The organism is Chryseobacterium sp. JUb7, from assembly GCF_024806495.1.
GTDB lineage: Bacteria > Bacteroidota > Bacteroidia > Flavobacteriales > Weeksellaceae > Chryseobacterium.
Window position 1 is genome coordinate 57,672 of record NZ_JANUFF010000014.1, and the last position, 57,671, is coordinate 115,342.

60 protein-coding genes (2 of these 60 cut by a window edge) are annotated in these 57,671 nt (G+C 34.4%); 37 read left to right on the plus strand and 23 right to left on the minus strand.

What is annotated here, in order from left to right; translation table 11 throughout:
* Window positions 1-364: the 5' portion of a Pycsar system effector family protein gene (locus M2373_RS19680; RefSeq protein WP_259112965.1), read on the minus strand. It extends 809 nt beyond the left edge of the window; only the first 364 of its 1,173 coding nucleotides appear in the window; it begins with the start codon at window positions 362-364; its stop codon lies off the left edge, out of view.
* A gap of 26 nt (window positions 365-390) precedes the next feature.
* On the opposite strand from M2373_RS19680, the gene M2373_RS19685 reads away from it, so the two are divergent.
* Window positions 391-4,107, plus strand: a complete 3,717-nt coding sequence (locus tag M2373_RS19685) for a metallophosphoesterase (protein WP_259112966.1) — start codon at window positions 391-393, stop codon at window positions 4,105-4,107.
* 62 nt (window positions 4,108-4,169) lie between these two features.
* Here M2373_RS19685 and M2373_RS19690 read toward each other — a convergent pair whose 3' ends face one another.
* The 7 genes from M2373_RS19690 to ruvX all read right to left on the minus strand — a co-directional run bounded on the left by M2373_RS19690 (window position 4,170) and on the right by ruvX (window position 9,799).
* Window positions 4,170-5,009 carry a hypothetical protein gene (locus M2373_RS19690; RefSeq protein ID WP_259112967.1) on the minus strand — a complete coding sequence of 280 codons (840 nt, stop codon included), beginning with the start codon at window positions 5,007-5,009 and terminating at the stop codon, window positions 4,170-4,172.
* A gap of 34 nt (window positions 5,010-5,043) precedes the next feature.
* Window positions 5,044-5,913 carry a hypothetical protein gene (locus tag M2373_RS19695; protein WP_259112969.1) on the minus strand — a complete coding sequence of 290 codons (870 nt, stop codon included), beginning with the start codon at window positions 5,911-5,913 and terminating at the stop codon, window positions 5,044-5,046.
* A gap of 2 nt (window positions 5,914-5,915) precedes the next feature.
* Window positions 5,916-6,995 carry an FUSC family protein gene (locus M2373_RS19700; RefSeq protein ID WP_259112970.1) on the minus strand — a complete coding sequence of 360 codons (1,080 nt, stop codon included), beginning with the start codon at window positions 6,993-6,995 and terminating at the stop codon, window positions 5,916-5,918.
* Window positions 6,982-7,761: a nucleoside triphosphate pyrophosphohydrolase gene (gene mazG, locus M2373_RS19705; protein WP_259112971.1), complete on the minus strand. Its 780-nt coding sequence runs from the start codon at window positions 7,759-7,761 to the stop codon at window positions 6,982-6,984. The genes M2373_RS19700 and mazG overlap by 14 nt, the downstream gene beginning before the upstream one ends.
* Window positions 7,762-8,156: 395 nt before the next feature.
* On the minus strand, window positions 8,157-8,720 hold the full coding sequence (locus tag M2373_RS19710) for a DUF5606 domain-containing protein (RefSeq protein ID WP_259112972.1): 564 nt from the start codon (window positions 8,718-8,720) through the stop codon (window positions 8,157-8,159).
* Window positions 8,721-8,813: 93 nt separating this feature from the next.
* Window positions 8,814-9,386 carry a peptide deformylase gene (gene def, locus M2373_RS19715; protein ID WP_259112973.1) on the minus strand — a complete coding sequence of 191 codons (573 nt, stop codon included), beginning with the start codon at window positions 9,384-9,386 and terminating at the stop codon, window positions 8,814-8,816.
* On the minus strand, window positions 9,383-9,799 hold the full coding sequence (gene ruvX, locus M2373_RS19720) for a Holliday junction resolvase RuvX (protein WP_259112974.1): 417 nt from the start codon (window positions 9,797-9,799) through the stop codon (window positions 9,383-9,385). Before ruvX ends, def begins: the two co-directional genes overlap by 4 nt.
* A gap of 113 nt (window positions 9,800-9,912) precedes the next feature.
* Between ruvX and M2373_RS19725 the strand changes: the two genes are divergently transcribed.
* The 3 genes from M2373_RS19725 to M2373_RS19735 all read left to right on the plus strand — a co-directional run bounded on the left by M2373_RS19725 (window position 9,913) and on the right by M2373_RS19735 (window position 12,477).
* Window positions 9,913-10,389, plus strand: a complete 477-nt coding sequence (locus M2373_RS19725; RefSeq protein WP_259112975.1) for a histidine phosphatase family protein — start codon at window positions 9,913-9,915, stop codon at window positions 10,387-10,389.
* Between the two features lie 64 nt (window positions 10,390-10,453).
* Window positions 10,454-11,260, plus strand: a complete 807-nt coding sequence (locus M2373_RS19730) for an archaemetzincin (RefSeq protein ID WP_259112976.1) — start codon at window positions 10,454-10,456, stop codon at window positions 11,258-11,260.
* A 167-nt stretch (window positions 11,261-11,427) separates the two neighbouring features.
* Complete coding sequence (locus M2373_RS19735) at window positions 11,428-12,477, plus strand: T9SS type A sorting domain-containing protein (RefSeq protein ID WP_259112978.1); 1,050 nt, start codon at window positions 11,428-11,430, stop codon at window positions 12,475-12,477.
* Between the two features lie 48 nt (window positions 12,478-12,525).
* On the opposite strand, the gene M2373_RS19740 is transcribed toward M2373_RS19735, so the two are convergent.
* Window positions 12,526-14,070 carry a serine hydrolase gene (locus M2373_RS19740; RefSeq protein WP_259112979.1) on the minus strand — a complete coding sequence of 515 codons (1,545 nt, stop codon included), beginning with the start codon at window positions 14,068-14,070 and terminating at the stop codon, window positions 12,526-12,528.
* 74 nt (window positions 14,071-14,144) lie between these two features.
* Here M2373_RS19740 and M2373_RS19745 point away from each other — a divergent pair, with 74 nt between their 5' ends.
* The 5 genes from M2373_RS19745 to M2373_RS19765 are packed head-to-tail and all read left to right on the plus strand — an operon-like array spanning window position 14,145 to window position 16,827.
* Window positions 14,145-14,642: a metallophosphoesterase gene (locus M2373_RS19745; protein WP_259112980.1), complete on the plus strand. Its 498-nt coding sequence runs from the start codon at window positions 14,145-14,147 to the stop codon at window positions 14,640-14,642.
* Between the two features lie 6 nt (window positions 14,643-14,648).
* Entirely contained in the window at window positions 14,649-15,143 is a 495-nt protein-coding gene (locus M2373_RS19750) for a Smr/MutS family protein (protein WP_259112981.1), read from the plus strand.
* An 18-nt stretch (window positions 15,144-15,161) separates the two neighbouring features.
* Window positions 15,162-15,878, plus strand: a complete 717-nt coding sequence (locus M2373_RS19755; protein ID WP_259112982.1) for a DUF3822 family protein — start codon at window positions 15,162-15,164, stop codon at window positions 15,876-15,878.
* 37 nt (window positions 15,879-15,915) lie between these two features.
* Window positions 15,916-16,218, plus strand: coding sequence for a hypothetical protein (locus M2373_RS19760; RefSeq protein ID WP_259112983.1), 303 nt, complete (start codon window positions 15,916-15,918; stop codon window positions 16,216-16,218).
* A 30-nt stretch (window positions 16,219-16,248) separates the two neighbouring features.
* Window positions 16,249-16,827, plus strand: a complete 579-nt coding sequence (locus M2373_RS19765) for an RsmD family RNA methyltransferase (RefSeq protein ID WP_259112984.1) — start codon at window positions 16,249-16,251, stop codon at window positions 16,825-16,827.
* On the opposite strand, the gene M2373_RS19770 is transcribed toward M2373_RS19765, so the two are convergent.
* Window positions 16,824-17,171: a helix-turn-helix domain-containing protein gene (locus M2373_RS19770; protein WP_259112985.1), complete on the minus strand. Its 348-nt coding sequence runs from the start codon at window positions 17,169-17,171 to the stop codon at window positions 16,824-16,826. The genes M2373_RS19765 and M2373_RS19770 overlap by 4 nt on opposite strands.
* Before the next feature lie 84 nt (window positions 17,172-17,255).
* On the opposite strand from M2373_RS19770, the gene M2373_RS19775 reads away from it, so the two are divergent.
* Entirely contained in the window at window positions 17,256-17,855 is a 600-nt protein-coding gene (locus M2373_RS19775) for a nitroreductase family protein (protein WP_259112986.1), read from the plus strand.
* Window positions 17,856-17,917: 62 nt separating this feature from the next.
* On the opposite strand, the gene murI is transcribed toward M2373_RS19775, so the two are convergent.
* From murI to M2373_RS19800, 5 genes are all read right to left on the minus strand, one after another.
* Complete coding sequence (murI, locus tag M2373_RS19780; protein WP_259112987.1) at window positions 17,918-18,748, minus strand: glutamate racemase; 831 nt, start codon at window positions 18,746-18,748, stop codon at window positions 17,918-17,920.
* A 110-nt stretch (window positions 18,749-18,858) separates the two neighbouring features.
* On the minus strand, window positions 18,859-19,983 hold the full coding sequence (gene hemW, locus M2373_RS19785; RefSeq protein ID WP_259112988.1) for a radical SAM family heme chaperone HemW: 1,125 nt from the start codon (window positions 19,981-19,983) through the stop codon (window positions 18,859-18,861).
* 51 nt (window positions 19,984-20,034) lie between these two features.
* A complete protein-coding gene (locus tag M2373_RS19790; protein WP_259112989.1) occupies window positions 20,035-20,985 on the minus strand; it encodes a type IX secretion system membrane protein PorP/SprF in 951 nt (316 codons plus the stop codon).
* Window positions 20,986-21,036: 51 nt separating this feature from the next.
* Complete coding sequence (locus M2373_RS19795) at window positions 21,037-22,101, minus strand: RluA family pseudouridine synthase (RefSeq protein ID WP_259112990.1); 1,065 nt, start codon at window positions 22,099-22,101, stop codon at window positions 21,037-21,039.
* A 72-nt stretch (window positions 22,102-22,173) separates the two neighbouring features.
* Complete coding sequence (locus M2373_RS19800) at window positions 22,174-23,241, minus strand: PASTA domain-containing protein (RefSeq protein ID WP_259112991.1); 1,068 nt, start codon at window positions 23,239-23,241, stop codon at window positions 22,174-22,176.
* A 154-nt stretch (window positions 23,242-23,395) separates the two neighbouring features.
* Here M2373_RS19800 and M2373_RS19805 point away from each other — a divergent pair, with 154 nt between their 5' ends.
* From M2373_RS19805 to M2373_RS19815, 3 genes are all read left to right on the plus strand, one after another.
* Window positions 23,396-24,382, plus strand: coding sequence for a D-alanine--D-alanine ligase (locus M2373_RS19805; protein ID WP_259112992.1), 987 nt, complete (start codon window positions 23,396-23,398; stop codon window positions 24,380-24,382).
* Between the two features lie 94 nt (window positions 24,383-24,476).
* Window positions 24,477-24,950, plus strand: coding sequence for a pantetheine-phosphate adenylyltransferase (gene coaD / locus M2373_RS19810; RefSeq protein ID WP_259112993.1), 474 nt, complete (start codon window positions 24,477-24,479; stop codon window positions 24,948-24,950).
* Between the two features lie 416 nt (window positions 24,951-25,366).
* Window positions 25,367-25,999, plus strand: a complete 633-nt coding sequence (locus M2373_RS19815) for a trimeric intracellular cation channel family protein (protein ID WP_259112994.1) — start codon at window positions 25,367-25,369, stop codon at window positions 25,997-25,999.
* Between the two features lie 179 nt (window positions 26,000-26,178).
* Here M2373_RS19815 and M2373_RS19820 read toward each other — a convergent pair whose 3' ends face one another.
* Both M2373_RS19820 and M2373_RS19825 read right to left on the minus strand, forming a co-directional pair.
* Window positions 26,179-26,745 (minus strand): DUF2892 domain-containing protein, encoded by a 567-nt coding sequence (locus M2373_RS19820; protein ID WP_259112995.1) that lies wholly within the window; start codon window positions 26,743-26,745, stop codon window positions 26,179-26,181.
* 75 nt (window positions 26,746-26,820) lie between these two features.
* Window positions 26,821-27,315 (minus strand): dihydrofolate reductase, encoded by a 495-nt coding sequence (locus tag M2373_RS19825; RefSeq protein WP_259112996.1) that lies wholly within the window; start codon window positions 27,313-27,315, stop codon window positions 26,821-26,823.
* A 74-nt stretch (window positions 27,316-27,389) separates the two neighbouring features.
* On the opposite strand from M2373_RS19825, the gene M2373_RS19830 reads away from it, so the two are divergent.
* From M2373_RS19830 to M2373_RS19860, 7 genes are all read left to right on the plus strand, one after another.
* On the plus strand, window positions 27,390-27,998 hold the full coding sequence (locus M2373_RS19830; protein ID WP_259112997.1) for a LemA family protein: 609 nt from the start codon (window positions 27,390-27,392) through the stop codon (window positions 27,996-27,998).
* Window positions 27,998-28,426, plus strand: a complete 429-nt coding sequence (locus M2373_RS19835) for a TPM domain-containing protein (RefSeq protein WP_409013218.1) — start codon at window positions 27,998-28,000, stop codon at window positions 28,424-28,426. The genes M2373_RS19830 and M2373_RS19835 overlap by 1 nt, the downstream gene beginning before the upstream one ends.
* Entirely contained in the window at window positions 28,407-29,216 is an 810-nt protein-coding gene (locus tag M2373_RS19840; RefSeq protein WP_259112998.1) for a YgcG family protein, read from the plus strand. Before M2373_RS19835 ends, M2373_RS19840 begins: the two co-directional genes overlap by 20 nt.
* An 18-nt stretch (window positions 29,217-29,234) precedes the next feature.
* Window positions 29,235-29,795 (plus strand): hypothetical protein, encoded by a 561-nt coding sequence (locus tag M2373_RS19845; RefSeq protein ID WP_259112999.1) that lies wholly within the window; start codon window positions 29,235-29,237, stop codon window positions 29,793-29,795.
* Between the two features lie 92 nt (window positions 29,796-29,887).
* The gene (locus M2373_RS19850) at window positions 29,888-30,409 is read left to right on the plus strand and encodes an NAD(P)H-dependent oxidoreductase (protein ID WP_259113000.1); all 522 of its coding nucleotides are present in this window, start codon (window positions 29,888-29,890) and stop codon (window positions 30,407-30,409) included.
* A gap of 8 nt (window positions 30,410-30,417) precedes the next feature.
* Window positions 30,418-32,295 carry a monovalent cation:proton antiporter-2 (CPA2) family protein gene (locus M2373_RS19855; protein ID WP_259113001.1) on the plus strand — a complete coding sequence of 626 codons (1,878 nt, stop codon included), beginning with the start codon at window positions 30,418-30,420 and terminating at the stop codon, window positions 32,293-32,295.
* 156 nt (window positions 32,296-32,451) lie between these two features.
* A complete protein-coding gene (locus M2373_RS19860; RefSeq protein WP_259113002.1) occupies window positions 32,452-33,195 on the plus strand; it encodes a carbonic anhydrase in 744 nt (247 codons plus the stop codon).
* Between the two features lie 35 nt (window positions 33,196-33,230).
* Here M2373_RS19860 and M2373_RS19865 read toward each other — a convergent pair whose 3' ends face one another.
* Entirely contained in the window at window positions 33,231-34,043 is an 813-nt protein-coding gene (locus tag M2373_RS19865) for a head GIN domain-containing protein (RefSeq protein WP_259113003.1), read from the minus strand.
* Between the two features lie 58 nt (window positions 34,044-34,101).
* Here M2373_RS19865 and M2373_RS19870 point away from each other — a divergent pair, with 58 nt between their 5' ends.
* The 5 genes from M2373_RS19870 (at window position 34,102) to M2373_RS19890 (ending at window position 39,475) form a co-directional block, all read left to right on the plus strand.
* Window positions 34,102-36,240: a M3 family metallopeptidase gene (locus M2373_RS19870; protein ID WP_259113004.1), complete on the plus strand. Its 2,139-nt coding sequence runs from the start codon at window positions 34,102-34,104 to the stop codon at window positions 36,238-36,240.
* Window positions 36,241-36,525: 285 nt separating this feature from the next.
* Window positions 36,526-36,903, plus strand: coding sequence for a YchJ family protein (locus M2373_RS19875; RefSeq protein WP_259113005.1), 378 nt, complete (start codon window positions 36,526-36,528; stop codon window positions 36,901-36,903).
* 530 nt (window positions 36,904-37,433) lie between these two features.
* Window positions 37,434-38,147: an intradiol ring-cleavage dioxygenase gene (locus tag M2373_RS19880; protein WP_259113006.1), complete on the plus strand. Its 714-nt coding sequence runs from the start codon at window positions 37,434-37,436 to the stop codon at window positions 38,145-38,147.
* Between the two features lie 45 nt (window positions 38,148-38,192).
* Window positions 38,193-38,837: a hypothetical protein gene (locus tag M2373_RS19885; RefSeq protein WP_259113007.1), complete on the plus strand. Its 645-nt coding sequence runs from the start codon at window positions 38,193-38,195 to the stop codon at window positions 38,835-38,837.
* Window positions 38,838-38,971: 134 nt separating this feature from the next.
* Window positions 38,972-39,475: a hypothetical protein gene (locus M2373_RS19890; RefSeq protein ID WP_259113008.1), complete on the plus strand. Its 504-nt coding sequence runs from the start codon at window positions 38,972-38,974 to the stop codon at window positions 39,473-39,475.
* Window positions 39,476-39,584: 109 nt separating this feature from the next.
* On the opposite strand, the gene M2373_RS19895 is transcribed toward M2373_RS19890, so the two are convergent.
* Entirely contained in the window at window positions 39,585-40,085 is a 501-nt protein-coding gene (locus M2373_RS19895; protein ID WP_259113009.1) for a peptidylprolyl isomerase, read from the minus strand.
* Window positions 40,086-40,190: 105 nt separating this feature from the next.
* Window positions 40,191-40,442, minus strand: coding sequence for a VF530 family protein (locus tag M2373_RS19900; protein ID WP_259113010.1), 252 nt, complete (start codon window positions 40,440-40,442; stop codon window positions 40,191-40,193).
* 195 nt (window positions 40,443-40,637) lie between these two features.
* Here M2373_RS19900 and M2373_RS19905 point away from each other — a divergent pair, with 195 nt between their 5' ends.
* The 9 genes from M2373_RS19905 to M2373_RS19945 all read left to right on the plus strand — a co-directional run bounded on the left by M2373_RS19905 (window position 40,638) and on the right by M2373_RS19945 (window position 49,777).
* Window positions 40,638-40,787, plus strand: coding sequence for a hypothetical protein (locus M2373_RS19905; RefSeq protein ID WP_259113011.1), 150 nt, complete (start codon window positions 40,638-40,640; stop codon window positions 40,785-40,787).
* Window positions 40,787-41,992 (plus strand): exonuclease SbcCD subunit D, encoded by a 1,206-nt coding sequence (locus M2373_RS19910; RefSeq protein ID WP_259113027.1) that lies wholly within the window; start codon window positions 40,787-40,789, stop codon window positions 41,990-41,992. Before M2373_RS19905 ends, M2373_RS19910 begins: the two co-directional genes overlap by 1 nt.
* Before the next feature lie 3 nt (window positions 41,993-41,995).
* A complete protein-coding gene (locus M2373_RS19915; protein WP_259113012.1) occupies window positions 41,996-45,025 on the plus strand; it encodes an SMC family ATPase in 3,030 nt (1,009 codons plus the stop codon).
* Window positions 45,026-45,150: 125 nt separating this feature from the next.
* The gene (locus M2373_RS19920) at window positions 45,151-46,233 is read left to right on the plus strand and encodes a sensor histidine kinase (protein ID WP_259113013.1); all 1,083 of its coding nucleotides are present in this window, start codon (window positions 45,151-45,153) and stop codon (window positions 46,231-46,233) included.
* A 6-nt stretch (window positions 46,234-46,239) separates the two neighbouring features.
* Window positions 46,240-46,914: a LytTR family DNA-binding domain-containing protein gene (locus M2373_RS19925; protein WP_259113014.1), complete on the plus strand. Its 675-nt coding sequence runs from the start codon at window positions 46,240-46,242 to the stop codon at window positions 46,912-46,914.
* 468 nt (window positions 46,915-47,382) lie between these two features.
* Window positions 47,383-48,123, plus strand: coding sequence for an intradiol ring-cleavage dioxygenase (locus tag M2373_RS19930; RefSeq protein WP_259113015.1), 741 nt, complete (start codon window positions 47,383-47,385; stop codon window positions 48,121-48,123).
* A 141-nt stretch (window positions 48,124-48,264) separates the two neighbouring features.
* A complete protein-coding gene (locus tag M2373_RS19935) occupies window positions 48,265-48,909 on the plus strand; it encodes a hypothetical protein (RefSeq protein ID WP_259113016.1) in 645 nt (214 codons plus the stop codon).
* An 11-nt stretch (window positions 48,910-48,920) separates the two neighbouring features.
* Window positions 48,921-49,184 (plus strand): hypothetical protein, encoded by a 264-nt coding sequence (locus M2373_RS19940; protein WP_259113017.1) that lies wholly within the window; start codon window positions 48,921-48,923, stop codon window positions 49,182-49,184.
* Between the two features lie 92 nt (window positions 49,185-49,276).
* On the plus strand, window positions 49,277-49,777 hold the full coding sequence (locus tag M2373_RS19945) for a hypothetical protein (RefSeq protein WP_259113018.1): 501 nt from the start codon (window positions 49,277-49,279) through the stop codon (window positions 49,775-49,777).
* Between the two features lie 114 nt (window positions 49,778-49,891).
* Here M2373_RS19945 and M2373_RS19950 read toward each other — a convergent pair whose 3' ends face one another.
* Both M2373_RS19950 and M2373_RS19955 read right to left on the minus strand, forming a co-directional pair.
* Window positions 49,892-50,917 carry an LLM class flavin-dependent oxidoreductase gene (locus M2373_RS19950; protein WP_259113019.1) on the minus strand — a complete coding sequence of 342 codons (1,026 nt, stop codon included), beginning with the start codon at window positions 50,915-50,917 and terminating at the stop codon, window positions 49,892-49,894.
* 192 nt (window positions 50,918-51,109) lie between these two features.
* Window positions 51,110-53,251 (minus strand): S9 family peptidase, encoded by a 2,142-nt coding sequence (locus M2373_RS19955; RefSeq protein ID WP_259113020.1) that lies wholly within the window; start codon window positions 53,249-53,251, stop codon window positions 51,110-51,112.
* A 392-nt stretch (window positions 53,252-53,643) separates the two neighbouring features.
* On the opposite strand from M2373_RS19955, the gene M2373_RS19960 reads away from it, so the two are divergent.
* From M2373_RS19960 to M2373_RS19970, 3 genes are all read left to right on the plus strand, one after another.
* Window positions 53,644-54,156 carry a YceI family protein gene (locus M2373_RS19960; RefSeq protein ID WP_259113021.1) on the plus strand — a complete coding sequence of 171 codons (513 nt, stop codon included), beginning with the start codon at window positions 53,644-53,646 and terminating at the stop codon, window positions 54,154-54,156.
* A gap of 80 nt (window positions 54,157-54,236) precedes the next feature.
* Entirely contained in the window at window positions 54,237-55,064 is an 828-nt protein-coding gene (ygiD, locus tag M2373_RS19965; protein WP_259113022.1) for a 4,5-DOPA dioxygenase extradiol, read from the plus strand.
* Window positions 55,065-55,110: 46 nt separating this feature from the next.
* Window positions 55,111-56,280, plus strand: coding sequence for a carboxypeptidase-like regulatory domain-containing protein (locus tag M2373_RS19970; RefSeq protein WP_259113023.1), 1,170 nt, complete (start codon window positions 55,111-55,113; stop codon window positions 56,278-56,280).
* Between the two features lie 36 nt (window positions 56,281-56,316).
* Here M2373_RS19970 and M2373_RS19975 read toward each other — a convergent pair whose 3' ends face one another.
* Window positions 56,317-57,671 carry the 3' portion of a S8 family peptidase gene (locus M2373_RS19975; RefSeq protein ID WP_259113024.1) on the minus strand. The gene runs 154 nt beyond the window's last position, so only the last 1,355 of its 1,509 coding nucleotides appear in the window; the start codon falls outside the window, past its right edge; it ends in the stop codon at window positions 56,317-56,319.

Here is a 57,671-nt window from a genome sequence, read left to right on the forward strand (position 1 = left end):
AGTCTTTCACTATTTTCTCCAGTAAATTCTGAGGCTCATAGGTAATTTTTGTCGCTAAAATCAACTGAGCCACATCATCGACATAAGTTTGTGGATAATTTTCTTTGATAAGAAAATCTTTCATGATCTCTACACCTTTCTCTTCATGATTCTGTGCACATTCAATATAGCCAGTATCATGAAACCATAGCGCCAGTAATACCTTCTCCTGATCCTCTTTAGAAACAGGTGTATTTTTCATAATCTCCTCAGCCTTGTTGACTGTATAGGTAGTATGAATAAAATTATGATAAAAATATACCGAAGATAACTTATCTTTGAATAAGATTTCAACATAATCTTTAGCTTTGTGTAAAATGCTCATCACCGAAAATTTGTTAATGTAAATTTATGAATTTATCCTTTAAAACTCACCTAAAAAATACTTCTATTGTCCTTAGAGTAGCTTTATCTGCCGGAGTGCTTTATTCCTGCGCAACATATAACGTAAAAAAGGGTAAAAACTTATTCGAAGTAAAAAATTCTGACATAAAATCGGAAAATGACTTTAAAATTTTCTTAATCGGTGATGCAGGAAATGCAGACGAAGCACAAGCCCAGAAAACTTTAAATTTACTTAAAACAAAGCTTGATTCTGCCGATGCCAATTCAATGCTGATCTTTTTGGGAGATAATATCTACCCTTCGGGAATGCCTAAAGAAAATGCCAAAGATTATAGTCTGGCAAAACAGAAATTAGAAAATCAACTTTCCATCACTAAAAATTTTAAAGGAAAAACACTGGTAATTCCCGGAAATCACGATTGGTATCATGGCTTAGACGGACTAAAAGCTCAGGAAGATTTTGTCAAAAGCTATCTGAACGACAAAAAAGCATTTCTGCCAAAAAATTTATGTCCTATTGACGATATTAATCTTACCAAAGAAGTAAAACTGATTGTCATTGATACCGAATGGGCCCTTTTAAATTGGGATCAGCAGCCAGGAATTAATAAAAACTGCAACATTAAAACCCGAGAAGATTTTTTTGTTGAATTTAAAGACCTGATTACTAAAAATCAGGACAAAAGAATTATTGTTGCCCTCCACCATCCAATTATCAGCAGTGGAACTCATGCCGGCTTTACCTCGGCAAAGTCTCATCTTTATCCTTTAAAAAGTAAAGTTCCTGTTCCTGGTGTTGCAAGTTTAATCAATGTCTTGAGAAGTTCTTCCGGTGCCAATCCTGAAGATATCAACAATCAGCATTACGCAGATCTTTCCAGCCGTTTAAAAAGTATTGTTCAGGATAAGGAAAATATTATTTTCGTTTCCGGGCATGATCATAATTTACAGTATCATGAAGACCGGAATATCAGACAGATCATCAGCGGTGCTGGTTCAAAAACAGATCCGGCTACGATCGTTGAAAAAACAGATTTTTCATATGGTGGCAGTGGTTTTGCCATTTTAAACATCAGAAAAGACCAAAGTACAGATGTTGAATATTTTTCCACAAAAGATAATGATTTAAAACAGTTGTCCCATATTTCTGTCATTTCGAAACCTGATGTATTTATCAATAATTTTCCTAAAACGCTGCCACAAGAGGTATCATCAACTATTTATCCTAAACAATTAACTGAAAAAGGAAAATTTTACCGATGGCTTTGGGGTGACCATTACAGAAAATATTACGGGTTGCCGATTGAAGCACCAACTGCTAATCTTGCTGAAATTAACGGAGGATTTACTCCTTTCAGAGAAGGTGGGGGAAATCAGTCCAACAGTTTAAGACTGAAAGCGGCAGACGGACAGGAATTTGTTATGAGAGGCGTTAAAAAAAGTGCCGTTCGGTTTCTGAACAATATGGCTTTCAAGAAAAGTACTTTCGGAAATGAGCTGAATAATACTTTTCCTGAAAAGTTCTTGCTGGATTTTTATACCACCAATCATCCTTTTACTCCGTTTTCAGTCGGAAATTTAGCGGATAAACTTAATATTTATCATAGCAATCCAAAGTTATATTATGTTCCGAAGCAGTATACGCTGGGAGAGTATAATCATAACTACGGTGATGAAATGTATATGATCGAAGAGCGCTTTTCTTCTGATCCTATTACACTGGCATCATTGGATAATGCAAAAGATATTCTTTCAACAGATGACGTTCTGAAAAACTTCAGCAAAAATTATAAATACTCTGTAGACAAAGAGTCATACATCCGCGCAAGAATTTTTGATATGCTGATTGGTGACTGGGACAGGCATTCTGACCAGTGGAAATGGGCAGAATATCAGAATGGAGATAAAATAGTTTATAAACCTATCCCAAAAGACAGAGATCAGGCATTCAGTAAATATGACGGTGCTGCATTTAAAATTATTATGAATGTTCCGGCTATCCGGCATATGAAAACATTTAAAGATGATATCAAAAATGTAAAATGGGTAAATATGGAACCTTACCCACTGGATCTTGTCTTTTTAAAAGGATCAACTGAAGAAGATTGGATTGCACAGGCAAAATATATTCAGGATCATTTAACAGATCATGATATTGACGAAGCCTTCTCCAATATGCCGAAAGAAGTAAAAGATGAAACACTGGCAGACATTCAGCGAAAATTAAAATCTAGAAAAACAAAACTGCAGGATTACGCTGCAAGATATTATGATGTTTTACAGGAAAAAGTTCCGCTGGCAGGTACTGTAAATCCTGATAAATTTGTGATTACTAAAACCGGACATTCTGTAAATGTAAAACAATATAAACTCGACAAAAAACAGGAAAACCCTGAGTTGGTTTTCGAAAAAACATATGAAGATTCCCAAACGAAAGAACTATGGATTTATGGTTTGGAAGATGATGACATTTATGAGGTTTCGGGTGACGGAAGACCGAAAATGAACATCAGATTAATTGGCGGTTATAATCATGACACTTATAATGTTGCCAATGGAAGCAAAGTGAGAATTTACGATTTTAAATCTCAGAAAAATACATACAATACCCACGGAGCTACAAAAAATATTTCTGATGACTATGATATCAATACTTATAATTATAAACATCCTAAATACAGCTACTTTGCAGGATACCCAAATGCCGATTACAATCCTGATGACGGATTGATTATTGGAGTTCTGGCCAATTACACAGTGAATAACTTCATCCGTGCTCCCTACACTCAGAAACACAGTCTGAAGGCTAATTTTTATACTGCAACAGCTGGTTTCAATCTTGTGTATAAAGGCATATTTAAAAAAGCGATTTCAGGTTGGGATTTTAATATTGATGCATCGTATACAACACCACGTTTTGCGGAAAACTTCTTTGGACTGTCGAACGAAAGTGCATACGATAAAGAAGAAACAGAAAGAGAATTCAACAGAGCCAGAATTTCCAAGTTTTTCTTCGCTCCCTCTATTTCCAAAAAAAGCTGGATGAATCTGGAAAATAAATTCCAGCTGACTTTTGAAAATAATAAGGTACAGAGAAACGGCGACCGTTTTGTAGATCTTTCTTCCGATGTAAGGCCTGAAGTCTTCAATAATCAACAATTTGCTGGAGCAAATTATACATTCAGCTATAAAAACTTAGATAATACAGCCTTCCCAACTTTAGGAATGGAGTTTATCCTAAATGCAGACTGGAAAGCCAATCTTTCTGATTTTGATAAAAACTTTGTTACCTTAAGCGGAACTTTGGCAATAGATCACAGAATTGATAAAAAAGGTAATTTTGTTTTCGCTAATTCCAGTAATGCAGTTTGGATCAATAATAATAATTTTGAATTTTATCAGGCTGCTGCCATTGGTGGAAATAATGGAATGCGTGCTTTTAGAAATGACCGGTTTTCCGGAAGGTCTTATGTTACCAATAACTCAGAAATCCGTTGGGACTTTGGAAGGGTAAGAAATAATATTATTCCTGCGAATATGGGTATTTTAATAGGCTACGACATCGGCAGAGTCTGGAATGATGGTGAAGAATCAAGAAAATGGCACCAGTCAGTAGGAGCAGGATTTTGGCTGAGCGTTGTTGAAATGTTCTCTGCCCGATTAAATTATTTCTATGGTTCAGATGGCGGGAGAATCTCTGCTGGCGTAGGAATGACTTTTTAAAAACCAGAAATATAATTTTGACTTAAATATAAAATCCGCAGAAAGTTTCTGCGGATTTTTTTTTATTGTAGAGGATGATACAATACTACCTGTCCCTGAGAATCATAATTATAGTTCCATTGCGACATAAATGTTCCCTGAGGATATGGGTGTTGTGAATTTAAAAGTTGCGTTGTTCCTTCTATTTTTCTATAGTTATTGGCTGACAAGCTTTTCACATAAAACGTATTATCATGTATATTATTTTGATCGTAAACTAATGAAAGTTTCTTAAATGGATTTTTAGCATGATCAAAATTTGAATAATTAGTAACTGTAAGTTTACTATCAATCCCATATGATTTATCCAGCTTCTCACTTTTAATTAAATTTTTGTTTGAATCAAAAGTATAAGTTATGAAACTTTCTCTCATCTTATTATTCTCATCTTCATAAACGGCTATTTTATTAGCTTCATAGGTATAAGTTCTTGTTTTTACCAACATATCTGGTTCTACAAAATCACGGTAATATAATTCTGATTTTATAAGCCTATCATTTTCCATCGTGTAAATAATAACCATGCCTAAATCTACCCCTGAATCTGAAATAAATTCAAGCTTCACTTGATTATTATTATAAGTAAAAGTCATAAATGAATCTAAGTCAAATCTATCGGGTACACCCAATTGTTCTGACTTGAGATAACGACCATACATCCTCGTCAATTTACCATTATTATATACACACTTAAAATACCCTCCAATAGTAAAGCTAGTAGTAGGATAAACATATGGAGGCAGTATTTTCTCAGGCTGCAAGTCTTCCTGCTGTACATTATTTTGCTCTTCTAAAACATCATCATTAGTACTACATGAAATGATACTTAAAGCAAAAAAGAAGAAAAATATTTTTTTTATCATCAATCAAATTTTCTGCAAAAATAAGATTTATTGATTAAAAAGAAAACTTATACACATTTCCACCTATACTTTTATCCTTTTCATCAGCTATTAATAATATTTTATCATCAAGAAAAACTATCGCTTCTTTTTGAGAATTGTGATTTAATGATATTTTCTGAATTTTTGCTGCATTAAAATCGTTGGCTGAAAACCCGGAAAGGACATGAATATTTTTATGACTTAATAAGACGATTTTATCTTTTGTACTATTGATAGCGGCAGACGTTATGGCAGCATCGCTATATTTTCCGTTAAGCTTTAATTTACCTATAAGTTTTGCTTCGAAATCCCCTTCTTTATTCGGAACCTGGAAAACTAAGAAAGTTCCGTCGAAACCTTTACTTCTGTTTTTAGTAAAAAGATAAAAATTTCCGTTCATTTCTACAAAAGCCTCACAGTCATACAGCCAGTTTGATTTTTTTGGAGGAAATTCGGTCTGTCCTTCATAATGAAACCTGGTCGTCTGGATGACATTCGTATTTTTTTGAGAAGCATCTTTTAAATCTAATTTTAAAATAGCCAAATTCTGTCTGTTGTTATCATTATTTCCAAAATCTCCAAGGTAAATATTTCCCTGAGAATCAGCTATAATATCTTCCCAATCGTTGTTTTCAGCATTATCAACAACCACGTCTGCAATCTGCTTCCCCTGCGCATCAAGACCGTAAACAACGTTTTTATTCCCCTGATCTTCAATCGCCCAAATTGTTTTTTTATCTTTAGACAGGGCGATTCCGGAAACTTCCTTTAGTTTTTTAGGTAAGGAAAATTCTACTTTCAGCTCCTCATTTTTAGAAGAATCCTGAGCTTTCGGATTACAGCTCCACAACAAAAATGCCGATAAAATAACAACACGTAACATATTTATTTTTTTAATTTTTTAAACTGAAAATAAGAAAACCTTATATTTTTCTCTAAGTTATTAATAATCTGCTGATGATGAAGGAAAAAACCGGCGGTTAAGCCAATTAGACTTCCGATAATCGTATCTATAAGCCTGGCATGCATCAGATTTTCAACATTATGATGAATTTCACTTCCGGTTTCCGCCAGCAGAATTGTCAATGGAGTAATAAAAACCACCGCAAAACCATAATTTCTTACAATTAATAATTCAATGATAAATTGTAAAACTGTAATGATAACGATCATAACAATCTTTTCCGGGTCAAACAAAAGAATCAGCCATGCAAAACCTATCCCTATAAAAGTTCCTAAAATCCGGTGCATATTTCTCTGTCGGACGTGCTCAAAATTTCTTCCCTGAATAATCGCAACAGCGGCAATAGAAATCCAATAGGTATTTTTAAACTGTAAAAGATGCCCGATAATTAAAGTCAGTGCCATAAAAAATCCGATCACTGCGCTCTCTACAAATTTGGTATATCTTCTTTTATTGAAAACCCTTCTCGGTACAGTTACCACTTGGCTTTTTTCAATAAAAACAGAATATAAAAAAGCAAATGAACACGATAAAATCGCTCCCATTGCGACCAATCCTACTCTTGTCGGAATTAATTCCAGATCAAACTTATAGGTACTGGCCATTGCTGCGACCATGATAAAGAAAAAATTTCCGGGCGGTGGAATTTTAAAATACGATGAAATAAAATGGGCTAAAAAAGAGATAACTCCAACAGATATCGCTGCAAAATAAATATTGAATCCAAAAAATGAACTTATCGTAAAAGAAAATACAATCCCAAATGCGCAAATTGCCAGATGGATCATTCTCTGCGTAATCGGAGCAGACGTAAAATATAAAATCGTTAATGCTCCCAAACTTGAAAGCGCACCATAATTAGGCTTTCCAAGAAAATATCCTATGAATAGGCAACTTCCGATACATAATGCAGCCAGAAAAGGAAAATGCCACTTCCTTTCCGTTTGTTTAAACTCCAGTAAATACTGAAATCTGTGCTGTGTCGGATTATTTACTTTCATTCAGAACTTTCTTGGCTTCTTCCCACAGAACATCCATTTCTTCCAGTGACATATCTGCAAGCGCTAAATTTTTATGTAAGGCTAAATTTTCCATTTTCTGGAATCTGGAGATAAATTTTAAATTTGTTCGTTCCAACGCTGAATCGGGATTGATTCCTGAAATTCGGGCATAATTGATCAGCGAAAAAAATACGTCACCCAGTTCCTGTTCTTTTTTATCAAGATCCGTTTCCGCATGAAATTCCTTAATTTCTTCATCTACTTTCTTCCATGCGTCTTCAGCATCATGAAATTCAAAACCAATTCCTTTTACTTTATCCTGAATTCTGTAGGCTTTCACTAAACTCGGTAAGCTTTTCGGAACACCGCCCAAAATTGACTTATTCCCTTCTTTAAGTTTTAGCTTTTCCCAATTCTGTTTTACCTCTTCCTCATCTTTCACCTCAGTATCCCCGTAAATATGAGGATGGCGGAAAATTAATTTTTCATTGAGAGAATTAATGACATCTGCAATATCAAAACTTTCCTTCTCCGAGCCTATTTTCGCGTAAAAAACCAGATGAAGAAGAACATCTCCAAGCTCTTTTTTTATTTCCTGCAGATCATTCTGCAAAATAGCATCCGAAAGCTCATAGGTTTCCTCCAAAGTCAAATGACGAAGAGATTCTAATGTCTGCTTCTGATCCCACGGGCATTTTTCACGCAAATCATCCATGATATCTAATAATCTTCCGAAAGCTTCTAGTTTTTCCTGTTTGGTATTCATAAATTGAGAATTCAAGTGATACAAATTTAAGATAAATCTTTTTGACTGTTTTTTTATTAATAATTATTCTTGTTGTTCAAATCAAAGGCTCAAAATTTATTTTTAAATATTAAAGCCGCTTTTAAAACATAAACACTTCGACAGGCTCAGTGTGACATTTCTAATGCCAACTGTTAATTTCAACATTGCAATGCTGAACTAGACCTTAGTGAGCTAGCAGTATTGAAGATCCTGGTAATGGTAATTTGCTGTTTTAAATTTTATCTTCGCTAAAATCCTTATCACTTAAAAAAGTATCTTATAAAAAGATACTCCTTGAGTTGAAGCAACTCCCTGAAAACAAAAAAACCTCATCATTTCTGATAAGGTTTATATTTTCAATTCAAATGAATGAATTATCCTTTCTTAGTATGTGTACTTTTAGGAGCTGCTTTTGCTGCAGCAGTTGCTTTTACTTTTGGAGCAACTGCTTTTTCAGCTTTCGGAGCTGCACTTTTTTTTGTAGCTTCAGTTTCTAAGCTCACTTCTTCTGCCGGCTCGCCGTCTAAAGTTTCAGGTTCTGCTTTTACAAAGCTTTCCGGAGTAATATATCCTGCTTTCTGAAGAATATTGTACCATTGAGCCAATTTTTTGATATCAGAAGCGTATACTCTTTCTGTATCATAGTTAGGAAGTGAAGCAGTCATAAACTCTTTCAACTCAGCATCAGAAGATTTATGAGGAATTGCTTCTTTATAGTCGTAGTTTTTAGCAATATTTTCAAAAACTTCGAACAAAGGAACTTCTTTATCAAATGTAAACATTGCGATATTATCCAGTAAGCTTACCTGGCTTGAGTTTCCGATGCTTACTTTTTTCTTATTGGTTACATCTTCAATAATGAATCCGCTTCTTAATTGAGAAACTAATTTGTAAAGTCCTGGCTTTCCGGAAATTGAAATTATTTTTTCTAACAGCATAATTTTATTTTTTTAATTTCTGCAATCAGCCTTACACTTAGACAGGCTTCGTGTGATGCTTTTTGCTCTATATTATTTTTGTTTTTTTAATTATTATTTCGGAAATCTCATTTTGTAGTTGATGCTTACATCACCCTGAGAGATTTTCGTTAACTTACCTTTCACCAATTTCTTTTTTAGAGCACTTAAATGATCAGTAAACAGCGTTCCTTCAATATGGTCATATTCATGTTGAATTACGCGGGCTCTAATATCGGAAAAAGTTTCCGTATGCTTAACGAAATTTTCATCATAATATTCGATAAGAATTGTACTTTTTCTCTTTACATCCTCTCTTACATCCGGAATTGAGAGACATCCTTCATTAAATTTCCATTCTTCGCCGGATTCTTCAAGAATTTTAGCATTAATGAAAACCTTTTTGAAATCTTTCAGTTCATCTTTAATATCCTCGTAATCTTCATCTTCCGCAAGCGGAGACACATCGATTACAAATACACGAATATCCAAACCGATCTGCGGTGCAGCCAATCCTATGCCATTTGCACTATTCATCGTTTCGAACATATTTTCAATCAATTCTTGTAATTCGGGATAATCTTTGTCTATATCCTTTCCCACTTTTCTCAAAACAGGATCCCCAAAGGCTCTTATCGGTAAAATCATCTTGTTCTTTGTTCTAAAAAATTTTGCAATATGATAGTTGCGCTTACTTTATCTATTAATCCTTTTTCTTGTCTTTGTTTTTTACTTTTTCCACTTTGAGAAATAAAAAACGAAGCCATCTTGGATGTAAATCTTTCATCAAAACGATGAACCTGAATAGTCGGAAACTCTTTTTTAAAAATTTCTATAAACTTTAAAATATCTGTTTCAACTTCAGAAATATTTCCTCTCAAATCTACAGGAAGCCCGATAACTACATCATCTACTTTGTTTTCAGTGAAATATTTTTTCAAAAATTCAACTAATGATTGAGTCTGTACTGTATCGAGACCACTCGCAATGATCTGCATATCGTCCGTTGCAGCAATACCACAACGAGCCTTTCCATAGTCTATTGCAATGATCTGTCCCATAAGTTTGCAAATTTAAGAAAATTTAGTCATTTTATTCGTAACACAGTTTTTTTTATAAATCATGTTTTATTCCATTATTTTTTTTATAATTTTAATTTTCCAAAAACGATAATATGAAGAAACTCATCCTCGTAAGACATGCAAAAAGCGACTGGCCAGAAGAAACGGAGGACTTCGACAGACCATTGGCAGACAAGGGTTTAGAAGACGCTATGAACATGTCCCGATTTTTAAAAACCAATAATATTTCGATCGATTATCTGGTATCGAGTCCGGCAGTTCGTGCATTAAATACATGTAAAATTTTTAATCAGACCTATAATATTAGTATTACAACCAACGAGAAACTGTATAATCCTCTGGAAAGGAATTTTGAATCTGTCATTTACGATCTGGATGACAGCCATGATTCTGTAGCATTTTTCTCGCACAACAATGGTATTTCTAATTTCGCGAATTCTATTTCGGAAGATATTTTTCATTTCCCGACTTGTGGTGTTGCAGGTTTTGAGATCGATTGCAATTCGTGGTCTGAATTTGACGGTGCCAATAAGAAGCTTTTATTCTTTTATGAACCCGGAAAAATCTAGCTTTATTATAAAACTATTTTATTGTTTCCCATTTTTATTCTTCTTTTCATGTCAAAAAAAGAAAGTGACTTATTTTGATAAAATTTCATTTAATGATGTAAAACTTTCTAGGCCTCAGCCTGGAGAATGGAGGTACAACCGTGATGAAAAATTTCAGACTTTTGCAGACTTCCAGAAGACTCGAAAAATAATTCCCGTACAAGAAAAAAACACAATTTATCTGCAACCGATCGGAGAATTTAATGATTTACAGAAAAAAGAAATTATACTGACTAAAGAATATTTAAAAACTTATTTTCAACTCGAAACAAAAGTTCTTCCTATTCTGTCCAGCAATATTTTCCCTAAATCTGTCAAAAGAATTTTTAAAGACGGACAAGAACAAATTTTAGCAGGATATGTTCTCGACAGTGTTTTAATGAATCGGAAACCTAAAGACGCTTTGGTTTTAATGGGAATCACCGAAAGAGATCTTTTTCCAAAACCTGAATGGAACTATGTCTTCGGATTAGCATCTTATGAAAAGGGAGTTGGTGTGACTTCCATGTATCGGTTTGCCGACGGCAACCTGACAGAAGCCAATTTTACTCAAAGCCTGGGAAGGTTAATTAAAATAAGTTCTCATGAAATTGGTCATATGTTTGGAATCAGTCATTGTCTGAATGCCAACTGTGTCATGAACGGCACCAACAGTCTTACAGAAACAGATTCTCATTTTGCCCGTGCCTGCTCGCTTTGCCAGCAAAAACTAAATTCAAGCACCTGTTACAATAATAACAAGCGTCTGCTCGATCTAAAGAGTTTTTTTGAAAATCAGCATCTGAATTCTGAATTATCCAAAGTACAAAAGGATTTAAATACCCTTAATTAATCCTATTACAAATTTTATAGTTGGAATTATAAAATTATTTCAATACGCTTTTCGTCCATAGAATTTTTTCAAAAAAACACTGGGAAAGTATCATGTTTACTTCCTTGTATTTTACTATCAAATAAAATAATTTTGCATTATTAATATTTATTCTAAATAAAAATAATATGAAGAAGCAATTTTATTTTTTACTTTTATTACTTCTATTAGGCGGAAGTAAAATACATTCACAAGCAACCGCGACTGTACTTGCTACGAACTTAGGTACTCCAAATCCAATGGTCATTGAAGGCAGCAACCTATATATTGGCATATACTATCTGGATAAAGTAGTAAAGATAGATCTGAATAATCCCAGCTTGCCCCCTATTGATATTGTAACCGGTGTAAACAGACCTTATGGACTGGCTTTAAAAGATGATATCTTATACATCTCAGAATTCGGAGCAGACAGGCTTTCTAAATTTAATCTTAACAGTTCCGGCACTAATCCTGAAATTATGATCACAAATATCAGCAGCCCGGTCGGTCTTGAATTTTCAGGAAACGACTTATATATGGCACTTGAAGGAGACAATAAGATTGTAAAAATTGATATCACCCAACAAAATCCTCAATTGAAGGATATCACAACAGCAGAAGCGCCGTTCGATATCGAGATTGTAGGAAATGAATTATACTTTACGGAAAGATTCGAAGGCAGGGTTTCGAAAATTAATTTAAATAATTCCGGCCTGCCAACAATAGTTGCCCAAGGATTGAGCTATCCATCAGGTATCAGCCATTATGGTGATGAAGTGTTTATTTGTGAAGCCGGAGCAGCTAAAGTTTCCAAATTTAATATTAATCAGACTAATCCCACCTTATCAAGCGGTATTGTTTCCAATGAGTTCAATTACCCTTCCGGATTGACTACAAAAGAAAAAACGATATATATATCAGATTTCTTTTCCGGTTCAATATTAAAAACAGACTTCGCAGCATTATCAGTTTCTGAGCAAATATCTAAAGATAAAATATCTATTTATCCAAATCCTGCCAAAGACTATCTTAGTGTTGTGAATACAAAGGCACAAGATTATAAAATTTTTGATATGGTAGGAAATCTTATCACATCAGGAAAAATTGAACGAAATGTGATTAATATTAGCCAGCTGATAAAGGGAAATTATATCATTCAGATCGGTGATGTTATCAAAAAATTCATTAAAGATTAAGATTCTTTTGTATAAAAAAGCTCCAATTAAAATTGGAGCTTTTACTATTTATTTTCTTTTCAAATCCAGATCATCAAAATCAAAACTGAAATCCGTAACATCAGAAATCGGTTTTAACCTTGCAGACTGAGCCTTGCCGGTCTCATCATAATCAAAAATAATGTAGGCATCAGCATCATAGCTTCTGTCATCCCATTTGATGATGAAAGAATTATTTGAATACGGAAGCAGATCGCCTTTCAGCCTTGACGAATTTTTACATATGATTCGGTAAGCATTTCCCTGTTGAGAAATTTCAGCATCTCCAAACCAGATATCATGATAAATTCCTACAAACTGTTCGGCTTTAGGCTGAAGATTTTTATCTTTTCTAAAAGCATCAGATTTTGCAAAAGCCTCTTTCTTCTCCTTATCAAAACCCTCTTCCATTTTTTTCATTCTGTCTCCGTAAGTTTTCAGCCAGTTTCTGTCTGCAACTCCTAAATAAGAATCTTTTACCGTATTGGTAATTGTATTGAATGCTGCTCCCGACTGTTGATTTGTTAACACTACAATTCCCAGCTTCAGATCAGGAATTAATGTAAACTGAGTTACAGTACCAATTAATCCGCCGGTGTGCTGAACCTGCTTGTGGCCTTTCACATCACTTAAAAACCATCCCATCCCATAGCCGTAAAAGCTCGTATCATAAGGATTTTTCTCTCCAACTTTATCAGGAATCTGTAAACTCCAAAGCTGTTGCACATTTTTATCTGAAACCAGTTTCTTCCCGTCTTTTGTTGTGAAATTATTCAACAGACATTCTGCCCAGATCGTCATATCTTTGATGTTACTCATAATTCCTCCTGCGGCATTGGCTGTTTCATTCCAATCATGGGGTACTGCAACTGCTTTTCCGTCTACAGGAGCATGTGCATCTATTTTATTGGAAACAGCTTTCGCTCTATTGTAACTTCCGAAACTTGAACTCATTCCTACAGGTTTCATAATTCTCTGTTCGATAAATTCTGCCCAGCTTAAACCGGAAACTCTGTGAATTACTTCTCCGGCAACAATAAACATGATATTATTATAATCTAGAGTTGTTCTGAATGGGTTTTCGGGCTTCAAATACCTTACATTGTGAACAATATCATTCACAGAAAGGGTTCCTCCTTCCGGAAAGAACATTAAATCACCCTGCCCAAGACCTAACCCAGCTCTGTGAGTCACCAGATCTTTAATCGTTACGTTTTGGGAAACATAAGGATCATACATCTGAAATTCAGGAATATATTTTGAAACCTTATCATCCCAGTTCAGTTTTCCTTCATCTGCCAAAATAGCTAATGCTGTACATGTAAACCCTTTTGAGTTCGATGCAATTCCAACCAAGGTCTGATCATCCATTGGCTGTTTTGTCGATAATGAACGTACTCCAAAACCTTTAGAATAAATCAATTTACAATCTTTGATAACCCCTACAGACATTCCGGGAACATCAAAAGTTTTGAGGGTATTCTGGATCAATTCATCCAGCTTTTTCTCTTCAACCTGAGCATTAAACAGCCCGACAGCCACGAAAAGAAGGAAAAAAGAAAGTTTTTGCTTCATTTTTTTAAATTTTCTCAAAGTTAATCAATTCAGGATTATTGAGTAAATTTGCAGATTCAAAACAGTTTATATTAATGACAAAGATCCTTCTTCTCTCCGACTCTCATTCTTATATTGATGACCGAATTTTAGAATATGCCAATCAGGCTGATGAAATATGGCATGGTGGAGATTTTGGAAGCATAGATGTTATTGAACAGCTTGAAAAAATAAAGCCTCTGAAAGGAGTATACGGGAATATCGACAATGCAAAAATACGTTCGGAATTTCCTGAAGTAAATCGTTTTTTTTGTGAAAATGTAGAGGTTCTGATGATTCATATCGGTGGTTATCCCGGAAAATATACACCTATTGCTAAAAAGGAAATCGCCGATAAAGCTCCGAAATTATTTATTTCAGGGCACTCACATATTTTAAAAGCGATGTTTGATGAAAAGAATAATCTGTTACACTTAAATCCGGGAGCCTGTGGAAAACAAGGCTGGCATAAAATGAGAACAATGATGCGTTTTATGATTGACGGGAACGAAATAAAGGATTTGGAAATTATTGAACTCGGACCAAAAGTTTAGTATATCATGAAGATTGGTGATAAAGTTTCGGTAGTAGATGAAGATTTAAGCGGAGTTGTGACTTCGGTTCATGGAAACACGGTGGTTTTTAAAGATGAATATGGATTCACTTATCAGTATGCTAAAGAAAAATTAGTTCCTAAGGATGTGCAGTTTTATGAACATATTAAAGTGATAAAGAAAGCCGAACCTCAAAAGGTTATTTCTAAAAAACATCAGAAAAATCATTTGGTTCTGGACCTTCATTTTCATAATTTAGTCAAAAATCCAAGTGACTATGACAGCTTTGAACGACTCTTCATGCAAAAAGAAAAATTAATGGAAGTGATTTCATTTTGCAGGAAAAATAATTTGAAAAGACTGGAAATTGTTCACGGTATTGGTGACGGAGTTTTACAGAGAATGGTTTTGGATGTTTTGGAAAGCCAAACCCATCTCGATTTTTATAATAAGGAAATACTTCATCATCAATCGGGTGCAGTAATGGTAGAATTTCACTAAATTTGCAGGAATTGAAATATGAACGTACTTAATTTACTTTTTACCAAAGACGGGTTAATCTACCAAATTGTGAAGAATAAAAGCATTTTGGAAGAAAAATCTTATTTTGTTGACGAAGAATCTCCGGAAAATTTCATTTCTGAAAAACTGGACGAGGTTTTAATTAAACAAAGATTTGATGAAATTCAGGTTATTTCGGCATTGAATCATTTCACACTGATGCCAGAAGGTTTCTCAGAACACGAAGCAGGATATGATCTTATTGCTTACAATGCTCATGTAGAAAGAGAAAATGAGGAACTAATGCTTTCTGTAAATAAAAAATTCGGAATTCAGTTTTATTATACTTTTCCGAAAAATTTTTACAAAAAAATAAAGGAACTTGCCCTTCCTGTTCATTTTAATTTTTCAGGAGAAAAGTTTTTAAACTCAATTCATAATAAAAGTAATAAAGAGATTCATATTAATCTTTACCATCATCAATGCGAATTTTTTGCAATAGATAACAAAAAACTCATCTTATACAATAATCTGGACGTCAGTTCGGAAGTTGATTTTCTTTATTTTGTAATGTTTACCTTAAGTAAAATAGGATTTGGAATTAACGAAACCAATTTCTTTGCTTATGGTGAGACTACTGAAAATGAAACATTCATTTCGGAATTACAGAAATTTGTGAAGAACCTGAAAATTGTATTCGATAACCTTCCGAATAAGAATTTTATATTAGGATAGCCTAATTATATTTTAACTAAAAACTTTAACCATTATCATGAAAAAAATTATCCTTTATTCTGCCATAACGATAGGCAGTTTTGTTATCTATTCCTGTGGCTCATCCGCCAAGATAAGTGAGCAGAAAGACGGTCTTTCTTTTGAAACAGCCATCAAAGCAAAAAGTGTAGAGGATGAATACTTATTTATAAGACAAAACTGTAATGATTGTAAAGTAAAATCACAAGCATTATCTGAAAACAAAGGAAAACCTTTTGATGTAATAACGGTCGAAAAAAGTGACGGAACAACATTAAAATATTATTTTGATATAAAGTCTTTCTACGGAAAATTTTATTAAAAAATAAAATAACAACTTCAACTAAAAAACATGTACAGAATAATCTCAGGCAAGTGGAAAGCCAAGAAAATAGCAGCTCCGAAAAATTTTGATGTAAGACCTACCACGGACTTTGCAAAGGAAGCATTGTTCAGCATTTTGGAGAATACCTATGATATGCAGTCGATTTCTGTGCTTGATTTATTTGCAGGAATAGGTTCTATCAGTTTTGAGTTTGCATCAAGAGGCTGCCAGGACATCACTTCTGTGGAAATGAATCCGAAACACACTTCTTTTTTAAATTCTACGGCTTCAGAACTGGGATTCAGTTTACAGGTCAATGTACAGCGCGGAGACGTTTTTGACTGGCTTAAAAAATTCAGGAACAAAAAATCTTTTGAGATTGTATTTTCTGATGCCCCTTTTGAAATGGAAGAAAAAAAATATCACGAATTAATATCTTTAGTTTTAAACAATAAATATTTAAAATCTAACGGGATTCTGGTTGTGGAACATCAAAGCCGAATGAAGTTTGATCATCCGAATTTGACCGACACCAGAAAATACGGAAATGTAAGTTTCAGTTTTTTTGAAGCGAATAAAGAAGAAACAGATAATCAGGAAATTTAATTCCTGATTATTTTTTTTGAATTTTGAGCTGCTTCAATTCCCCACTTTGTAATTTCATTTAAAACAGGAAGCAGTGTTTTTCCAAAATCGGTTAATGTATATTCTACCATCAAAGGTGGTTTTTCTGTATATACTTTTCTATTAATAATGGCATCTTCCTCCAATTGTTTCAACTGCAGACTTAATGTTCTTTCTGTAATGGTTGGAATAATTTTCCTTAATTCATTATATCTTTTGGGACCGTCAATCAGATGGAACAGGATCACCGCTTTCCATTTTCCACCTATAAACTTCATCGTCACACTGGTACAGCATGGATAATTTTTGTTATCTATTGTATACATTTTATACTATCATTTTTTACCGTTATTGCAAATGTATTAAACTTAAATTAGTTTTGCAACTATAAAAAATATAGTACAAGTATTATGAGCTTTTTAGATAAAATGAAATCGAGATATACGGTTAAGAAGTATAATTCAAAAGGAACAATCAGTGAAGATAAAATCCAACAACTTAAAGATATATTACATTTAAGTCCATCTTCAATCAACAGCCAGCCCTGGAATTTCATCTTTGTGAGCAATCCGGAGATTCGAGAAAAACTGGGTGAAGCATCATACTGGAACAAAGAAAAAGTAGTAGAAAGCAATCTGCTTATTGTTTTTCAGGTATTAAAAGACCCTGAAGATTTCGAAAAGCAGATAGAAGGAAAATTACCTGAAGGCTCCGTTAATTATTACAAAAATTTTGTAAAATCGAAAGGTGAAGCGGCCATAAAATCATGGCTAAGACACCAGGTTTATTTATCTTTAGGTGTTTTACTTTCCGCCTGTGCTGATATGGGAATAGATTCTACGCCTATGGAAGGAATTGAGCCTGATCAATACGATAATATTTTAAATAATGCCCAATATGAGACCTTATTTGCGGTCGCAATTGGACAAAGAGATGAAAATGATACCAATCAGCCCGGCATCAACCCTAAAACAAGGCTAGACCATACAAAAGTGGTTTTAGAATTTTAAACACGTAGATTCACTATCCTGAATATTTAAAAAAGCTGTTTCAATCTGAAACAGCTTTGATTTTATAAAACTTTTAATTCTAAGTCGATTGTCTTTCCAAAGAACTTTTTTGAAATCTTTTCAAAATTCTTGGTAAGATCCGAAAGATAAAAATGATAATTCGGCTTTGGATTATGATCGTGCAGCAAATTATATTTATCTAAAATAATTTTCAAATGATTGGCAACAATATTAGGAGAGTCGATCACGCGGACGCGGTTTCCATAATACTGTTTTATTTCATCAATTAACAGAGGATAATGAGTACATCCCAAAATCAATGTTTCAATATTTTTTAATTTACTGTTACTTAAATAATTATAGATAATCGCATGGGTAATCGGATGATTTTTAAAACCTTCCTCAATAGCAGGGACTAGTAAAGGAGTTGCCAACTCATCAACTTTGATCCATTTATTATGCTTTCTGATACTTTTTTTATACAGTCCGGAATTCACCGTTGCCTTGGTTGCAATCACCCCCACATTATTATGAATCTCATAAGAGACTTTCTCAGCTACAGGATTGATCACATCAATTACCGGAACTTTACCGGCAACTGATTCCATTACTTCATTCAAAGCATTGGCTGTCGCCGTATTACAGGCTATCACTATAGCTTTGCAATTTTGCTGCAGTAAAAAATTAGTGATTTTGGTAGAATATTCTATAATAGCTTCTTTCGATTTTTCACCGTAAGGAAGATGTTTTGTGTCACCAAAATAGATCAGATCTTCATTGGGAAGAAGTCTTTTTATTTCCTTAGCTACAGTCAAACCTCCCACTCCACTATCAAAAATACCAATAGGTTGGTTTTTTGAAAGATGCGAATAATTTTGCTTTTTAGTTTTCAAAATTGAGTTGAAATTTTATACAAAAATAGTGAAATTGTTGGATGCTTGAAGATGGATGTCGGAAGTTTTTTACAAACCGTTCTTCCAGCTTCTAACTTCAGACTTCCAACCTAGACTATGAACAGATCCGAAGCAATTCCGTCAGCCATAAACCAGTGCTTTTCGGGTATTTTCAAATGATCATTTTCAATTATTAAAATACCGTCTTCTAATTTATGCTTAATCCCAGTATAAAGTTCCTCAACAATTTTTTCGGGAAATTTGTTTTTTAGACTTTCCAAATCAACCCCCCATATGGTCCTGAGACCGATCATCATCATTTCGTTAAACTGATCTTCCTGCGAAAGTATTTCTTCTTCTTTAGCTAAAAGATTCGCACTTAGCTTCTTTATATACTGTTGATTATTGGCAATATTCCAGCTTCTCATATCCAGTCCGTTATAAGAATGCGCAGACGGACCTATTCCCAAATATTCATTATATTTCCAGTAAGAAGAATTGTGTCTTGAATGAAATCCGGGCTTTGCAAAATTGGAAATTTCGTAATGTTCAAAATCATGATCTTTAAGAAAATCAATCAAATAATAAAATTCTTTATTCTGTTCTTCTTCTTTTGGATTTACAACTTTTCCTTTTGCAATCCAGTTTTCAAGAGCCGTTTTGGGTTCAACTGTTAATGCATAAGATGAGATATGCGGAACTTCCAAAGCAATTGTTTTATTTAGATTTTCTTTCCAGATCTCTAAATTGGAAGTCGGTGAACCATAAATAAGATCAATACTTAAATTTTCAAATCCAAAATCCTGAGCTCTTTTGATAGAACCTTCCGCTTCCGAAGCATTATGCGCGCGGTTCATCAACTTCAGATCTTCATCAAAAAAACTCTGAGTTCCTATCGATAGCCGGTTAACAGGTGAATTAGATAAAGCTTTTAGAAAGTTTTTATCCAAATCATCAGGATTTGCTTCTAAAGTAATCTCGATATCATTATTGAAGCTAAAATATTTTAGAACTTCATCGATTAAAGAATGGATTTCATCACCTGAAAGAATAGACGGAGTTCCGCCTCCAAAGTAAAGTGATTGTAAATTTTTATTCTGTAAATCGTCTTTTCGCAAAAAAATTTCCTTTTTCATGGCAGCAATCATTTCATCTTTAAAATTTAAAGAGGTAGAAAAATGAAAATTGCAATAGCTGCATTTCTGTTTACAGAACGGAATGTGAATATAAATCATAAAAAAAGCTCTGAAAAAATTCAGAGCTCAAATTTATTTAAATTAAATTGATTAATATCTATAACCTCTATGATTAATGAAGTTATCAAAGTTATATCCAACTCCCAGCATGAAGCTATTGCCTCCATACTCCTGAATATCAGACATTCCCAGGTTATAAGTAGCACCCACCATAAATTTGTTGAATCTTACTTTAACAATTGGTGAAATACTTAACTGCTGACTGTCAAATCTGTTTTGAACTGATCTATAGCTTACTCCAAAAGAAAATGCATTGATATCATTGAAGAATGTTGCCATCAAGTTATAATCAATTGTTCTTGTAGAGTTTGTATTTAAGTTAATCAAAGCTGACGGTGTTACATACATATTGTCTGCAAAATGCCAGTCATATCCCAAGTTTAAGAAAAATTTAATTGGAGAAGGCTCACGTCCGTTTACAATAGACTCGTCATTTGTTAAAGCGATATCATTAACAGAAACTCCGGCAAAGATATTTCTGTAAGTGGCAGCAACCCCAAAATTGGCATATGCCATGAAGATGTTACTTTCACTTCCTTGTAATAATGGATCTGAAGCATCTTCAGTATTAATTTTTGAATAATCAAAATTCATGTTATACATGCTTACACTTGTACCGAAAGAGAATTGATCTTTTCTGTCTCCTTCACTACTCAAAGGAATAAAATATGAAGCACCTGCAGTAATACCTCCTGCAGAAATAGGACCATTGCTATCTCTGAAAACAGAAAGACCAGCACCCACTCTATCAAAAATATTCGCATTAATCCCCACTGATTGTACATTTGGAGATTCGCTGAATTTTGAAAATTGTTGTTGATAGTTGAGATTTAGCTGTACGTAGTCCGTTTTACCGTATTGTGCAGGGTTGAACAGGAACTCACCATCCAAAAGATATTGTTGATAGTATGGTAATGTTTCTTGTGCTTTGTATGCATTTGACAAAAGAGCCAAACACACGATAGCATATAGTTTTCTCATAACAAATCTTGATTTCAATTCAACAAATATAAAAAAATTCTCAATATATTTTTAGTTTTCTAAATAATTTCTCCATTTTTTTACAGCATCCGCCATATCTTTCGGCATTGGGCTCTCAAAATATAATTCTTTCTTAGTGGTTGGATGTATAAATCCTAAAGTGTGGGCATGCAGCGCATGTCTTGGCAATATTTCAAATACATTTTTTATAAACTGCTTATACTTAGGCAGGTTAACACCTCTTAAAGGGGTATGGCCTTCATATCTTTCATCATTAAAGAGAGTATGACCGATATGTTTGAAGTGTGCTCTGATCTGATGGGTCCTGCCGGTCTCCAGTTTACATTCTACCCAAGTCATATACTTGAACCTTTCAAGCACCTTATAGTGTGTTACTGCATGTTTTCCCTGGCTTCCGTCTGTGTAGGTATGCATCTGCATTCTGTTTTTAGGATGTCTTCCGATATGCCCTATTATTGTTCCTTCATCATCCTGTACATTTCCCCATACAAAAGCCCAGTATAATCTTTTGGTTTTTCTTTCAAAAAACTGTTTGGCAAGAAAGCTTAAAGCATATTCATTTTTTGCAATAACCAACAACCCTGAAGTATCTTTATCAATTCTATGGACTAAACCTACCCTATCAAGGTCTGATTTTTCATTATTTTGTTCAAAATGATAAGCCAAAGCATTGACCAATGTACCATCCCAGTTTCCGAATCCCGGATGTACGACCATTCCCGGTTCTTTATCTACAACCACAAGATCATCGTCTTCATAAACAATATTAACCGGAATATTTTGAGGAATAATCACATTCTCTCTTGGAGGATGCGTCAGTAACACAGAAATCTGATCTCCGGGCTTTACACGGTAGTTTTGCTTCACGGGAATTCCGTTGACTACCACATTTCCGGCTCTGCAGGTTTGTGAAATTTTATTTCTTGAAGAGTTCTGACGATAGATTAAAAGGAACTTATCGATCCTTAAAGGCTCTTGTTTTTTATCAACAGTGATATTAAGATGCTCATACAAACCGCTATTTTCCTCATCAATATCAATATTGTTGATATTTAATAATTCTTCGTCTAAAAAATCTTCGTTATCTTCTGTCATTACTTTTATTTTTATACAAAAGGCTTCAACATGTTAAAGTTGAAGCCTGTTATTATATGTTGAATATTTTAATTAATCAATAATTACTTTTTTTGCCTTTGGCTTTTCAGCAGGCTGTGTATTTGCAGGTTTGCTGTTTCCTGTACCTGAATTATTACCTGACGTAGAGGTTTTAGGCTTACTGTCAGTTGTCGTAGCAGGTTTCACATTGGCAGGTTTTGCATCAGTTTTAGCAGGCTCAGATTTCGGAGCCTCCTTTCTTGGCGCCGGAGGAGGTGCCGGTTCATATACTGGTTCCTGATGAACTTCCTGGTATTGTACAGGAGGCAGACCAGTATCTACTTTCATACGGTAGATAGAGTTTAACTGCTCAATTTTAGAACTTAATTCTGCAGGTGTTTTTTTACTTGCCCAAAGGTCCATCTGCATTCCCTGATCCCGGACATCACCGGAAGCCGGATCCTGATAATAAATAATATCAGATTCATCTTTCGACCCATCTTCATGCTCTACCAGTCCCACTTCAAACATGCTTCTGGCAATCACCTGTCTTGCTTCTTTCACCGTCAATCCTACTACATTCGGAATTGAAATATTTCGCATAGGACCTGATCCGATGACCACATCAACTGTTGAGAATCTTGGAAGTAAAGCTTTAGGCTGTATCACATTACCTTTATATAGTAATCTGATGATAGCATCTTTCTGAATACTTGGTTCGTAGATTGTATCCCCTACTTTAAGACCTACCTGATCCAGCCTTCTGAAAGCCAGTCCTGCATATTTATTAATAACATCAGGAACTGCAACAGGAGCCCAGGTTCTTGGATTTACCCTGATCTGGATAGCTCTTCCGTCTTTGACACGAGAGCCTGGTGCAGGATATACCTGCAACACCTGAAAAGGTCTGTATTTAGGATCATATTTAAAACTGTCTACTTCATATTCTAAGCCAGCATCATCCAGGATTTTTACAGCTTCATGTATAGATTTATTAACAACATTAGGGACCGGAATTTCCTGACCATGATTAGTATGGTATTCTAACCAACGAAATGTAAGCCAGACCAACCCCACAAAAACACCGATGGCTACGACTAAGTTCAGTAAAACTTTCCAATTGAAAAGTGATTTAAGCATACTTAAAATGACTATAATTAGACAGCAAATATAATTAATAATTTTAGAACATGCTTTTTATTTAACACATTTCATTTTTGATTTTAAAATTTCAGAATTTGCGTATTCCATTATATAAAATGATTAAATTTGCCTTAATTGATACTATATGGTTATGAGCAAAAAACAAGTTGCCGTAGTAATGGGAGGCTATTCTGACGAATATGTGGTTTCTCTGAAAAGCGGTCAATTAATTTATGATTCTTTAGATAGAAACCTTTATGATGTATATAAGGTAGTTATCCTTAAAGATGAATGGTATTTTTTAGGCGAGAATGATAGAAAATATGAAATCAACAGAGGAGATTTTTCCGTAAAACTGGATACTGATCAAACATTAAAATTCGATGTCTGTTTCAATATTATTCACGGCACACCAGGTGAAAATGGCATTCTTCAGGCCTACTGGGATGCTATCGGACAAGCCTATACCGGTTGTGATTTTTATCAAAGTGCTTTAACATTCAACAAAAAAGATACCCTTGCCGTATTGTCAAAATACGGAATTCCTTCTGCGAAAAGTGTTTACTTAAGAAAAGGTGAAGACATCAATGTGGATAACATTGTGGAAAACCTTGGTCTTCCGGTTTTCGTTAAACCTAACCAATCAGGTTCTTCGCTGGGAATCTCTAAAGTGAAAGAAAAATCTGAATTGATTGCAGCCACAGAAGTTGCCTTTAAGGAAGATGATGAGATTTTAATTGAAAGTTTTCTTGACGGAATGGAAGTTTCGGTAGGAGTTATCGATTATAAAGGAGAAACTATTGTTTTGGGAATCACAGAAATTGTCCCACAAAATGAATTCTTCGATTATGAAGCCAAATATGAAGGTGCTTCTGAAGAAATTACACCTGCAAGAATTGATGATGAAACAAGAATCAGAGTAGAGGAAATTTCAAAAAGAGCCTATAACTCTCTTGGGATGAGTGGTTTTTCAAGAAGTGAGTTCATTTTAATGGATGGCATTCCGTATATGCTGGAAATGAATACAAACCCGGGATTCTCTCCTGCCAGTATCCTTCCCCAACAGGCTAAAATTTACGGAATCTCTATTACAGACCTTTGTGGAAATGAGGTTGAAAAAGCTTTAAATAAAAATTAAAAGGATGGAAGATTGAGGCTGGAATATGGAAGTTTAATTCCATTATATTTTTCAACTCATAATTCATCATTTATAACTTATAACTTTTATACGCATGAAAATTGCTGTTTTCCCGGGTTCATTTGACCCCATTACTTTAGGACATTATGATATTATAGAAAGAGCAGCACCGCTTTTTGATAAATTAATCATTGCCATCGGACAAAATTCACAAAAGAAATATATGTTTCCACTAGAAAAAAGAATGGAATTCATTCAAAATTCCGTTGCTGAATTTCCGAATGTGGAAGTTGATTATTTTGAAGGCCTCACTGTTGATTACTGTTTTGAAAAGAATGCACAATATATCATAAGAGGCTTAAGAAATCCTGCAGATTTTGAATTTGAAAAAGCGATAGCACATACCAACAGAACTTTAGCCCACAAAAAACTGGAAACAGTATTTTTATTAACTTCTTCAGGAAAGTCTTTCATCAGCAGCAGTATTGTAAGAGAAATCATCAATCACGGAGGAGAATATGAATTGTTGGTTCCGGATTCTGTAAGAGTAGACAAGATCAATAAGTAATCAGTAATTTTTACTATTATGGATTTTAATCAAATATTTAGAGATAGAACAAAAAGTTTTCTATCTCTATTATTAAATCTCTATCATCATTATCCTATTACGATGATCTGTCGATAATCAGAAAGCAAATCATTAGATCCCCAACATCTGTTTCAGCAAATTACAGAGTCATTTCAAGAACAAGATCTGAAAAGAAAGGTTTGCAAAACTATTTATTGTCGTTGAAGAAATAGATGAAACTCAACTCTGACTGGAAATAATTGAAGAGTTGGAATATTTAGATCAAGAAAAAATTTCACTTTTAAAATCAGAATGTGAAGAGTTGGTAAAAGTAATGATAAAGTATAAATTTAAGTTATCCCCAAACAATACATAGTTTATATTACTTATTACCAATTACTCATTACTCATAATTTATGCACGAACAGTTCAATTTTGCCATAGAAGTACTCGGAACGATTTCCTTTTCGATGTCGGGAAGTTTTGCAGCAATGCAGAAACGTCTTGATCCGTTTGGAGTACTTATTATTGCGTTTGTAACTTCAGTAGGTGGTGGAACGGTAAGAGATCTTTTACTGGACATTCCTGTTTTCTGGATGCACGATCTTCTGACTTGTGCCTTAATTATTCTGACCAGTATTTTTACGATGATTTTTAAGTCGTTTGAAAAGAATTTTAAAGTTACGTTATTTATTTTCGATAGTTTCGGACTTGGATTATTTACCATTATAGGAGTTCAAAAAGGTTTGAATGCGGACATCCATCCACTAATATGTATTGGCTTAGGAACCATTACAGGATGTTTCGGAGGGATAATCCGGGATATTTTACTGAATAGAATTCCTTTGATTTTCAGGAAAGAAATCTATGCGACAGCCTGTATTGTTGGTGGATCAGCTTTTTTACTTCTGACCAAATTCACACATCTTTCGTATACAATTATCCAGGTTTTTACCATTCTGTTAATTGTTTTTATTAGAACACTTGCTGTAAAATATCATTGGCAGATTCCCAAATTTTATGGGTATGAACATAATTCTGAGATGTAATTAAATGACAATAGTTGGCAAGATAAATTCAAAAAACCGAATCGTCTTGAATTAATCCGGAAAAAAATTTTCCTAATGATAATTTTTTTAATGTTACTGAACAACTTCCCCACTCAATACAATAAAAAAGTCCTGAAAAATCAGGACTTTAAATATATATTCGAGTAAAAATTCTATTTTTAGAACTTTCCTCTTTGTCTCATGTTTGGATTATGCATATGTTTCTGCATGGTCGGCATTTTCAACTGATCTTTCATCATTTTGATCTGATCGGTCATCATTCCTGCACTGTCAAGTCTTTTTGCTTCTTCAAGCAATTTTTGACCTTCCTGCTTTCTTCCTTTAGAAATCGCTGCCGCAGCCAGATTTAATGTCGCCATTGCTCTGTCGTGCTTCATATTTAAACCATATTCCAATGCTTTTTTCATTAGAGGTTCAACTTTCGTCGGATGATCCTGGGCCTGAGTTAAGCCTAATAAATAATGGAAATAACCATACTGGGATTTGTGAAGCTGAGACTGATAATTTGTAATTTTTGTCAGCCATTCCGCAGCCTTTTCCATATTTTGTTTTCTCAATTGCCAGAAGGCCAGCAAAATATATTCATTTTTAAAGAAAAGTAAAATAGGCGATGATGCCAGAAGGAATATTACAATTCCCCAGCCCAGATTTCTTGTGAAAATCATCATATAAAGTCCCAAAAGTATAAGAACCGCCGCAATTACAATTTTTATGTACTTATTCATTATAAAATTTTAGAAGTGCAAAGATAAAGAATTTAGAGGTTAGAAGCTAGAAGTTGGAAGCTAGAATTCTCACAACTATTCACTCATTATTTTTTCAAATGTCTGGAAGCAAAAATCATATTGATTTTTCTCGTCTTTTTCGTGACAGATTTCTGCCGTTTTTTTCCAGATTTTAGGATTAATTTTCGGGAAGTACGTATCTGCATCAAGATCAGCTTTCACTAAAGTAACTTCCAGTTTATCAACAACCTCCATGGTCTGCTCATAAATATTTCCACCACCGATAATGAAAACCTCTTCATCGATTTTTTTTGCAAACTTCACAGCTTCTTTGATACTTCCGACAATCAGAATTCCTTCTTCAAACCAGTCTTTCTTTCTTGAAACAACAATATTCGTACGGTTTGGAAGAGGTTTCCCTATACTTTCGTATGTTTTTCTTCCCATAATAATCGGATGTCCCGAAGTAAGATCTTTAAAGTGTTTTAAATCTTTTGGAAGATGCCAAAGCAACTGATTGTTAAAACCAATTTCGTTCTTCTCTCCCATTGCCACCACTATTGTTGTCATTAAAATAATTTTTTACAAAATTAGCACATAATTTGTATATTTGATTAGCACAAAAAATTAAAAAAAAATAAACTATGAAAAACAAGGGCTGTCTGAGCGCCGGAACTATTGGTATCGCTCTCCTTATCATTGTTGCTGTATTATTCTTCTGGGGTAAAAGCGGCTACAATAGCTTCGTGGATCAAGAACAAACCGTTAATACAAAATGGTCAAACGTAGAGACTGTTTATCAAAAAAGAGCCAATCTGATTCCTAATCTGGAAAGAACGGTAAAATCTTATTCAAAATTCGAACAGGAAACATTAACAAAAGTGATTGAAGCCCGATCCAAGGCCACTTCCATCAATGTGGATCCTACAAATATGACAGAACAGGATATCGCAAGATTCCAGGCTGCACAAGGTGAGTTATCCGGAGCATTAAGCAGATTAATGGCTGTTGTGGAACAATATCCTAATCTTAAAGCTGATCAGCAGTACATCAACTTCCAGAGAGAATATATTGCTATTGAAAACAGTATCAGAAGCGAAACCGTTTATTATAACGATGCCGCTAAAATTTACAATACTTCTATCAAGCAGTTCCCTAACAATATTTTGGCGAATTTCACCAACTTTAAGGAAAAACCGTACTTCAAAGCAGAAGCGGGAGCTCAGAAAGCACCGGAAGTTTTCTCAGAATAATGGGCAATTTCCTAACAAATCAGCAGATAGCTTCCCTTGTGGAAGCTATTCAATCGGCAGAGGAACATTCTACCGGGGAGATACGGGTACATATAGATTCGAATACAGAAGGAGACCATGCGAAAATTGCATTTAAAGTGTTCGAGGAATTATGTATGAATAAAACTGCCGAAAGAAATGCTGTGCTTTTTCATGTTAATTTTGAGCAAAAATATCTTACCATCATTGGAGATATCGGGATTCATGATAAGGTACATCAGTCATACTGGGATCATCTTCATGATTACATTACTTCTGAATTTGCCAAGGGAAATTATTATAAAGCTTTAAAAAGTGCCATTCTCGAAACAGGTCTTGAACTCAAAAAATATTTTCCGGTGACCGGAGAAAACCACAATGAACTTCCCAATGAAATTACATTCTCTTAAAATAGTATTTTCATTTTTATTCATATGCTTTTACAGTTTTGTATCAGCACAGTACACTATTCCTGAAAAGCCCAAGGTTTTATATCCTGTTTATGATGAAGCAAAGCTACTTTCCGAACAGGAAATAAACGATCTTAATAATAAGCTTATCAAATTTGCAGATTCTACCTCAACGGAAATTGAAGTTATTATCATTCCGTCTACCAAAGGAGAAGACGTTAATTTTCTGGCTACTATGTTTGGGGAAAAATGGGGAATAGGAAAAAAAAATATTGATAACGGGGTGGTCTTTTTAATCGCCACTCAAGATCATACGATGTCTATCCAACAGGGACGAGCTGTAGAACAGTATCTAACAGCCTCCGTTGCAGGTCAGATTTTAGATTATATTGTTACCCCACATTTCAAAAAAGGAGAATGGTATGAAGGGATCAACCGTGGAACATCTTCTATTATGGAAGCTGTTGAAGGTAAATTCAAACCTATAGCCAATCCTGGAAACAGTGGTAACGGAAGTGTCCTGAAAATTCTTATCATTGCATTTGTCATTTTCATTATTATTGTTATTCTGTTCAGCAATAAAGGCGGAGGAAGAGGCGGAAATAACGATGATGACGATGTCATTCTTAGCAGAAGAGGTCGCAGAAATTACCCAGGAGGCTTTTTCCCTTTCCCAGGAAGCTTCGGTGGAGGTTTTGGCGGCGGAAGTTCTGGCAGTAGTGGCGGTGGATTTGGAGGCTTCGGCGGTGGCGGAAGTTTCGGCGGCGGCGGTGCATCAGGGGGATGGTAGCCAAATACTTAATTTCAAATGCAATTTAATTACAATACTTTATTCACTGTCATCTTTTTAACGATTTCAAATATATTTTTTTGTCAAAAGGGTACCGCACTAACAGCACAAAAAGAATTATCTGAAAAAATTGAAAAGTATAAATACATAGACACATTATCCTCGAAAGATTATATCAAGTATAATATTTCTATAAAAGAAGGTAGTATAGAAATGTTTGATAAAAATAAAAAAGAAAATGGCAGCGGAGGGTTTTCTCTATATACTTACAAAACAGATAAAAAACTTTTAAAATCTGTACATAGCCATGTTGTACATTACAACAAATCAAAAAGTCAGATCCAAAACTCGGAAAATATTGTTATTACTATATTTTATGATGATAATGACAAACCTGATCTCGCAAAAATCATAGAAGATCATTATACTATTGATGAAGTTTTATCATCAAGTCAAAATTATATCAATTTGCCAAAAAGCATTGAAGACAACAAAAAAATAACTTATACAAAAGAATACTTGAAAGATATTATAGATCATATTTTTGAAGAAGCAAAAGAAGTGATAAATAAGCCTTAACATTAAGGTTTTTTCTTATTTTAACACCTATTTTTCTTTAAAAACACTGTTATTTTAGTTTAAATTCACTATTTTTACTAAAAACGGAGTTGATGAAGAAAACGTTAGTAGTTTTTGCGCACCCTTATTTAGAGCACTCAAACTCAAATGCAGAGCTCATTAACTTTTATGTTCGTCATCAGCATTTTACCTTAAGAGATCTTTACGAAGAATACCCCAATTTTCATATTGCTGCCTTCCGGGAGCGAAAAAGATTAAAAAATTATGACCGTTTTATTTTCCAGTTTCCGCTAATATGGTTTGGAATGCCTCCTCTACTGAGGCTTTGGATCGATGAAGTTTTCGATCGCGAATGGCTTAAAGATGGTCAGGAAAACCCTTTGGAAGGAAAAGAAGTTCATATTCTGGTTACTACCGGAGGAAAAGAAAGATCGTTTAGTAAAGAGGGAACTTATCAATATACCATAGAAGAACTGATCAGTGGACTGATTGTTTCATTGCATGTTTTTAAAGCCAATATCAAGAACATTAAAGTGGTTTATGAAGCCAATAAACTGTCAAAAAAAGAAATCGTTTTACATAAAAAAGAATTTGTAGAACTCCTTAATCAATAAATTGCTATATGGAATCTACCTTAGCCATGAATACTCTGATTTTCCTGGGCGTTGCCATTATTATGGTTCCGCTGGCAAGGAAATTCGGGCTAAGTTCCGTGATTGGGTATATTGCGGGAGGGATAATTATTGGGCCTTATGTTTTGAAACTTACCGGGAAGGATGTCAACGACATTATGCATGCCAGTGAATTTGGAGTCATCATGCTTTTGTTTTTGGTAGGTCTGGAGCTTGAGCCGAGGAAGTTTTGGGAAATGCGGAAGAAAATCATTGGCTTAGGGCTTACCCAGATGCTTTTAACTATCTCCTTACTTTTTTTAGTCTTTATCTGGGCGGGCTGGAGAATTGATAAAGCCGTTGCCATTGCCATGTGTTTTGCATTATCTTCCACAGCAATTGTTTTACAGACATTGCAGGAAAAAAATAATCTTAAAACACTCGCCGGAGAGGCTTCTTTCTCTACCCTACTATTTCAGGATATTGCAGTGATTCCTATTCTTGCTATTTTACCTATTGTTGCCAACTATAAAGCCAGGCATACTGACAATGAAATTCAGGTGGTCATTCAGACATTACCCGAATGGATGCAGGCCGGAACAGTTATTTTAGGAGTTATTATTTTAATTTTACTGGGTCGATATGTTTTCGTTCCGTTTTTAAGATATGTTTCAAAATCGGGAATGACTGAACTTTTAACCGCTTCTTCTTTATTCTTAGTCATTGGAGTATCAGAATTAATGGTAGCCATAGGTCTTTCTCCCGCTTTAGGAGCTTTCCTTGCAGGAGTTATGCTTGCCAACAGTGAATTCCGTCACGAACTGGAAGCCCAGATTGATCCGTTTAAAGGATTGCTGCTGGCCGTATTTTTTGTAAGTGTAGGTTCTACCATGAACTTCAACATTATCCAACAGGATCCTGTCTTTATTTTCAGTACTGTTTTTGCTGTTTTAATTATAAAATTTGCTGTATTATTTGCCATTGGAAAGTTTTTTAAAATCGATACTCCCCAGAGTTTATTCTATGCATTTGCTCTTTCGCAGGTGGGAGAATTTTCCTTTGTTTTAGTTAATTTCGCCTCTACTCTCTATCTCGTAAGCCCCGAGCTGAATGCTCAAATGATGGCAGTAACCGCTATTACCATGTGTATTACACCGTTCCTGTTAATCATTAATGATAAAATCATTACTCCGAAATTCATTAAAGAAGTTCCGGAAGGCGAGCAGGATTTTAATATTCTGGACAGTGCAGTTTCTCAAAAGAAAATTATCATTGTCGGATTTGGGCATTTTGGAAGTACTGTAGGTCGGCTATTGAAAGCTAACAAAATATCTGCTACTGTCTTAGACAGAGATTCAGACCGTGTAAAGCTGCTTAGAAGCTATGGTTTTAAAGTATACTATGGTGATGCCACCCGAATTCCGATCCTGAGAGCAGCAGGTATTGAGGATGCAGAATTATTGGTTCTATGCCTTGATGATCCAAAAGACAATAAATTTATTGCAGATCTGGTTCGTGAGCACTACCCTGATGTTAAGATCTTTGTAAGAGCTAAAAACAGGATTGATGCCTATGATTATCTCAATAACGGTATTGAAAACATTTACCGTGAAACCTTGGGAACTGCTGTAGATATGGCTGTGGACGTACTTCATGAAACAGGTATGAGAAAATATGCTGCAAGGCGACTTGGTCAGAGGTTTATGGCTATCGATAAAGCTTCTGTGAGAAGGCTGGCGAAATTAAAAGCAGAAGAAAATGACGTCATGCTGTTTACAACAAAAGAAATTCTGCAACGTGAGGAAGATCTTCTTGCTTACGATAATCTTAATTTCGAAAATAGAGAGTGGGAAGACTCATCTTCAGAAGAAGAGCAGGAAGAAGATTGATTTTTTTCATCTAAAATTATATTTATGTAAATAATATAAAGACAGCTGCTTTTCCGATACTTAAAATCAATTTTAATTTATTGTAAACCAACAGAAAAAAGAATATTTTTGTACTGTGCCGTTGGTACATGATAAAAACATATTAAACACATCTACATGAAAAAAATTCTTATCTCAGCCGGATTGTTTTCAACAATCTTCACGCTTGCCCAGCAACCTCACTGGAGCTACGATGGCAAAGAATCCCCTGAACACTGGAGCGAAATAAAAGGCAACGAAAAATGCGGTCAAAGCAAAACACAATCTCCTATCAATATTGTTACTTTAAAAACAAAAGTCGATAAAAATCTGGGGAAGCTGAACTTCAATTACTCCACAGGAGATGTTAAAGATATTGAAGACAACGGGCATTCCCTGCAATTTGATTTTAAGGATGGCAGTTTTATTAATTACGGAGGCAAAAAGTACACTTTGATGCAGTTCCATGCTCATGAAGAATCAGAACATACGATCAATGGGATGCGCTATCCTTTAGAATTACATTTTGTACACAAAGCAGCAGACGGCTCAGTTCTGGTGATTGGTGTTATGGTAAAAGAAGGACAGGAAAATTCTTACTTTGAAAAGCTGAAAGTCTTTAAAAATCTGGCAAAAAACTCTAAAGAAGAGTCAGATATCGTCTTTAATCCTGAAAAAATGTATCCTAAAAATAAAGGATATTACACCTACTTCGGATCTCTTACGACTCCGCCATGTTCAGATAATGTAACCTGGATCGTTTTCAAAAATCCAATTGATATGACTGAGGAAGAAATAGAGGAAATTTCCAAACATCTTCCTAAAAGCAATAACAGACCTTTGCAACCTCTCAATGGAAGGAAAGTTCTAAGTACAAAATAAACAGAGCCGGTTTGTTACCGGCTCCGCTTTTATATTTATTGAATATTCACGCTCCCTCCACTACTCTCTTCTTTAGTAACAGATGTCACGTTTCCTTTTTTAGAAACATTGACACTTCCACCGGAAGATGCTTCAGCTTTAACACTCGACGCTGCACTTATTTCTACACTTGCTCCACTGGATGCGTCTGCTTTCAGATGATCTACAATCATTCCTTTTGCAGAAATACTACTTCCTGATGATGAACTTACATCAGCATTCTTGGCCTTCCCGGAAATATCAATGCTTGCCCCGGAAGAGGCTTCAATATCCAGATCAACAGCCCATATTTTCCCATTAAAACTACTACTGCTGCCAACAGAAATTTCAAAATCATTCGCTTCAAGATCTCCGGATATACTTCCTGCACTTGACGCTTCAACATCCATTTTATCCTGGATAAACTTATCTTTTACTGTAATTTTAGCCGCAGAATTTGCTATTGCTTTTGAAAAATCTTTAGTATAAATTTTCGCAGTAACTTTATTATTATTCATCACACGTATTCCGCGTTTGTAATGAATATGAACCTTACTTCCTATTTTCTCCACCAAAACCTCATCAATAATATTTTCCGGAGCAGAAATAACTACTTTTTCAACATCCGATTTTATAACTTCGGCATCAATAGCCTGTGAAACTTCAATTTCATCAAAATCTATACTTACCTCTTTTTGTTTTACAGGACCATGATCAGTATTGGTTACTTTCTCTACCCAGCCACTTTTCTCATTATTTCTTTTCTCATGTTTATCATTACACGACAGTACCAGGAATGCTGAGAAAATAAAAATAGTTGTTGATTTCATGCTTATTATTTTATAATTTAAGTTTTTAATATCTTTATACTTTATTAACAACTAATTTATGAAAAATATTACATCGGTATTATTAATTTCTGCATTAGCATTTAACTACTCTTGTACTACAATGAAAAAAGCCGATAATCAACAGGAAATTCCTGTACCCGATGCCCTGTCATCCAATCCTTTTATTAAAAAGAGCAAACTTCAGTATGAAGCTCCCGAATTTGATAAAATTAAAAATGAACATTTTAAACCAGCTTTTGATTTTGGGTTAAAACAACACGACGCCGAAATCATTAAAATCGCAGACAATCCAAAAGCACCTACTTTTGAAAATACGATTGTAGCTTTAGAACAAAGTGGTGAAGTCTTGAAAAGAGCCGTTATTGTATTTTCAAACTTAACAAGTGCAAATACCAACCCTACTCTACAGGCTTTGGATGAAGAATATGCTCCGATTTTTGCAGCTCACTCTGATAAAATGTATTTGAATGAAAATCTTTACAAAAGAATACAGGCCATCACAGAAAACGGATTGGATTCTGAAAGTAAAAGATTATTACAATATTATAAGCAAAACTTTGAAATCGCAGGAGCTAATCTTTCTGCAGCTGACAAAGAAAAATTAAAACAAGTCAATCAGGAACTGGCTTCACTTTCTACTCAATATTCAAATAAATTATTGGAGGCCAGAAAAGTAGGTGGTGTTTTCTTTTCCGATGCTAAAGAATTGGATGGGCTTTCTGCAGACGAAATTGCAGCAGCTGCAACGGATGCTAAAAATGCAGGCAAAGAAGGTCAGTATCTTTTGGCTTTACAGAATACGACTCAGCAGCCTCTTCTACAAAACCTTAAAAACAGGGCAACCAGAGAAAAGCTTTTCAAAGCATCTTGGCTAAGAGCCGAAAAAGGCGATGCCAATGACACAAGAGAAACGATTGAAAAACTGGCAAAACTTAGACTTAAAAAGGCTCAGATTTTAGGCAAGAAAAGCTACGCTGAATGGAAATTGCAGGACCAAATGGCAAAAACGCCTGAAGCAGCAACCAATTTAATGAATCAGATTGCAACACCTGCTGTAGAAACAGCAAGACGTGAAGCAAAAGACATTCAGGATTTGATCGACCAACAAAAAGGAGGTTTCAAAGTTGAACCTTGGGACTGGAATTTTTATGCAGAGCAGGTGAGAAAAGCGAAATTCGATTTAGATGAAAACCAAATCAAACCTTATTTTGAAATCACAACAGTTTTAGAAAAAGGGGTGTTCTTTGCTGCTGAAAAATTCTATGGATTAACATTCAAAAAGAGAACAGATCTTCCGGTTTATCATCCTGATGTAGTAACTTATGAAGTTTTTGATCATGACGGGAAATCTATTGCGATTTATTATCTTGATTTCTATACAAGAGATTCTAAAAATGGCGGGGCATGGATGAGTAATTTTGTGGAACAGTCTTATTTATTAGGAACAAAACCTGTTATTGTAAACTGTTACAATTATCAGAAACCAGCTCCGGGGAAACCTTCATTAATCAGTTATGATGATGTAACAACAATTTTCCACGAATTTGGACACTCTATCCACGGTATGTTTGCCAGTCAGAAATACCCTTCACTTTCAGGAACAAGTGTACCGCGAGATTTTGTAGAGTTTCCTTCACAAATTAATGAGCACTGGGCTTTAGATCCTGTTGTTTTGAAAAATTATGCTCTTCATTACGAAACAAAACAACCTATTCCACAGGCTTTAGTTGACAAAATTAAAAAAGCAGCAACATTCAATCAAGGATATATGACTACAGAATTGGTTTCAGCTGCTGAAGTAGATATGGACTGGCATACAGTTACTAATGAGAATCAGTTGATTCCGGTTTTAGATTTTGAAAAACAATCTTTAGCTAAACATGGGTTTACTTTAGCAACAGTACCTCCAAGATATCATACTCCTTATTTTGCACACATCTGGGGCGGTGGTTATTCTGCAGGATATTACGCTTATTTATGGTCTGAGACTTTGGATAACGACGCTTGGGAATGGATTTCTAAAAATGGAGGATTGACTAGAGAAAACGGAGACCGTTTCAGAAAATATATTCTATCGGTAGGAAATTCTGTTGATCTGAATCAGGCATTCAGAGACTTCACCGGGCACGATCCGGATATCAAGCCTTTATTGAGAAACAGAGGTTTTATTAAATAAATTTTTAAAAGCATTCAATTTTTTGGATGCTTTTTTGCTTTTTATCTAAACACTAATAGCACATTTTTTTTCACAGGTGACACTAATATGTGTCATCTCGTTGATTTTTATTCATTATAAAATTAAGATGCAAACATCTGTGAAAATCGGTATCATATATTATTTACGTTTTGGTCGAAACTATTCTTTTATTTAAAAAGGCGGGAGCCCATTCCTATTGATAAAAAAGCATTGTGTTATTGGTAAAAAAAATATTCGCGTAAATTTGTATTTAAAATCAAGAAAATGAATTGTCCCTGCTGTTCAGGAAAAATATACGAAGAATGTTGTAAACCTTATCATACAGGGGAAAAGAATGCTCCTACCGCAGAAGCTCTGATGCGTTCCCGGTTTTCTGCATTTGCAATTCCAAATGGTGACTATCTGATGGAAACCACACTACCGGGAAAAAGAAAATTACACAACAAAAAAGATTTGCAGGAATGGGGTGAAATCAATGAATGGACTAAACTTGAAATCGTTCAGATACCAGCATTGAATCATGTTGAGTTTAAAGCTTATTATACAGACCAGGACGGAATCTCTCAGCTTCATCATGAATTTTCAGTTTTTCAGAAAATGCATGACAGATGGTACTATGTTTCTGGTAATTTTCTAGATTAAGAATCTACAGCTTGTTTTTTTATATTGTTTACTAGAATTATTTTAAGTTTTTTAAAATAATAATGAGATGCTTATTTTGAGTTTTTTCATCTTTAGAGTTTTTTTTCAAACTTTCGACGTCACAATAACTTCCTTCTAAGAAGTAACGAGTTCACTATTTATTTTAAATCTTTATTGATATATCCATATTCTGTGAATGTTTAGTTCAATTTTATCAGATTTCTATCATTTGCTTTAGTGAAAATTTCATTTAATAATGATTAAATCCCTAAAAAAAACATAATTAAAAAGAAATATTGGGTGAATTCATTAATAATTACAGGCAATTTTAATATTAAAATGTTAACAGGACAAAAATATTAAAAAACTGAATATCATTTATTTACAAATAAATGATTAACATGGAAATTATCTTGTCGATTTAGGTAGTTAACAACAATTAACAGTTAATTTTTTCTTCCATTACCATAAAGTAATAGCTTAGATTAAGTTCTTATGATGAACTAAAACATATCTAAAAAAACAAAATTATGGACAGAAAAAATTTTTTGAAAAATCTGGGATTAGCTGGTGTTACTGCAATAGCTGCACCTGTTTTAATCCGTTGTAATCCCGATAACAATGAGATTACAAATGAAGAAATAAATTGTACTACTACAAATTATGATTTGGAAGGACCATTTCCTACAAAAAGCCCTTCGACTCTTGAACGAATAAATATTATTGGAGATAGAACAGGGATACCTTTTGAAATTCAATTAACAATCAAAAATAAAAATACCGGCTGTTCTAATTTGGAAGGCGCCTTTGTAGATCTTTGGCATTGTGACAGGCAAGGAAATTATTCAGAATATGGAGGAAGTGATTTACAAATCATAGATTATACCCATTTACATTTCTTAAGGGGCAGACAAATCACAAATATCAATGGGGAAGTAAAATTTACATCTGTCTTTCCAGGATGGTATACTATAGGAAGTGTAACAAGAGCAACCCATTTGCATATACACATCTATAATAATAAAGGAAACTCATTATTAGTCACTCAGCTTCCATTTCCTGATGATCCTAACAGCGCAGTCGTAAAAGTAAATGAATCTCCAGGCTATAAAGGAATGCTAGGCTACAGATACAACACTGATGATGACCATTTCTTTGATGGTGTAGATACACAACTTTTGAATATTTCAGGAAACAATAATGATGGCTATGTTGGGACACGTACTATAATTGTTTCTGCGTAAAGCTATCCTGATTCATATTTTTAATTAACTATAAATTTTAATAGTATGATAGTAAATAGTGATTCAACGATATTTAACTCCAATACAAGATCTTGGTGCGAAGAAAATTCTTTTCTTATAAATGAAATGAATTTTGAAGATAAAAATCTGAAACTAAAAAAAGTTACAGAAGTAATCATAAAGGATGGAGAAACATTTTCTTTGAATTATCCGGAAGATTCACAGATTATTATTCTTGTCCTTTATGGAAAAATTACCACCGATTGTTTCCCTTATGATATTTTTTCAAATCAAGTTTTCGTGTCAAATTCTAACTCCAATAATACAGTAGAAATAAGAAACGGGCTTGAGGATGAAAGTACAGATATTATAATTTTCGAAGTAACTGATAAGGATAATGAAAACTTCATTTCTTTAGAAGATTTGGTTATAAAAAATAAGAATGAATTAATTCCATTAACTAATACTTTAACAATACCTTGTTTTATCGGACTTTATGATGGAAGAAAAAAACAGAGGTATACACTAAAACAGAAAAATAAATCAATTTTTGGTATTGTAATAAATGGAGCCTGTGAATTTCAAGACAGATTAATGGAAACTCGCGACGCTATTCTTCTTTATGATATTAATGCATTAGAATTTGAAGCTCTGAGTGAAAACCTATTAATTATTTTCTTAGAGGTTTAGTTTCTCTTAAATAATCCGATATTAACATGATTGCCTACTTAATACCTGGCTTTTAATGATTACTAGAAATAATTGAAATTATTTTCCATATCCAATTTGAAAATTAAGTAAGCATTCAATAATTAAAAGACATTATGGTGCAAATAAAGTTAGCATTCCGAATTGTAATTGATCAAAACTCTGCACTTATTTGGGATAAATATATTTTTGAAGATACTTATTTTGAATACAGAGTGCAGCATCAGGTCTTTAATGACGGCAGAGAACCTGTTGATAACTATTGGGAGCTTTTGATTAAAAATCCTGATGCAACAAAAATTCCTTTTTTACTCAGTGCAAGTGTTGCAAGTTATATATCCCAACTAAATGGCAGTATTAAAAGCCTACCTGATGTACTAGGTAACACATTTTTTCCAATTGATACCTTTAAGCTTGATCTTATCAGTTCAAATATCACTGATTCTTCAAAACATAAAATAGGCATAATATTTTACACTCCATTACTTCATCTTATTGATATTATAGACAACAGGTATCTTTTAAGCAAAGGAAATAAGGACGTTGATGATTTTGAAACTTTTATGTTTCCTTTTCACTCTCAAATAGCTATTGCTTATTATAAACCATCTCAAAAATGAGGTCTTATGATTTAAACATTATATTTTTTCAAGAAAATAATATGGAAAATATTACGCGTTTCATTAATTAAAAAAATGTCCGATAAAAATCGGACATTTATATTATATTTTAGTGAGCTTCGTTTCCGTCAACTCCGTGAGCGTGGCCATGTGATAACTCTTCTTCTGTCGCAGGACGAGTGTTTAAAATTTCCACCTGGAAATCTAAAACTTTCCCAGCCATCGGATGGTTAAGATCAGCTACTACAACTTCTGGTGTTACCTCTACTACAAATGCCTGGAAATTATTTCCTTCATTATCTGATAATGGTAAAATTGCCCCCACTGGAGGAATTCCCGCTTCATTAAACATCTCGATTGGTAATTGAGCGATAGCATCCGGTTGCTTTTCACCGTAAGCCTCCTCCGGCTGAATTACAAAATCTGTCTTATCACCGGCTTTCAAACCAAAGATATTTTGTTCAAATTTTGGAATCATCATTCCCACACCATACAAAAATGTAAGTGGATTTTCTGCTGTTGTTTCTTCTACAAGAGTCTTACTTCCATCTTCTTCGATAGTGTGAAGTATATACTTTACAGCTACAACATGATTGTTTTCAATTGTCATATTTTTTCTTTTTTTCGCGATATTTTCTCACGATTAACAGCACAAATATACTATTTTTGAAATCATTGATCCAGAAAACAGGTGTAAAGAAGAATCTCAGACCTATTAGTTTTCGTTTTTCTTTTCGCTTCGTTTTTTCTGTCTTAATACAAAAAGATACAAACTTTCAACTTTAGCCCTGGCCCAGTCTGTTTTTCTTAAAAATTTCAGAGAAGAACTGATACTCGGATTGTCTGTGAAACATTTGATATTGATCTGCTCACCCAATTTTTCAAAACCATTATAGTAGTCCACCAATTCCTCAAGAATGGCGTCGAGTCTTTTTCCGTGAAGGGGATCTTTTGATTGCTGCTCCATAATGCTGTAAAGATATTGATTTCATTTCTAAAGCAAACAGATTTCAAAAGTATGCTTGGCTTGATGCTTTACCATAAAATATTTTATCAGGCTTATATTGAAAAATTGCTTTAGCTATTAATCTTTAGTATTTTTGATAAAGATATATTTTCGCACCAGATTATATTTAAAAATCACTCATAAGGAAAAATAAATATGAGCAAAAATAACGAAGCCAACAGGCAAAAAAATAAAAAAAAGATTGATCAGAAAAAACGTAAAATACAAAATGCGGAAGCAGAAAGAAAAGCACGTTTAAAACAAATCCGGGAAGATTTTAAAGCAAGAGAAGCCAATAATACATGATGAAAATTCTGCACACCGCCGATTGGCATTTGGGTAAACGCCTCGACCGTTTTTCAAGACTGGAAGAACAGATTCTGACCATGGATGAAATTGTTCAGATTGCCGATGATCAAAATGTAGATCTGATTTTGATTGCCGGAGATCTTTTTGATAATTTCAATCCAGGTGTTGAAGCGGTAGAACTATTCTATAAAACATTAAAACGTCTATCATTAAACGGTAAACGTCCCGTAATTGCGATTGCCGGAAATCATGATTCTCCCAATCTTATCAACGCTCCCGATCCTTTGGCCCGCGAATGCGGAATCATTCTCATCGGGCATCCAAAAGCGAAGATCAATCCTTTTGAGACAGACTATTTCAGTATTTCGAAATCTGAAGAAGGTTTTATAGAATTGCTGTTGAAAAATTCAGAAACGCCAGTTCGTATTTTACACACCCCTTATGCAAACGAAATTCGTTTAAAAGAATATTTTGGAGAAAATAAAGAAGAGGAAATCAATAAAGTCTTAGCAGAAAACTGGAAACATCTTGCCGATCAATTCTGTGATGAAAACGGTATTAATATGCTCACTGCACATTTATATATGAACAAAAGAGGAAATGAGATTCTGGAAGAACCTGAAGGTGAAAAACCTATTAAAATAGGAAATGCAGACCTTATTTTTTCAGATATTATTCCCCATCAGATTCAGTATACAGGATTGGGACATTTGCATGGTTTTCAAAATATCGGAACTGTTGAAAAACCTGTTATTTATTCATCTTCGCCACTTTGTTACAGTTTCAGCGAAGCAGGACAGAAAAAATATATTTCTATCATTAATGCTGAAGCCGGAAAAAATGTGTCTTTTGAAAAAGTTCAGTTACAGAGTGGAAAAAATTTAGCTAGAAAAACATTTGATTCTGTTGGCAGAGCTGTCAGCTGGTTAACCGAAAACCCGAATACTTTTGTTGAATTAACATTAGAAAGCACAACATTCCTGACGGCTGATGAAAGAAAACTTCTCTATAAATCTCATCATGGAATTGTCTATCTGATTCCTAAAATTAAAGATAAGGAGTTCAGTGAAAATACAGTTCATGAAATCAATTTAAATCAAAATATAGAATCTCTGTTTCAGGATTATTTTAAATCAAAAAATGGCGGCCAGGAAGCCAATGAAGACCTGATGAATTTGTTTAACGAAATTTTAAATGCTTAAGCCATGATCCCTGTTCAGTTAACTATCGAAGGACTTTATTCTTATCAGGAAAGACAGACTGTTGATTTCAAAAATCTTACAGATGCCGGTTTATTCGGTATTTTTGGGTCTGTAGGCTCCGGAAAATCATCTATTCTTGAAGCTATTTCTTTTGCTCTTTACGGCGAAACGGAACGCCTGAACATGCGCGATAAAAGGGCTTATAATATGATGAATTTAAAATCAAACTCTTCCTATATAGAATTTGATTTTTTGAACTTTGAAAATAAATTGTTCCGGGCAACAAGAGATTTCAGACGTAATTCTAAAAAATTTGACGATGTAAAACCAAGTTCAGTTACTTTTTATCAGCAGATTGATGGAAAATGGATTCCTCTGGAGCATTCTAATACCGAACAAATTATCGGTTTAAACTATGCCAATTTTAAACGAACCATCATTATTCCGCAAGGTCAGTTCAAAGAGTTTTTAGAACTTGGTGCTACGGAAAGAACGACAATGATGAAGGAAATTTTCAATCTTCAGCGTTTCGATCTTCAAAATAATGTGGCTTCTCTTAATGTTAAAAACAGATCAGAGCTTGATCAGTTGGATGGTCAGCTAAAAGGTTTTGAGGGAATCACTGAAGAACAGATCTCTGTTCAAAAAGAGACCTTAAAAGCTGAACAGCAAAAATTTTCAGATGCTAAAGAAAAGTTTCAGAAGATTTCGGATCATTTTCAGCAGCTTAAAAATTTAAAAACTGATTTTGAAAATTTAAAAAAGAAAAAAGACAGTTTTATAACACTTTCTGAACGAAAAGAAGAAATTGATATTTTAGAAACCCAAACTGATATTTACGACCGGATTTCCAGAATTTTCAATCCCCTCCTTGCTGAAAAAGATAAACTGTCAAAAGAAATTTCAGTAAAGCAATCTGAGGCAGAAAGACAAATAAAAATTGTTCAGGAAACCGAACTACAGTTTAACACTATAAAAGAACAACTTGCCATTCTTCAGCCACATTTTGAAGTTTTGGAACAATCTAAAATACAGGAAAATGATCTAAATTTGATTTTACAGATCCTTACTTATTCTGATGAGATTGAAAAACTTCAGGAAAGAACCCAAAAAGGATCTAAAGAAGTAAGAGAAGTTGAAGAAAAAAGAAAAAATATTCAGAACAGCATTGATCTTCTTTCGAAGGAAGTTGAAATTTTAAAGACAAAGAAACTTGATTCAAACCTTCTTTTGAACATTGGAAATTGGTTTATCCAGCAAAAGAGTTTTAAGAAAAGTCAAGAAGCTCAGGCTGAAAAAATAAAAAAACAGGAATTACAGATTCAGCAAATCTCAGATGAATTAAAAGCATTTCCTGAAGATTTTAAAGAAAGCTTTAAAGAGAAAAAAGAAAATTTTGAGGCTCAGAAGAAAGAATTTTCTCAAAAACTGGATCATTTAAAAATTCAGCAGGAATTGGCAAAATTCTCAAGCGAGCTTCATAACGGTGAAGCCTGCCCGCTTTGTGGTTCTTTAGAACATCCGAATATAGTGGAATTTCATGATGTAAATATGGATTTAAAAGAAATTCAGGGGAAAGTTCAATCCGTTGACCTGAAATTATCAAATCTTCAGAAACAGGAAAATGAGATTGACAGAATTCTGGAAAGAAAACACATTTTTGACAATCAACTAAAAGCTGAACAGGAAGCGATTTCAGAGATTCAAAAGAATATCCAGCATCATCTTCACCATTTTGTATGGGCAGAATTTAATTCAGAAAACGAAGCAGAATTCGATCAAAAGCGATTCGCTTCACTCGAAACGGAAAAGCAAATTGAACAGTTCAATCAAACGATCATTAAAGAGCGCGAAACATTATCTAGGGAACTGGAAAATTTAGAAAAATATCAAAAAGCACTCGAAACCTTTAAAATTCAGGAGGCTAAAAAAGAAGAACAGATCAATACCAACCGATCTAATCTAAAAATTTTAAGCTGGGAAAATTATTCTGAAAAAACAGCAGAAACTGTTCAGGAAATTTATCAAAAGCTATCGAAATCTAATATTGAGACAGAGAAAAATTATCAGGAATTAGTTCAGAAAGAAAAACAAATTTCACCCAAACTGTCAGAAGATAAAACCGTTCAGAAGCAATTGGAAAAACAAATTTCAGAATTAAAACTGGAAATTTCTACTAATCTTGAATCGATCAATATTTCATTATCTGAAAACAATTTCAATGATTTTGCTGAAATTGAACATATTTTAATTCAAAAAATCAATGTTGAAGAGAACCGGAATCGTATTCAAAAATTTAAAATTGATTTTGAAACTTTAAAAAACGGAATTCATGAATTAGAAGAAAAACTGAAAAATTTTACTTTTGACAATGAACTGTTCAGTGCTAAAGAAAACGAGTTTAATCAAGCGGAACATCAATTAAAGCAAATAAATGATACGGCTGTAAAGCTTGTTTCTGAAATAGAAAGATTAGAAAAAGAATACCATAAAAAAGAGAATCTACTTAAAGAATTATCTCAACTTCAAAAACGCGCAGAAAATTTAAAAGTAATGACCAATCTTTTCAAAGCAGCAGGTTTTGTACAGTATGTTTCATCAATTTATCTTCGTCAGCTGTGTGATCATGCCAATATTCGGTTCCATCGCATGACCCGGAATCAACTCAGTTTACAGCTGAATGAAAACAATGATTTCGAAATTATCGACTATCTGAACGAAGGGCGCAGCAGAAGTGTAAAAACCCTTTCGGGAGGGCAGTCTTTCCAGGTTTCTTTGAGTTTAGCTCTTGCATTGGCAGAAAGTGTTCAGGCAAATTCACAATCAGATAAAAATTTCTTTTTCATTGATGAAGGTTTTGGAACTCAAGATATTGAATCTGTAAATATTGTATTTGAAACATTGAATGCGCTCCAAAAAGAAAACAGAATTGTAGGAATTATTTCGCATGTGGAAGAGCTTAAAGAAAAAATTCCCGTAGCACTGGAAATTGTGAAAGATGAAGAACGAGGAAGCTTAATCCATATTGTTTAAAATACTGGACGTAAGATGGAAGTTTGGGATCTGAAGTTTTTAAGAGGTTACTTTATTTATTGATGTACCTGCTGGTAAGAGAATTTACTCCGTTTTTATTTATATTTGAATAAAAATAATCATTTGTGAAGAAACTATGGCCACATATCATTCTGATTCCATTGCTATTAACCATCCCGATAGTTTCCTCACCGGATTTTGACGGTACCTTATCCGTTTTTAGAGTTTCTCCTTTCCAGAGGGAATTTATTCGTTTTGTACTGGTGATTATTTTCTTTTACCTAAACCTTAATATTTTCTTACCGAAATTGTATGGTAAAAAGAGATACTTACCTTTTACCATCTGCATTCTGATCAGTTTCGGGATTATGGTTTTTCTGCCTTATTATCTTTCGTCAGAAGATATTTTTTCCGGGCAACCGATGTCAATGCCGCAACCAGGACCTCCAGGTTTCAATGGGAAAATGCCACCACCAATGAATGAGAGGCCGCCTTTTGAAAATTTTGGGCATAAAAATGACGGATCTTATCATCAAATGATTTTTTCCTCAGTACTCCCCTTTTTATTTTCGTTCCTGTCATCATTATTTATTTTTAGAAATAATGAAAAAAAAGAATTGGAAAGGTCAAAAGCAAAAGCTGAATTATTGAACTTAAAATATCAGTTGCAGCCGCATTTTTTATTTAATATTTTAAACTCTATTTATTCTTTGACTTTATTAAAATCTGATGATGCCCCCAACGGAATTTTAAAGTTATCCAATGTGATGCGCTATGTTGTACAGGAGAGCAGTAAAGATTTTGTGGAATTGAATAAAGAAATTGAATATTTAAAAGATTATATCGCGCTTCAACTGGTAAGAACAGACAATAGCTTAGATTTTTCATACACTGAAATCGGGGAAACCAGTACCTTAAAAATAGCCCCATTTATATTGGTTAATTTTATTGAGAATGCTTTTAAATATGGATTTAATGCTGAGGAAAATTCCAAAATTTCCGTAAAAATAATTGTTCAGGAAGATATTTTAAGCTTTACGGTTTTTAACAACATTGTCAATACAAACTTTGCAGATGAAAGCAGCCTGAAAGTCGGCTTAAAAAACACCACAGAGCATTTACAACAGGTCTATCCTGAAAAACATACTTTAACCATCAATAATGACGGAAGGACTTTTGAAGTGGACTTAAAAATTAATTTAACTTAAAAAAATATGATAAAAGCCATTGCTTTGGACGACGAAATTCTAGCCTTGAAAATTATTGAGAATTATGCCGGAAAAGTTGAAAACCTTTCACTAGAAAAGATTTTCAACATTCAAAGTGATGCGCAAAAATACCTTAATAAATTCCCTGTAGATCTTATTTTTTTGGATATTGAAATGCCATCTAAAAACGGCATAGATTTCTACAAAAGCATTTCTCAAAATACCAAAGTCATCTTTACCACGGCCTATTCAGAATATGCAGTTGATGCATTTAACATCAATGCTGTGGATTATTTATTGAAGCCATTTTCTTTTGAAAGATTTAAAGCTGCTGTTGACAAAGTAAAAATAAGTGCTGATCATGAGGAAATAAAGCATCTTTCTATTCGGGCTGATTATAAACTTCACAAGATCAATTTCAATGATATCCTGTTAATTGAAGGATTGGATGATTACATCCAGATCCACTTAAAAGACCATTCAAAAATTACAGCACGTTCTTCTATGAAAAACATTCTGGAGAAGCTTTCGGAAAAAGATTTTGTGAGAGTTCACCGTTCTTATATCGTTCCTGTAAATGATATTAAAACCATTGTTAATAAAAATATTCACATTGGTGATTTTATCATTCCTATTGGCGATACATACAAAGATATGGTGATGAAAATCGTGAATAAATAATCCTGGTACTTTTGTCTTGAAACAAAATTCAGAATAGCCTTTATTATTCCTATCAAAGACTTTCTATAAACCAACCATCAAAAATTATTAAATTTTTGCCCCCTTGCAAAAGAGGGGAATATGATTACTAAAAATTGTCATTGCGAACCGAAGGTGAAGCAATCTCAAAATATAAATATTCATTATGAAGTGAACCCGCCAATATTTAAAGTTTATTGTGGTGATGCTTTCAGTATGCTCACCTTCAAATTCCTAATATTTTTGAGGTTGCTTCGTTACTACGCTTCTCGCAATAACTACATCTTTCTTAACAAGTCTTAAAAAACAATCATTTACCGACACATTTTATCCGTTTACCTCATAAATTTTCTGATCGTGTTTTTTGAAAATACATTTGATATAGAAATTTGAAAAAGATAGAAAATCTATCCTAATTATTTTTAATCATTAACCTTAAAACCCCGTATTATGAAAACAATAGACAGAAAAGGATTTTTGAAAAGTCTGGGTTTAGCAGGCGTAACAGCAATAGCTGCCCCCATTTTAATCCACTGTGGTAGTGATGATGATAGTATGGATACATCTTCAGGAAATTCTTCCGGTTCAGGATCATCTACAACAGGATGTTCTGTGACAAACTCCGAAACCGAAGGTCCTTTTCCTACCAAATCTCCATCAAGTCTGGTACAAAGTAACATTATAAGTGACAGAACCGGAGTTCCGTTAACAATAACATTGACAATTCAGAACGTAAACGCAAGCTGTGCTAATTTGCAGGGAGCTTTGGTTGATATCTGGCATTGTGATAAAGACGGAAACTATTCCGAATATGGTGGAACGGGTATGCAGTCTGCCAATTATACCTCTGTCCATTTTCTGAGAGGAAGACAGACTACGGATGCCAATGGTAATGTCAGTTTTACATCTATTTTTCCGGGTTGGTATAACGGAAGAGCTACGCACATTCATGTACATGTTTATAATACTTCAGGACAGTCCCTTTTGGTGACTCAAATTGCATTTCCTGAAGGTAGCGACAGCGCTGTGGTACAGGTTGGAGCAAGCACAGGATACAAAGGGATGAGCGGGTATACTTACAATTCGAATGATAACGTGTTCAGTGATGGAACCTCCAACGAAATGTCCAGTATTTCGGGAAGCGTCAGCGGAGGTTTTTCCCTGATCCATACGATAAAAGTCTCAGCTTAATGAGAAAGGTTGTTTACTATTAGTTATTATTAGTTTCCACAAATCGCACAGCTTGACACGACGAGACTATATATGTGAAGTGTTAAAAATCCAAAACAGTGTTGATCTGTGCAGTGTGGGAATCCTTAAAATCAAAAAATCATGGTAACACAAAACCCTTCAAGAATATTCAAATCAGATTTTTCCGTTTGGAAGAAGCAGGATTCAGGTATTGTCAACGAAATTTTTTCAGAAGACAAAAGTTCAGTATTGAAAGCGGTTTCTGAAATTATCTTAGAAGAAAACGGAAGTTATCTTATCCATTATCGTGAAAACAGCAGTATTCTGATCATTGTTTTGTACGGAGAACTTATGATCAATGATTTTGAAAAACCTATTTCAACAGAACAGGTTTTTACTTTACAGTCGAGTGAGAATAATACTCTATTTCTTAGAAATAATCTGCAGAATGAAAAAGCCGACTTTTTAATATTTGAATTAGAATGCGAAACTTTGAAAAACTCTTTTTCGATCGAAGATTTAGATATAAAAGAAAGAAATACGTTATTTAAAATCACGGAAAGGATAAAAGTTCCAAACTTTATAGGACTCTATGAAGGTCGAAAGGAAGAGGTATATTCATTATACAGACAAGGAAAATCAGTTTTCGGAATGGTCATCAACGGAGCTTTTGAATTTCAGAACCGATTGATGGAAACAAGAGATGCCATCGTTCTTACCGAAATCGAAACGTTGGAATTTGAAGCATTAAGTGAAGATGCACTCCTCCTGTTTCTGGTATTCTGAGAAAGCGCAACGTGAAAAAAAATTATCCCAATCTGTTTCGAGGAGAAACTGTTTTACATATTCTTTTACACAAAAAATCAAGTGTAACAGTAGAGTTATTTAATGAAAATGAAACAAAAATCACGACTATCCTTGAAAAGCAGGAATTAATCGAAGGTAGGCATGAAATAAAATTCAACGGAAATCAATTAAAACCAGGAGTTTTCAAAGCAAAAATCACCATTGAAAGTCCGGAAAAAATGCTCACTGAATATTGTAAGGTACAGATAAATTAATACTTTTTTAAGTGTTAGATATTCATATCATTTTTGTTTAGGATCAGGGCGGCTGTTGAAAACTGCCCTGTTTTACTTAAAATTTTTAAATTATGAAAGCTAAGATCAAGCTGGCATTCCGGATTGTTATCGATCAAAATGCTACGTTGGCGTGGGACAAATATGTCTTTGATGATACCTATTTTGAATATAAAATTCAGCATCAGGTTTTTGATGATAAAGAAAATCCGGTAAAAAACTATTGGGAGCTGCTGGCAAAAAATGCTCATGCAGAAAGAATTCCTTTTTTGGTAAGTGCATCAGTAACTCATTATATCTCTCAGTTAAACGGAGAAATAAAAAGTCTTCCGGATGTTTTAGGAAATACATTTTTCCCTGTGGAGAGCTTTAAGCTGGACCTCATCAGTTCAAATATAGAAGATCCGTCAAAGCATAAGATCGGGCTCACTTTTTTTACGCCTCAGCTAACTTTAGTTGACATTATTGATAACAAATATCTTTTAAGCAAAAATCTAAACTATGAAAATGGTCTTGAGACATTTATGTTTTCATTTCATCCACAGGTGTCGATTGCTTATTATGATGGAATTTAATTTTTCTTAATTAAGAGCTGACTGTATTTATTGATAAACCCAAGCCACCATGTGGCCTATTATAAGATGATTTTTTAAAGAGAATCGCCGCTGAAATTCAGCGGCGATTTATTTTTACAGATTCTGAATTTCTGGTTTTACTACTTTCCCAAACAATTCAATTGACTTCATCATCACTTCGTGTGAAGGATCTCCGACATCCATATGACCTATGAATCTTGTGATTCCAAAAATCTCTTTAAGATATGCAATCTTATCTACTACTTCTTTCGGGCTTCCGATAAACAAAGCACCATCTTTAGCTCTTCCTCCTTCATACTGCATTTTTGTGTACGGCGCCCAACCTCTTGAAGATCCGATTCTGTCCATCTGAGATTTGTAGTTATGAAAATACCCGTCAATTACTTCTGGATCATCACTTACAAATGTATGTGAATGAACGGCAATCTGCATTTTTGACACATCATGACCTGCTTTCTGATATTCCTGTTTATAAAATTCAATTAAATTTTTAAACTGAACAGGCATTCCTCCGATAATAGCTACCACCAAAGGCATTCCTAATTGTGCCGCACTTAGAACCGACTGAGGAGTGCCTCCTACCGCTCTCCAGATTGATAATTTCCCATCGTTTTTCGCTCTTGGATAAACGGTTTGATTTTGCATGGGTGCACGAAGTTTTCCTGACCATGAAACATTTTCTTCCGAATTTATTTTTAGTAATAATTCTAATTTCTCGTCAAAAAGCTCTTCATAATCATTCAGGGAATATCCATATAAGGGAAATGACTCGATGAAACTTCCTCTGCCTACAAAAATCTCTGCACGACCATCAGAAATTAAATCCAGTGTTGAAAAATCTTCGTATACTTTTACAGGCTCAGAGGAACTTAAAACCGTTACCCCACTGGCCAATTTTATATTTTTGGTGATACTTGCCGCAGCAGCCAACACCATTTCCGGTGATGAAACAGCATAATCAGGGCGGTGATGTTCTCCCATTGCAAAAACATCAATTCCCACCTCATCCATTAATTTTACCTGCTCAAGAATTTCGCGGATTTTAATTCCCGCATCTTTATATTTTCCGGTTGTCTGATCCAATGATAGATCGCCAAACATTCCTATTCCTAATTCCATATTGTTGATTTTAGATACGCAAAATTAGGGTAATAGAAACTCAGAAACATTGATCTTTGATAAGAATGGGTGTGCTATTTCTTTTGTTTCGCAACAAAAGAAACAAAAATTCAAGACTTAGCGCTTCAGTTTCCTATGTCGCGTTAGGTTATGAAACAAAAAATCCAGTCTATAAGACTGGATTTAGAGTATTTATTTCTTTAAATTCTGATCAAAATAATCTGTTATTTTCTGCATAAGGTGTACTCTGTCTTTTCCGATCACGTTGTGCGGGTGACCAGGATAAACGAAGTAATCTAATTGTACTCCATTATCAACGGCAGATTTGATAAATTTAACAGAATGTTGCCAAACAACCACGTCATCCTGTGCTCCGTGGATCATCAGAAGCTTCCCTTTAAGGTTCTGAACTTTATCCAATAGATTGGCAGCAGCATACCCCTGAGGATTTTCCTGTGGAGTATCCATATATCTTTCACCATACATAATTTCGTACATTTTCCAGTCGATTACAGGACCTCCTGCAACACCTACTTTGAAAACATCAGGCTTACGAAGCATAAAACTTGTGGTCATAAATCCACCAAAGCTCCAACCGTGGATTCCCATTTTCTCTGAATCCACATAAGGGAGTGACTGCAGATACTCTACCCCTTTCATCTGGTCATTCATTTCTGTTGTACCTAAGTTTCTGAAAACAGCCTGTTCGAATTTCATTCCTCTGTTGGCAGAACCTCTTCCGTCCATTGTAAAAATAATGTATCCGTTTTGAGCCATATATTCATACCAAAGATTTCCTGAAGCCGGGAATGTATTTGTAATCAGCTGAAGATGCGGCCCGTTGTATAAATACACAATAACCGGATACTTTTTATTCGGATCAAAATTCGTTGGAAGAATCATTTTCCCATATAAAATTGTTCCGTCATCAGCTTTTAGGTTAACACTTTTAATTTCGGGTCTCTGATAATTTTTTAAGGTATTTTCAGCTGTTAAAAGGTTATTTGTTTTTAAGGTACTCGTATTGATAATGTTGGCAACTCTTGGCGTATTGGCATTGCTGTAAACATCATACAAATAATTTCCATCATTGCTTAAAACTCCTGTATGAACTCCTTCTGCATTATCCATTCGCTGCATTTTGAAGTTGGTCCAGTTGATTCTGTACAAATGTTTTTCCAAAGGTGTCTCTTTCGTAGAAGTGAAATAGATTTCCTTTTTCTTTTCGTTGAAACCTAAAATCTCAGTAACCAGCCAATCTCCTTTCGTGATCTGAGAAACCAGTCCTTTTTCCAGACTATAATGGAACAAATGATTGTACCCGGTTCTCTGGCTTTGCCAAATAAAATCAGTGTTTGAATTCGGGAAGAATGTCAAAGGATGTTGTGGCTCAACATATTTGCTGTCTGTTTCTTCGAATAATGTTTTTATTAAATTTCCTGTTGCTGCGTCATACTGATTCATTTTCATATGATTCTGACCTCTGTTCAGAACGCCTACAAAAACATATTTAGAATCAGGACTCCATGTGATCGCCGTTAAATACTGATCTTTTTCACCTTCAATATGTAAGAAAGTGGTCGATTGATTTTTAATATTAAACACGCCCAATGTAACATGATGAGAAGCCTGACCTGCCATCGGATATTTGATGTTGTGGTTCACAGCTGGAGTTACCGACCAGTCAATAATCGGATAATCTGCCACCATCGTCTGATCCATTCTGTAGAAAGCTACACTTTCAGAATTAGGAGCCGGGAAAATTCCGGTATCAATACCAAATTCGTTTCGGTGAACATTGGCAGCGCCATTCAGAATATTTTCATCTGAATCATTGGTTACAGCAATTGTTTTTCCATTTTTATTAACGAATAAATTATTCTTTACCGTAAATGCAAAAGTCTGATTATCTCCGAACACCTTTATATTTGATGCATTTTCATCTACGGCAACAGAGCTTTTTGTTTTCCAGTCACTTCCTGATTTTTCAACCCATACCATTTTACCATTCGAATTGAAATATCCGTGGGAATTGCTGATGAACTTAATTTGTGGAACTGCTTTGAATTTGTTATCCGTAAGATTTTTATTCAACTGAGTTAAAGATACCAATGTATCCTGTTTACTCGTCTTCAGATCAGTAATCAAATATCCGCCTTTTACAGCCTGAATATAGGATTTCCCATCATTAGACCATGAAAACTGAGAGATATTTTTAACCGCTAAGTTTGTTCTTAAACCATTAACAGCCTCCGCCATCGTAAATTTTTGAGTCTGAGCAAATGCACTGCTACCCAAAACCAGCATCAATAAAGATAATTTATATAATTTCATTGCATAAAATTGAATCCATCAAAAATAAGAAATAAAAATCATTCGTTAAGAAGTGTTAAATTAAAACATTTGTAAAGTCTTGTTGATGCTCTGGTTGGGATTAATTCTTAACTTAATATAAAAGTTTGGTTGACTGTTTTTAGTTCATAGTTGCCAGATTTGATGCTGAATGTCAGCATAAACCTACTTCATTGATTACAATGACTGTCGGTTTCAATTTTATCGAAATTAGCTCGTCAAAAAGAAAGGAAGTTGTAGGATGAAAGTTTTAAATGATCGTGGATAAGTTTTGAAAAATATCATAAAAATCATTTCTTATCCTACGTCAATGATTTGTACCTATCTCGTGATCTAAATTTGCACTATAAATAACAATAAAAAAATATATTACAATGGCAACAAAATGGAACCTAGACCCAGCACACAGTGAAATTACTTTTAAAGTAAAACACATGATGATTTCTAATATCAAAGGAAACTTCACCAGTTTCAATGCTGAAATCGAAGCTGACGACGATTCTTTCGCAAATGCTAAAACTACAGCTACTATTCAGACGGATTCTATCTCTACGCACAATACAGACAGAGATAACCACTTGAAATCTGCAGAGTTTTTCAATGCTGAAGCTAATCCTACGATCACTTTCGATTCTCAGGCTCTGAACGGAAACGTAACAGGAAATTTAACCATCAACGGAATTACAAAACCTGTAAGTTTAGAAGTAGACTTCAACGGAATCAATGTTGACCCATGGGGAAATACAAAAGCAGGATTCTCTTTTGAAGGTAAAATCAACAGAAAAGATTTCGGACTAAACTGGAACGCTGCTCTTGAAGCGGGAGGTGTAATGGTAAGTGAAGAAGTAAAACTTGCCGGAGAATTACAGTTCGTAAAACAAGCATAAGAATATAAGAACCAAGGTAAAAGAGCAAAGGAAAATGTTAAAATTACCTTTGCTCTTTTTTTATTTAACAATAATTAAAAATGAACCTCAACGATCTACAAAACATCAGCGATAATTTTAGAAACACTCAAAGAATGCCGGTTTTATTTCTGGGACACGGCTCTCCGATGAATGCTATTGAAGAAAATCAGTTTGTTCAGGGATTCAGGCAGGCTGCAAAGGAAATTCCAAAGCCCAATGCCATTTTGTGTATTTCGGCTCACTGGTTTACCAACGGTACGATGGTTACTGCAATGGATATGCCTAAAACAATACATGATTTCGGAGGTTTTCCCCAGGCTTTGTTTGATGTTCAGTATCCTGCTCCGGGAGATCCCGGACTGGCAAGGGAAACGGCTGAACTTTTAGCTCCTGTTTTGGTAGAAGAGGATCATAACTGGGGTCTGGATCATGGAGCGTGGTCAGTCATCAAACATATGTACCCTGAGGCTGATATTCCTGTGGTACAAATGAGCATTGATTATACAAAACCTCCTCAGTATCATTTTGATTTAGCCAAGAGACTGAATAAACTTCGCGAAAAGGGAATTCTAATCATCGGAAGCGGAAATATCGTTCATAATCTCAGATTAATAGACTGGAGAAATATCAACACCGTCGGAGTCGGCTGGGACTGGGCTATTGAAGCTCGCGAAAAAACCAACAACTGGCTTTTGGATGGTAATTTCCAGCACATCATTGATTATCAAAAACAAGGAACCTCATTACAATATGCGATTCCTACTCCGGATCATTATCTGCCACTGATTTATTCACTAGGACTAAAAGACAAGGCCGAAGAACTTAGTTTGTTTAATGATGAATTGATTGGAGGATCCCTAAGCATGACGAGTGTGAGAATAGGATAATGTAAAGTCTTTTTTTATCACTATAAATTTAGTAATATTGTTTACCATGAAAAAAACGATATTACTTTTTTTATTTTTATTTCCATTATATATTTCGTTCTCTCAAGTTATTAAAGGAAATATAATCAATGATGCTGAACAGCGCATTCCGAATGTAAATATTTATCTGGACGGAACCAAAACAGGAACTGTTTCCAGAGAAGACGGAAGTTTCACGATGGAATTACCTGCCAACACTACCGGAAATCTTGTTTTTCAAAAAGAACATTACGAAACATTCAGTATTCATACTTCCCAGGTTATCAACAAAACACTAAAAGTTGTTTTAAATAAAACGAATGAAATCGAAGAAATAGAGATCATTCCTTACACCGAAGAAGCCTATAAAAATTTTATCACTTATTTCCTTGATAATTTTATCGGTTACGACCGTGAAAATGTGAAAATCAAAAACCAGCGCTCTTTAAAATTTGCTTACGATAAAAAGAATCAGACCTTAAAAGTAAAAGCTCCCAAAACATTATTAATAGAAAATAAAAATCTGGGCTATGAGATCGAGTATAACCTCATCACTTTTTCTGCAGATTTCGGAGCTAAAATGGTCAATTATACAGGAACAAGTTTTTTCAAGGAAACGAAGAGCAGTCCAAAAATAAAACTTAACCGCATGAATGCTTATGACGGAAGTTTACTCCATTTTTTCCGAAGTATTTATAACAATAAAATTTCCGAAGCTCCGTTTATAGTCAATCATATTGTTAAAATTCCAAACCCGAAGTATCCAACCGACGAGGAATTAAAAACGCTTAAAAACTTCATAGAGATTGCAAAATCTACGGGAATGCGCAATGCTCCGGATGATATTCTTGATATTTCACAAAGAAAAAACAGTCAGAAACCTTATGCACTGGCTATTACAAAAACCCTGATTCCCGATTCTGACTATGTAAAAAGAAGTGATGGGAAAATTCTTTTCAGCTTTAAAGATATGCTTCAGGTGAACTATCAGAAATATTATTATGAACTGAAAGGAAAAGAGTTTCTAAAAACCAAAAATCCGGTTTTACTGTCATCTTTTCTACATCCTGAAGGTGAAACTTTTGAAGTTTCAAAAGACGGAAACATCACAACTCCGGATTTACTGATCACAGAAGGAGATTTTTCAAAAAATAAGATCGAAAATATGCTTCCTCTGGATTATCAGCTGGGAGATTAATTCTGTAATGCCTCCGTCTTTATTAATTAAAATTATCTATTGAACAGCCTGTAAAACATTAATATTTCCATATCCGTAATCTGAGTTCGGATTTGGATAATATGTAGAAGACTGTCTCATTTTATTCAAAACCTGATCTCTTGTCCACGATGGATTTTTAGACCATACCAGTGCTGCAATTCCGGCTGTGGAAGCTGTTGCTACAGAAGAGCCGCCTACATAGTTGGTCTGTCCATTATAATAACTTAATACCGGAATATTATTTCCTGACGACCTTTCCATCTGATAAGTAAAATCAATTTCAGAACCTGAGTGGCATACATCGCACTTTTGATTGGAAGTATTTTCCTTTACCCCTGTGATGGCCTGTGTTTCAGACATCCAGGCCGGAAAAATTACGCCTACGAAATTGGTAAAACTTGTAGAAGTTCCGCCGGCACAGAAAATTAATTTTCCTTTTGAATAAGCATATTTTACTCCATCTTCAATTTTTCCAACAGAAAAAATATGCCCCATTGACATTGAAATAATCTTTACGTTATTATTATTTCCAAGTTCTGTAAAGGCTATTTTAACTCCATTTTGTTCGTGATACCCATCTAAAACAACATTTGAAGCTGCTCTGTAGGTTACCAGATTAGAATTATAAGCTACCCCGACCGGCTGTCCCTGATTATTTCTCGGAGCTGCTATAGCAGAAGCCATACTCGTTCCATGACCGCATTTATCTGCAGAACCATCGTACCCTGTACTCCATGGCCATACGGAATCTACATAAACTCCATTTTTATTGATTGTTCTTCCCGATGAAAGTCCATTATTAAAACTACTTCCCAACAGGCTCTGCTCTGAGGAAACTCCACTGTCAATCACTCCGATAGTAACACCTGCCCCGGTACTGTAACTCCAGGCACTGGTGATATTATGTTTCGCAAAAGACCAAGGAGCTTTTGCATTGGGTGTTACTGTTGAATAATCTGCTGTGCTTAAAGCAGTGGATTCAAATCCGCAGCCTGATGAACTGCCACTGGACTTTGCCGTTCCGTTGAATTTTCTTTCATTTTCAAAATAATGATAATCCGCAGGCTCCACATATCGGATATTTTTCATCTTCCGAAGAGCAATAATGGTTTCCTGCTTTTCGATAATGACATCCATCTGATTGAGATATTTATCTGCAGTCAGCAAAACACGGCTGGCCGCTTTTCCTTCATACTGTTCGATTAATTCTAAAATATCATTTTGAATATTTTCACTGTCGGAAGACAAGCTTCTGTCAAAATCATTTTCTGAGGACCCAAAACCGATGGAAGCAATTTTATTCCCCTGAAGAACAGCACTCCACACAAAATGATCGGTAGATTTCTTCCATGAAAAGCGCTCTCCGTTTT

Excerpts from the sequence above, each read along its gene's own strand:
- M2373_RS19685 (WP_259112966.1), top strand. The coding sequence starts at position 391 with ATGAATTTATCCTTTAAAACTCACCTAAAAAATACTTCTATTGTCCTT.
- M2373_RS19690 (WP_259112967.1), bottom strand. The coding sequence starts at position 5,009 with ATGATAAAAAAAATATTTTTCTTCTTTTTTGCTTTAAGTATCATTTCA.
- M2373_RS19695 (WP_259112969.1), bottom strand. The coding sequence starts at position 5,913 with ATGTTACGTGTTGTTATTTTATCGGCATTTTTGTTGTGGAGCTGTAAT.
- M2373_RS19700 (WP_259112970.1), bottom strand. The coding sequence starts at position 6,995 with ATGAAAGTAAATAATCCGACACAGCACAGATTTCAGTATTTACTGGAG.
- mazG (WP_259112971.1), bottom strand. The coding sequence starts at position 7,761 with ATGAATACCAAACAGGAAAAACTAGAAGCTTTCGGAAGATTATTAGAT.
- M2373_RS19710 (WP_259112972.1), bottom strand. The coding sequence starts at position 8,720 with ATGCTGTTAGAAAAAATAATTTCAATTTCCGGAAAGCCAGGACTTTAC.
- def (WP_259112973.1), bottom strand. The coding sequence starts at position 9,386 with ATGATTTTACCGATAAGAGCCTTTGGGGATCCTGTTTTGAGAAAAGTG.
- ruvX (WP_259112974.1), bottom strand. The coding sequence starts at position 9,799 with ATGGGACAGATCATTGCAATAGACTATGGAAAGGCTCGTTGTGGTATT.
- M2373_RS19725 (WP_259112975.1), top strand. The coding sequence starts at position 9,913 with ATGAAGAAACTCATCCTCGTAAGACATGCAAAAAGCGACTGGCCAGAA.
- M2373_RS19735 (WP_259112978.1), top strand. The coding sequence starts at position 11,428 with ATGAAGAAGCAATTTTATTTTTTACTTTTATTACTTCTATTAGGCGGA.
- M2373_RS19740 (WP_259112979.1), bottom strand. The coding sequence starts at position 14,070 with ATGAAGCAAAAACTTTCTTTTTTCCTTCTTTTCGTGGCTGTCGGGCTG.
- M2373_RS19745 (WP_259112980.1), top strand. The coding sequence starts at position 14,145 with ATGACAAAGATCCTTCTTCTCTCCGACTCTCATTCTTATATTGATGAC.
- M2373_RS19750 (WP_259112981.1), top strand. The coding sequence starts at position 14,649 with ATGAAGATTGGTGATAAAGTTTCGGTAGTAGATGAAGATTTAAGCGGA.
- M2373_RS19755 (WP_259112982.1), top strand. The coding sequence starts at position 15,162 with ATGAACGTACTTAATTTACTTTTTACCAAAGACGGGTTAATCTACCAA.
- M2373_RS19760 (WP_259112983.1), top strand. The coding sequence starts at position 15,916 with ATGAAAAAAATTATCCTTTATTCTGCCATAACGATAGGCAGTTTTGTT.
- M2373_RS19765 (WP_259112984.1), top strand. The coding sequence starts at position 16,249 with ATGTACAGAATAATCTCAGGCAAGTGGAAAGCCAAGAAAATAGCAGCT.
- M2373_RS19770 (WP_259112985.1), bottom strand. The coding sequence starts at position 17,171 with ATGTATACAATAGATAACAAAAATTATCCATGCTGTACCAGTGTGACG.
- M2373_RS19775 (WP_259112986.1), top strand. The coding sequence starts at position 17,256 with ATGAGCTTTTTAGATAAAATGAAATCGAGATATACGGTTAAGAAGTAT.
- hemW (WP_259112988.1), bottom strand. The coding sequence starts at position 19,983 with ATGATTTATATTCACATTCCGTTCTGTAAACAGAAATGCAGCTATTGC.
- M2373_RS19790 (WP_259112989.1), bottom strand. The coding sequence starts at position 20,985 with ATGAGAAAACTATATGCTATCGTGTGTTTGGCTCTTTTGTCAAATGCA.
- M2373_RS19795 (WP_259112990.1), bottom strand. The coding sequence starts at position 22,101 with ATGACAGAAGATAACGAAGATTTTTTAGACGAAGAATTATTAAATATC.
- M2373_RS19800 (WP_259112991.1), bottom strand. The coding sequence starts at position 23,241 with ATGCTTAAATCACTTTTCAATTGGAAAGTTTTACTGAACTTAGTCGTA.
- M2373_RS19805 (WP_259112992.1), top strand. The coding sequence starts at position 23,396 with ATGAGCAAAAAACAAGTTGCCGTAGTAATGGGAGGCTATTCTGACGAA.
- coaD (WP_259112993.1), top strand. The coding sequence starts at position 24,477 with ATGAAAATTGCTGTTTTCCCGGGTTCATTTGACCCCATTACTTTAGGA.
- M2373_RS19815 (WP_259112994.1), top strand. The coding sequence starts at position 25,367 with ATGCACGAACAGTTCAATTTTGCCATAGAAGTACTCGGAACGATTTCC.
- M2373_RS19820 (WP_259112995.1), bottom strand. The coding sequence starts at position 26,745 with ATGAATAAGTACATAAAAATTGTAATTGCGGCGGTTCTTATACTTTTG.
- M2373_RS19825 (WP_259112996.1), bottom strand. The coding sequence starts at position 27,315 with ATGACAACAATAGTGGTGGCAATGGGAGAGAAGAACGAAATTGGTTTT.
- M2373_RS19830 (WP_259112997.1), top strand. The coding sequence starts at position 27,390 with ATGAAAAACAAGGGCTGTCTGAGCGCCGGAACTATTGGTATCGCTCTC.
- M2373_RS19835 (WP_409013218.1), top strand. The coding sequence starts at position 27,998 with ATGGGCAATTTCCTAACAAATCAGCAGATAGCTTCCCTTGTGGAAGCT.
- M2373_RS19840 (WP_259112998.1), top strand. The coding sequence starts at position 28,407 with ATGAAATTACATTCTCTTAAAATAGTATTTTCATTTTTATTCATATGC.
- M2373_RS19845 (WP_259112999.1), top strand. The coding sequence starts at position 29,235 with ATGCAATTTAATTACAATACTTTATTCACTGTCATCTTTTTAACGATT.
- M2373_RS19850 (WP_259113000.1), top strand. The coding sequence starts at position 29,888 with ATGAAGAAAACGTTAGTAGTTTTTGCGCACCCTTATTTAGAGCACTCA.
- M2373_RS19855 (WP_259113001.1), top strand. The coding sequence starts at position 30,418 with ATGGAATCTACCTTAGCCATGAATACTCTGATTTTCCTGGGCGTTGCC.
- M2373_RS19860 (WP_259113002.1), top strand. The coding sequence starts at position 32,452 with ATGAAAAAAATTCTTATCTCAGCCGGATTGTTTTCAACAATCTTCACG.
- M2373_RS19865 (WP_259113003.1), bottom strand. The coding sequence starts at position 34,043 with ATGAAATCAACAACTATTTTTATTTTCTCAGCATTCCTGGTACTGTCG.
- M2373_RS19870 (WP_259113004.1), top strand. The coding sequence starts at position 34,102 with ATGAAAAATATTACATCGGTATTATTAATTTCTGCATTAGCATTTAAC.
- M2373_RS19875 (WP_259113005.1), top strand. The coding sequence starts at position 36,526 with ATGAATTGTCCCTGCTGTTCAGGAAAAATATACGAAGAATGTTGTAAA.
- M2373_RS19880 (WP_259113006.1), top strand. The coding sequence starts at position 37,434 with ATGGACAGAAAAAATTTTTTGAAAAATCTGGGATTAGCTGGTGTTACT.
- M2373_RS19885 (WP_259113007.1), top strand. The coding sequence starts at position 38,193 with ATGATAGTAAATAGTGATTCAACGATATTTAACTCCAATACAAGATCT.
- M2373_RS19890 (WP_259113008.1), top strand. The coding sequence starts at position 38,972 with ATGGTGCAAATAAAGTTAGCATTCCGAATTGTAATTGATCAAAACTCT.
- M2373_RS19895 (WP_259113009.1), bottom strand. The coding sequence starts at position 40,085 with ATGACAATTGAAAACAATCATGTTGTAGCTGTAAAGTATATACTTCAC.
- M2373_RS19900 (WP_259113010.1), bottom strand. The coding sequence starts at position 40,442 with ATGGAGCAGCAATCAAAAGATCCCCTTCACGGAAAAAGACTCGACGCC.
- M2373_RS19905 (WP_259113011.1), top strand. The coding sequence starts at position 40,638 with ATGAGCAAAAATAACGAAGCCAACAGGCAAAAAAATAAAAAAAAGATT.
- M2373_RS19910 (WP_259113027.1), top strand. The coding sequence starts at position 40,787 with ATGAAAATTCTGCACACCGCCGATTGGCATTTGGGTAAACGCCTCGAC.
- M2373_RS19915 (WP_259113012.1), top strand. The coding sequence starts at position 41,996 with ATGATCCCTGTTCAGTTAACTATCGAAGGACTTTATTCTTATCAGGAA.
- M2373_RS19925 (WP_259113014.1), top strand. The coding sequence starts at position 46,240 with ATGATAAAAGCCATTGCTTTGGACGACGAAATTCTAGCCTTGAAAATT.
- M2373_RS19930 (WP_259113015.1), top strand. The coding sequence starts at position 47,383 with ATGAAAACAATAGACAGAAAAGGATTTTTGAAAAGTCTGGGTTTAGCA.
- M2373_RS19935 (WP_259113016.1), top strand. The coding sequence starts at position 48,265 with ATGGTAACACAAAACCCTTCAAGAATATTCAAATCAGATTTTTCCGTT.
- M2373_RS19945 (WP_259113018.1), top strand. The coding sequence starts at position 49,277 with ATGAAAGCTAAGATCAAGCTGGCATTCCGGATTGTTATCGATCAAAAT.
- M2373_RS19950 (WP_259113019.1), bottom strand. The coding sequence starts at position 50,917 with ATGGAATTAGGAATAGGAATGTTTGGCGATCTATCATTGGATCAGACA.
- M2373_RS19955 (WP_259113020.1), bottom strand. The coding sequence starts at position 53,251 with ATGAAATTATATAAATTATCTTTATTGATGCTGGTTTTGGGTAGCAGT.
- M2373_RS19960 (WP_259113021.1), top strand. The coding sequence starts at position 53,644 with ATGGCAACAAAATGGAACCTAGACCCAGCACACAGTGAAATTACTTTT.
- ygiD (WP_259113022.1), top strand. The coding sequence starts at position 54,237 with ATGAACCTCAACGATCTACAAAACATCAGCGATAATTTTAGAAACACT.
- M2373_RS19970 (WP_259113023.1), top strand. The coding sequence starts at position 55,111 with ATGAAAAAAACGATATTACTTTTTTTATTTTTATTTCCATTATATATT.